This is a genomic window from Streptomyces sp. NBC_01334 (assembly GCF_035983595.1).
Classification (GTDB): Bacteria; Actinomycetota; Actinomycetes; order Streptomycetales; family Streptomycetaceae; genus Streptomyces; species Streptomyces coriariae.
The window spans coordinates 5,772,883-5,829,127 of sequence record NZ_CP130718.1; the positions used below are offsets into that span (position 1 = coordinate 5,772,883).

The following is a 56,245-nucleotide window of genomic DNA, read 5'->3' on the forward strand; positions in this document are numbered from 1 at the left end:
AGACGGTGAAGTAGGCGATGCCCTCGATGGCCTGCGCCGGTCGGGACGTCAGGTCGGCGGTCACCTTCACCGGCACCGTGCAGCGCGAGGCCACGGAGGACAGCGCCGCGTCCAGCCCCCGGTCGGTCAGGACGGCCGGATGGATCCCGCGTGCCAGGTCCCGCAGCTCCTGGAGCGCGAGCTTCACCTCGCCGTGCGCCTCCTCCACCATCGCCGCCACGACGTCGTCGGCCTGCCCCTCCAGCAGCTTCTCCTTCGCCAGGCCCAGCCCCATCGCCAGGTTGACCAGCCGGGCCTGCGCCCCGTCGTGCAGATCGCGCTCGATGCGCCGAAGATCGGCGGCCGCCGTGTCGACCACGATCCCGCGGTCAGACTCCAGCTCAGCGATCCGCCGCTCCAGCTCGTCGGAGGGGGACAGCAGGGCCCGCACCATCGCCCGGTCCGCGTTGGTCAGCCCCCGTGCCAGGAACGGCAGCACCGGCCACAGCACGAACAGCGAGGGAAGGACCACGCTGAACGTCAGGACTCCCCAGGGCAGCCGGATGAGGTCGTACAGCACCGTGCGCCAGGCCACCGGGTCCTTCAACACCAGCCACAACCGCTGGAAGAGCCCGCCCGCCCTGCGCAGCGGCAGCGGGCTCGGCTCGTCGATGCGCACCCCGAGCAGCAGACGCGCCCGCCCCCGCTCGAACCGGCCCAGCAGCCGCGCCCCGGCCAGTCCGAGCGCGAGCAGCGGGAACCCGACGACGGTGACCGTCATCGCGGCGCCGGTGACGATCACCGTCATCACATAGGTGAACCCGATCAACGACATCGGCAGGTTCGTCAGAAGGTGCGTGATCTCCTTCCACGTCTGCGGGTCGTAGGCGAGACGGGCCGGAGGCAGACGCTCGGCGTCCTGCCCGGTCGTACCCGGCGCGGCGGTCGTGAGGGGGGCGGCTCTCGGGGGGGAGCCGCCCGGCTGAAAGCCGTCCGGGTGGGAACCCTCCTTGCCGGAGCTGTTCGGGGCGGAGGCGGATCGGCTGGCGGAAGCGGTCATATGGGCTAGCCTGCCGCGCCGCGGGGCGCCGCGCCATGAGGTCTGCCGCCTTCCTCGGCCGGGGGAAAACCCCCGCCCCGCAAGACGAGGTGTGACGGGCTGCTTACCGTCCCTTTATCAGGGCCTAGACTCCCGTGCGTACAGATCGTCGAACGGGCCTGTCGTCGAAGAGACTGAGGTCAGGGAGCGAGGGACGGGCGTGCGGGAACGGACCGTCGATGTCGCGGCGGAATTCGCGGCGGACTACTTCCAGTCCTACTCCGTCGTCGGGCTGCTCGCCGTCGTCGGCGTGCTGTTCGTCGCCGTGGCCTTCGGCGCCGGGCGCCTGTTGCGCCCGGTGGTCCCCACCCCGGAGAAGCTCCTGACCTACGAGTGCGGCGTCGACCCCGTGGGCGAGGGCTGGGCCCACACCCAGGTCCGCTACTACGTCTACGCCTTCCTCTACGTGATCTTCGCCGTCGACTCGATCTTCCTCTTCCCCTGGGCGACGGTCTTCGCGGCCCCCGGCTACGGCGCGGCCACGCTCGTGGAGATGTTCATCTTCCTCGGCTTCCTGGCCGTGGGCCTGCTGTACGCCTACAAGAAGGGCGTCCTGACATGGACGTGACGCCGAACGTGAATGCGCCGGAGCACCCGGAACACCCGGAACAGTCGGAACAGGTGCTCTCGGAACCCGTACCGCTGCCGGAGCCGAAGCGCCTGGGCACCCTGGCCCGCCTGGCCCCGGAGCCGATGAAGGTGATCCTGAACTGGGGCCGCCGCTACTCGCTCTGGGTCTTCAACTTCGGCCTGGCCTGCTGCGCGATCGAGTTCATCGCCGCGTCGATGGCCCGCCACGACTTCATCCGCCTCGGCGTCATCCCCTTCGCGCCGGGCCCCCGCCAGGCCGACCTGATGGTCGTCTCCGGCACGGTCACGGACAAGATGGCCCCGGCCGTGAAGCGTCTCTACGAGCAGATGCCCGAGCCGAAGTACGTCATCTCCTTCGGCGCGTGCAGCAACTGCGGCGGCCCCTACTGGGACTCGTACTCGGTGACGAAGGGCGTCGACCAGATCATCCCGGTGGACGTGTACGTGCCGGGCTGCCCGCCGCGCCCGGAGGCGCTTCTCCAGGGCATCCTCAAGCTCCAGGAGAAGATCGCCCGGGAGTCCCTGCACGAGCGCTACGGCCCGACCCCGTCCCGCCCGGCCGTCTCCCGTCCCTCGCCGGCCGCCCTGCAGAGCGGCTTGGTGCGGCCCCCGGCCGCCGAGTCCCCCGCCGCGTCGTCGGAGGAGGGCCGATGACCACGATCGGCTGGCTCCCCGCCCCCGCCGACGAGCTCTTCGGCCCGCAGGCCACGGCCGAGGAGTCGTACGACGTCCTGACGGTCGACGTCCCGCCGACGTCCTGGATCGACGCCCTGCGCGTCGCCCGCGACCGCCTGACCTGCACCTACTTCGACTGGCTGAGCGCGGTCGACGAACCGGGCACGGGCTTCCGCGTCTCGGCGCACGTGGTGGCTCTCTCTCCGGTGCGCCGCCTGCTGCTGCGTACGACGATCCCGCACGAGGCACCGACCCTCGCCTCCGCCGTCGACGTCTACGCCGGCGCGGCCTGGCACGAACGCGAGACGCACGAGATGTTCGGCGTCACCTTCGCGGGCCACCCCGCCCTGAACCACCTCCTCCTCCCGGAGACCTTCGAAGGCCACCCCCTGCGCAAGGACTTCGTCCTCGCCGCCCGCGTCGCCAAGGCCTGGCCCGGCGCGAAGGAGCCCGGAGAGTCCGAGCACGGCGGCCCCAAGCGGCGCCAGATGCTCCCCCCAGGCGTCCCCGACCCCAACGAATGGGGTCCCCTGAAGGGTCAACTCCCGCCCGCCCCGGCCCGCCCGGCCCGAGCGGCGGCGGGACGCACGGCAGCGGGACGAGCGGCAGGCGACCGCCCGGTCCGCCGCGCCCGCACGGCATCGGACGGCTCAGCAACCCAGCCGACCCCCCCGACCACAGAAACCCCACCAACCTCACCAACTGCTCCGGCTTCTCCGGTTTCTTCGGATCCCTCGGTTTCTACGGCTCCCTCGGCTCCGGCGGCTTCCTCAGGGCCGGCGGCTTCCTCGGCTCCGACGACGCCGGCCGGACCCCGCCGAGCCCGAAGCGCGAGCGCGGGCTCGGCGTCACAACGGGCAGGCGCCACGGAGCCCCCGGGCGCCGCAGGAACCGAGCCCGCCGCGCCGACGGAGCCGACGGCCCCCGAGTCGACCCCGCAACCCCCGGCAGGACCGCGCCGCACGCGCAGCGCCTCCCAAGGCTCGGCCTCCCAGCACACGCAGCCCCCGACGGCACCCCCCGACACCCCCACCCGCCCCTCCACGGCCCCCCGCAGCTCCGACGCCCCGTGGCACCACGCCCGCCCGGCGTTCGACGAGCCACACCAGACCCCAGAGCCCGGCGAGCAACAGGAACCTGGGCAGGAGCAGAGCCCCGAACCGGACCGGGACCGGGAGCCGGAGTCGGGCCGCGAGCCGAAGGCAGGCCAGGCGCCGAAGGCAGGCCGCGAGCCGGAGTCGGGCCAGGAGTCGGACCCGGACCGGACGCCGGACCCGGAGCCCGATCAGAAGCCGGAGTCGGCTCAGGAGCCTGGGTCCGCTGAGGACTCGGACCCGGAGTCGGCTCAGGCCCCGGAGCCGGCCGGCCCTGAACAGGTAGCGCCGGGGACGGCCACGTCCACGCCCAAGCAGCCGGACCCCGTCGAGAAGCCCTCGCCCGCCCGCGGCACGCCCGCCCGTACCGACGGCACGGAACCCCCCGCTTCCGAGGACCCCACAGGAGGCCAGCAGTGAACGACGCTCTCGACGTCGCCCTGCGACTCCTGGTCGTCTTCGTCGTCTTCCTCACCTTCCCCCTGATCGTCGGTCAGACCGAACACAAGGTGATGGCCCATATGCAGGGCCGCCTGGGGCCGATGTACGCGGGCGGCTTCCACGGCTGGGCCCAGCTCGTCGCGGACGGCGTCAAGTTCGTACAGAAGGAGGACATCGTCCCCGCGGGTGCGGACCGCCGTATCTTCCAGCTCGCACCGGCCGTAGCCCTCCTCCCGTATCTCCTGGTGCTCCTCGCCATCCCCATCGGCCCGGGCGAAGGCGCCGTCGGCCAGGTCGTGGACGCGGGCATCTTCTTCGTGCTCGCGGTGATGGGCGTCGGCGTGCTCGGCTCCCTCATGGCCGGCTGGGCCAGTGCCAACAAGTTCTCCCTTCTCGGAGGCCTGCGCACCGCCGCCCAGCTCCTCGCCTACGAACTCCCGATGCTGCTCACCGCCGCCTCGGTGGCGATGGCGGCCGGCACGGTGTCCCTGCCCGGCATCGTCGACGCCTTCGAGTGGTGGTGGCTGCCCTGGCAGATCACCGGCGCGATCGTCTTCTTCGTCGCCGGTCTCGCCGAACTGCAGCGGCCCCCCTTCGACATGCCCGTCGCCGACTCGGAGATCATCTTCGGTGCGTACACCGAGTACACCGGCCTGCGCTTCGCCCTCTTCCTCCTCGCCGAGTACGCCGGAATCGTCGTCCTGTGCGGTCTGACCACCGTCCTCTTCCTGGGCGGCTGGCACGGCCCCTGGGGCGCCGACGGCCTCGGCTGGGTCTGGACCCTCCTCAAGGCCGCCGTCCTCGCCTTCGTCGTGATCTGGCTCCGCGTCACCTATCCCCGCCTGCGCGAGGACCAGCTTCAGAAGCTCTCCTGGACCCTCCTCGTCCCTCTCTCCCTCGCCCAGATCGCCCTCACCGGCATCGTCAAGGTGGTGATCCGGTAATGGCCCCCATCCCCGGCAGTGGCCTCGCCAAGGGCCTGGCCGTCACCCTCCGCACGATGACGCGGAAGACCGTCACCGAGCAGTACCCGGACGCCCAGCCCGAACTCCCGCCCCGCACCCGTGGCGTCATCGGCCTGTTCGAGGAGAACTGCACGGTCTGCATGCTCTGCGCCCGTGAGTGCCCCGACTGGTGCATCTACATCGACTCCCACAAGGAGACGGTCCCGCCCGCCGCCCCGGGCGGCCGCGAGCGCAGCCGCAACGTCCTCGACCGCTTCGCCATCGACTTCTCCCTCTGCATGTACTGCGGTATCTGCATCGAGGTCTGTCCTTTCGACGCCCTGTTCTGGTCACCGGAGTTCGAGTACGCCGAGACCGACATCCGCGAACTCACCCACGAACGCGACAAGCTCCGCGAGTGGATGTGGACCGTCCCGGCCCCACCCGCCCTCGACCCCGCCGCCGAGGAGCCGAAGGAGATCGCGGCCGCCCGCAAGGCGGCCGAGAAGCTGGCGGCGGCCCAGGCCGCGTCGAACGCCCCCCAGCCACCCGAGCCGAACGCACCCCAGGGAGGAGAATCGTGACCCTCGCTCAGGCACACCACGGCTTCCTCTCCCCGACCGGCGTCGAGATCGCCTTCCTGCTCGTCGGGCTGGTCACCTTCGGCGCCGCCCTCGTCACCGTGACCACCAAGCAACTGGTGCACGCCGCCCTGTGGCTCGTGGTCGCCCTCGGCGGCCTCGCCGTCGAGTACCTCCTGCTCACCGCCGAGTTCATCGCCTGGGTGCAGGTCCTCATCTACGTCGGTTCCGTCGTCGTGCTCCTCCTCTTCGGTCTGATGCTCACCAAGGCCCCCATCGGCCACTCCCCGGACGCGGACTCCGGCAACCGCTGGGCCGCTCTCACGGTGGCCGTCGCCGCGGCCGCCGCGCTCGTCTGGGTGGTCGTCGACGCCTTCCGTGCCACCTGGATCGATCTGGACGGTCCGGCCGCCGGCTCCACCGAGGTCACCGGCGCGAGCCTGTTCCAGAACTGGGTCCTGCCCTTCGAGGCCCTCTCCGTCCTTCTCCTCGCGGCACTGGTCGGCGCGATCGTCCTGTCCCGCAGGGCGAAGGCGGAGTCGAGCTCTCCCCCTGTGAACTCCCGGAACACCACCAAGAGTTCCCAGCCCGTCACAGAGAGTTCCCTTTCTGTTCCGGACGCCCGGGAGAACCCGGCCGAGCAGGACGGCACCCGCTGATGCACCTCACCTATCCCGCCGTCCTGTCCGCTCTTCTCTTCTGCACCGGCCTGTACGGCGTCCTCGCCCGCCGCAACGCGATCCTCGTCCTGATGTCCGTCGAGCTGATGCTCAACGCCGTCAACCTGAACCTGGTCGCCTTCGACGTCTGGCTCAGCAGGACCGCCGAGGAGACCCTGCACTCCGGTCAGGCCCTGACCCTGTTCACCATCGCCATCGCCGCCGCCGAGATCGGCATCGGCCTGGCGATCGTCCTCGCCGTCCACCGCAACCGAGGCACCGCGGACATCGACCGTCTCCGCGACACCGCCGAAGGCCACGAGAGCCCCGCGACCGACGGCCCCGACAGTGACACCCCCGCGACCGGAACGGCCGCCGAGAAGGCTGAGGCCACCGCGTGACCACGACCACCCTCGCCGTCCTCGTCCCCCTCCTCCCGTTCCTGGGCGCGGCCGCCGGACTGCTCCTGGGCCGCACCGCTCCCGGCTTCGTGCGCCCGCTCGCCGTCCTGCCGACCCTCGCCGCGTTCGTACTGGCCGCGATCGTCGCCGTACGCCAGGGCGGAGACGCCTCCGTCACCGCGGCGACCGAACTGACCCCCACCGGCTCGATCCCGATCGAACTCGCGCTGTACATCGACGGCTTCGCCGCCCTCGTCGCCGTCGTGGTCGGCCTCGTCGCCACCTGCGTGCAGATCTACTCCACCGGCTACCTGAGCGAGGACCCGCGCTACCCCTCGTACGCCGCGCTCGTCTCCCTCTTCACCTCCGCGATGTTCCTGGTCGTCTACTCCGGCGACCTGATCGTGCTGCTGGTCGGCTGGGAAGTCATGGGCATCTGCTCCTACTTCCTGGTCGGCCACTACTGGGAGACCCCGGAGGCCCGCGCCGCCTCCATCAAGGCCTTCCTCGTCACCAAACTCGGCGACGTCCCCTTCCTCATCGGCCTGTTCGCCCTCGCCACCGACGCCGGGTCCTTCCGGATCACGAAGGTCCTCGCCACCGTCGCCCACGGCGGACTCGACCACCCGACGCTCGTCGCCCTGCTGCTCCTCGCGGGCGTGGCCGGCAAGTCCGCGCAGTTCCCCCTGCACACCTGGCTCCCGGACGCGATGGCGGGCCCCACCCCCGTCTCCGCGCTGATCCACGCCGCGACGATGGTCGCCGCCGGCGTCTACTTCGTCGCCCGTCTCCTCCCGGTCTTCGAGGCGTCCTCGGCCGCGATGGTGACCCTCGCCGTGATGGCCGCCGTCACCATGGTCGGCTCGGGCCTGGCCGCCCTCGCCCAGGACGACATCAAGCGCGTCCTCGCCTATTCGACGATCGGCCAGCTCGGCTACATGACCGGCGCCCTCGCCGTCGGCGACCGCGGTGCCGCCGTCTTCCACCTCCTCTCGCACGGCGCGTTCAAGGCGCTGCTCTTCCTCGCGGCCGGCGTGATCATCCACGCCGCCGGCACCAACTCGCTGGCCGCCATGTCCCGCATGAGCCACCTGCGCGACCGCGTCCCCGACGCCTACTGGACGATGACCGTGGCGCTTCTCGCGCTCGCCGCGATCCCGCCGTTCAGCGGCTTCTTCTCCAAGGAGTCGGTGCTCGGCGCCGCCGAGCACATCACCGCGGGCCACACCGAGCACGCGCCCGGCACCGCGGGCTGGATCGTCCTCGTCGCCGGCCTGCTCACCGCCCTTCTCACGGCGGCCTACGCGACCCGCCTGTGGCTGCTGACCTTCCACGGCCGGGGCGCCGAGGCCCCCGACCACGGCCGCCAGCCACTGACCATGACCGTGGTGCTGTGGGTCCTGGCCGTCCCGTCCCTGGCCCTCGGCGGGCTCGCCTACCGCACCCTCCCCGACTGGTTCGACGGCAACGACCTCGCCCCGACCCTCACCACGTCCGTCCTGGGCACGGGTGTGGCCCTGACCGGCGGACTCGTCGCGTACGCCGCCTGGCGCCATCTCGCCGGGCTCGCCGCCCGCGTACCGCTGGGCGCGGTCGCCGCCCACCCCGAGGGCGACGCGGGACTCGTCGAGGCCGAGGCGATCGCGACGCACGCGCCGGCCTACGGAGACGTGGCCTCCGCCCCCGACCCGGCGGACCCCGGGCGGCTCCTGTTGGGCCCGCTGCACCGCCACGCCGCCGTCGGCTTTCACCTCGACGCCGTGTACCGGGCGCTGTTCGTCCGCCCGGTCCAGGCCGGCGCGAGTCTCGTCCGGTTCCTCGACCGCGAGGTCGTCGACACCTACGTACGCGGCGCGGGCGCCCTGCCCCGCTGGCTGGGGGCCGCCGTACGGCGCGGCCAGACCGGCAACGTCCAGACCTATGTGAGCGCGCTGCTCGCCGGCACCGTCGTCCTGGCGGTCGCCGCCCTTCTCGTCGCTTCGGGAGCGTGAGCGGGCGTGATCGATATCAACGAGTCCGTGATGCAGTTCCTTCTGGCATTCATCGTGGTCGGCCCGCTCCTCGGCGCCGCCGCCGCTCTTCTGCCGGCTCCGCCCGGGCTGAAGGGGAAGTCACCCGAGCAGGCCGTGCTGCGCCACGGCATGACCGTGACCGGCGCGATCCTCGTCGCCGCGATCGTCCTCGCGCTCGGCTTCGACCACGACCATCCGTCGAAGATGCAGGCCACCACGGACATCAGCTGGATCCCCGCACTCGACGTGCGCATCCACCTCGGCATCGACGGCATCTCCCTCCCCCTGCTGGTCCTGACCGCGCTGCTGACCTTCCTGTGCGCGGTGTACTCCTACTTCAGGCGGCAACAACAGCCGCCGACGCAGCAGACTCCGGACCCGTCCCCGAAGGCCTTCGTCGCGCTCGTGCTCCTCCTGGAGTCCGGCACCCTCGCGGCCTTCGCCGTCCTCGACCTGCTGCTGTTCTTCCTCGCCTTCGAGATGGTCCTCGTCCCGATGTACTTCCTCATCGCCCGCTGGGGCGGCGCGGGCCGGACCCAGGCCGCCTGGAAGTTCATCCTGTTCACGCTGCTCGGATCCGTGGTCATGCTGCTCGGCCTGCTCCTGATCGGAATCAAGGCGGGCACCTTCGACATGGTGGCACTCGCCACTGACAACGGCCGGTCGCTCACCACATCCGTGCAGGTCATCGCCGTTCTCGCGATCGGGATCGGGCTCGCCGTCAAGACCCCGATGTGGCCGCTGCACAGCTGGCTGCCCGACGCCCACACCGCCGCCCCGACCGTCGGTTCGGTCCTGCTGGCCGGAGTGCTGCTGAAAATGGGCACGTACGGGTTCGTCCGGATCCTGCTGCCCGTCGCGCCGGACGGCTTCCGCACCTTCGCGCCCTACCTCGCGGCCTTCGCCGTCGTCGGGATCATCTACGGATCCCTGGCCTGCCTGGCCCTCGCCAAACGGGGTGCGAAAGGCGACCTCAAACGCCTCATCGCCTACTCCTCGGTCGGGCACATGGGTTTCGTGCTGCTCGGCATCGCGACCATGACCCCGACCGGCGTGAACGGCGCCCTGTTCGCCAACATCGCCCACGGCCTCATCACCGGCCTCCTCTTCTTCCTGGTCGGAGCGCTGAAGGACCGCACCGGCACCACCGATCTGGACACCCTCGCCGAGCAGACCGGCGCCGCGCTGTACGGCAGGACGCCCCGCCTCGGCGGCCTCCTCGCCTTCGCCGCCGTCGCCTCCCTCGGCCTGCCGGGCCTCGCCGGCTTCTGGGGCGAGATGCTGGCCCTGTTCGGCGCCTTCAACCCTGCCGCCGACCTCAGCCGCCCCGCCTTCCTCACCTTCACGGCGATCGCCGCGTTCGGCACCCTGCTGACGGCCGCGTACCTGCTCGTCGTGGTCCGCCGCGTCTGCATGGGTGTCGTCCCGCAGGACGCTCCGCGCCTCGCCGACGTGCAGACCTACGAGTTCGCGGCCTGGGCCCCGCTCGTCGCCCTCACCGTCGTCGCCGGCCTGTGGCCGAAGGCCCTCCTCGGGCTGACCGACCCGGCCGTGCAACAGCTCCTCGCAGGAGGCACCCGATGAGCGCCCTGGCCCAGCCCGTGTTCCACCCCCTGGCGGCCGAGTCGGTGGTCCAGTCCGTCGACTGGCCGGCCATCGCGCCGCCCACCCTCGCGGCGGTCGTCGCCCTCGTCGTCCTCGTCGCCGACCTCTTCGTCGGCGACGCCCGCAAGCCGCTCCTCGGCTGGCTGTCGGTCGCGGGACTCGCCGCCGCCACGGCCCTCCTCCTGCCCCTCCTGGACGGCGACCGCTCCACCTTCTGCCTGACCGGCGACACACGCGTGTGCAGCTACACGGCAGACCGCTTCACCCTCGTCATCCAGTTCCTGGTGCTCGGGGGAGCGCTGCTGGCGGCCCTGCTGTCGGTCACCGCCCTGAAGGACGCGCGCGGGCGACTCCCCGAAGGCGAGTTCTGGTTCCTGCTGCTGTCCTCCGCCGCCGGTGCCGCCCTGCTGCCCGCCTCCCGCGACCTCGCCACCCTCGTCGTCGCCCTGGAGGTCGCCTCCCTGCCCGCCTTCGCCCTGGTCGGCATCCGGCACGGCGACCGCAGGTCCTCCGAGGCGGCCCTGAAGTTCTTCCTGTCGTCCGTCACCGCGACGACCGTCAGCCTCCTGGGCATCAGCTTCGTGTACGCGACGACCGGAACCCTCTACCTCACCCAGGTCGCCGAACGCATCCAGCACGTCGACGGCCGACTGGACACCCTGGCCCAGACCGGCGTGGTCCTCACCCTGATCGGCTTCGCCTTCAAGACGGCCGCCGTCCCGTTCCACTTCTGGGTCCCCGACACCTACGTCGGCGCCCCCCTGCCCATCGCCGCCTACCTGTCGGTCGTCGGCAAGGCCGTCGGCTTCTCCGGCCTCATCCTCGTCACCGTCATCGGCTTCCCCTCGTACGCCGATGTCTGGGGCCCCGCACTGGCCGTGCTGGCCGCCCTCACCATGACCGTCGGCAACGTCGGCGCCCTCCGTCAGCAAGCCACGCGCGCGTACAGCGCCGTACGCCTGCTCGCCTGGTCCTCCGTGGGCCAGGCCGGCTACCTCCTCGTACCGATCGCCGCCGCCGCGTACTCCGACGACGCCGAGCGCGCCATCGGCTCGACCGTCGCCTACGCCCTCATGTACGCCGCCGTGAACCTGGGCGCCTTCGCGGTGGCCGCCCTGGTGGGCCGTACCAGCGCGACGAACCGGATCACGGACTACCGGGGCCTCTACGCGAAGAACCCGGCGGCAGCCCTCCTCCTGGCCTTCTTCCTGCTCTGCCTCGCCGGACTGCCGCCGGGCATCATCGGTCTCTTCGCGAAGGTCACCGTCTTCTCGGCAGCCGTCGACGCGGGCCTCGGCTGGCTCGCGGTCGTCATGGCCGTCAACGTGGTGATCGCCCTGTACTACTACCTCCAGTGGACGGCGCTGCTCTTCCGCGCCCCCGAAGGCGAGCCCGAGAAGCACCGCGTCCCCGCCCCGCTCACCGCCGCCATCACCCTCACCGCGGCCCTCGGCATCGCCCTCTCCGGAGCACCCCAGCTGGTCCTGCGCTTCACCGACACCGGCCTCTTCTGAGCCCGCACGCGCGCGCATGCCCCCGTCCTCACCCGGACGGCCCACACCCATGCCCGCAGGCACAAGGGAACTAGTGCCTCCCGCCTGGCGTTGACCAGTACGGGAAGGTGCACTGGATGTGACATCACGGCACAGTGCCACCGGACAACAGCAAGGTTCGCAAGCAAAGGGTTCCCCTGCTGCACGACTTGGAGGGCGTACCGTGCACCGCCGGCACAACGGGCTCAGGACCGCAGTACTCCTCGGGGGACTGTCCGCACTCATCATCGTCATCGGCAGCTTCTTCGGCCGCATGGGGCTGGTCATCGCGGTCCTGATCGCGCTCGGCACCAACGCGTACGCGTACTGGAACAGCGACAAACTGGCGCTACGCGCGATGCGTGCCCGCCCGGTGAGCGAGTTCGAGGCTCCCGCCCTGTACCGGATGGTGCGCGAGCTCTCCACCCAGGCCCGACAGCCCATGCCCCGTCTGTACATCTCCCCGACCGAGGCACCCAACGCCTTCGCCACCGGCCGCAACCCGCGCAACGCCGCCGTGTGCTGCACGGACGGCATCCTGCGCCTCCTCGACGAGCGCGAACTGCGCGGCGTCATCGGCCACGAGCTCAGCCACGTCTACAACCGGGACATCCTCATCTCCTCGGTCGCCGGCGCGCTCGCCTCCGTGATCATGTTCCTGGTCAACTTCGCCTGGCTGATCCCGATCGGCCGCTCGGACGACGACGACGGTCCGGGCATCCTCGGCATGCTCCTGATCATGATTCTCGGCCCGCTCGCCGCCAGCGTCATCCAACTCGCCATCAGCCGCTCCCGTGAGTACGAGGCGGACGCTTCGGGCGCGCAGCTCACCGGCGACCCGCTGGCCCTCGCGAGCGCGCTGCGCAAACTGGAGACGGGCACCAAGCAGCTTCCACTGCCCCCGGAGCCCCGCATCGAGACCGCGAGCCACATGATGATCGCGAATCCCTTCCGTCCGGGCCAGGGACTCTCCAAGATGTTCTCGACGCACCCGCCGATGGCGGACCGTATCGCCCGGCTCGAGAAAATGGCAGGTCGCCACCAGTGAAGACCATCCTGAACGTCATCTGGCTGATCCTGAGCGGATTCTGGCTGTTCCTCGCCTACCTGGCCGCGGGAGCGCTGCTCTGCATCACGATCATCGGCATTCCCTTCGGCATCGCTGCTTTCCGCATCGGCGTCTACGCCCTCTGGCCCTTCGGCTACACGACGATCGAGCGCCGTGACGCGGGTGCGCCCTCCTGCGTCGGCAACGTGCTCTGGCTGGTCCTGGCCGGTTGGTGGCTGGCCATCGGGCACATCGTCACCGGCCTGCTCCTCTGCCTGACCATCATCGGCATCCCGTTCGGCATCGCGAACTTCAAACTGATTCCGGTCTCGCTGTTCCCGCTGGGCCGTGAAATCGTGCCCTCGGACCAGCCGTTCGCCTCGCGCTGAGGGGGCGGGCCCCGATCGGCTCGTTGTCCACGCCTCGTCAGTGGCCGGGCGGCCGAATGCTCGACGGCGGCCCGCAGCTCGCCGGTTGTCCACAGGCGGAGGGTTGTCCACAGGCCGGCTCGGTTGTCAGTGGCGGCCTGCATCATGAACGCATGACCGAGAACGAGCAGTTGTGGGCAAAGGTGGCGGCCAAGGCGGCCACCACCCGCCCCTGGGGTTGGCCTTCGCTCCCCGACCCCGTGGACGCGGCCACCGTGGCCCGTGCCGAGGCCGCACTCGGCTTCCGTCTGCCGCCGCTGCTCGCCGACCTCTACCTGCGTATAGGGGACGGCGGATTCGGCCCGGAGTACGGCCTGCTGCCCCTGCTCGACAGCTCTCCGTCCGGTGAACCCGCCGCCGTCGCGCAGTACCTCGCCAACCGCGCAAGCGGTCGCGAAGACCCCGACTGGCCCTGGCCCGAGGGCGTCCTGCCGATATCCCACTGGGGCTGCGCGATGTACGCGTGCGTGGACTGCCGGTCTCCGCAGGCGACGGTCCTGCTCTTCGAACCGAACCCCGGCGACCCCGACCACGCCTGGTTCGTCGACGCCCCCAGCCTCACTGCCTGGCTGCACTCCTGGCTCGACGGCACGGGCTGGTACGACTCCCTGAACGACGACCTGGAACCGACCCCCTGGACCGAGTTCCGCATACGCACGGCGGCGACCGGGGCGACGACGCCGTAACGGCCTGCCGCCGCGCACCCATCGCCCGGCACCCGCCCGCCGCGGTCCGCCGCCCGCAGCCCGTCGTCGCTGTCGTACGGCTACCGCGCGCCCGACCGGCGCCGCCGTACCCCGTAAGCGAGCACGCCCACGGCCAGCACCCCCGCTCCCACGAGCACCGAGGTCCTCGGCAGCGCGAACGCGAGCACCACACAGCCCAGGAGCCCCACCGCGGGCAGCATCCGCTTCGCCGGGGCCGGATCGAGCGTCCAGGCCGACGCGTTGGCCACCGCGTAGTACGTCAGCACACCGAAGGAGGAGAACCCGATCGCGCCCCGGACATCCACCGTGGCGGCCAGGACCGCGACCACCGCGCCCACCGCGAGCTCGGCCCGGTGCGGTACCCGGAAGCGCGGGTGGACGGCGGCCAGGGCGCCGGGCAGATGCCGGTCCCGGGCCATGGCCAGCGTCGTGCGCGAGACGCCCAGGATGAGGGCGAGGAGCGAGCCCAGCGCCGCCACCGCTGCCCCGATCCGTACCACCGGCACGAGCCCGGGCGCCCCCGCCGCCCGCACCGCGTCGGCCAACGGCGCCCCCGCCCGCCCGAGCTCGCCCGGCCCCAGCACGGAGAGGACAGCGACCGTCACGCACGCGTACACGACCAGAGCGATCCCCAGGGCCAGGGGGATCGCGCGGGGGATGGTGCGTGCCGGGTCACGCACCTCCTCGCCCAGGGTCGCGATGCGGGCATACCCGGCGAAGGCGAAGAACAGCAGACCGGCGGCGGTCAGCACCCCGCCGGCACCCCCGGAGATCCCGACGTCCAGCCGCCCGTCGTCGGACGCGCCGGACCTCAGGCACACGACCACCACGGAAGCGAGGACCGCCAGGACCACCGCCACGATCGCCCGCGTCAGCCAGGCCGACTTCTGGACGCCCCCGTAGTTCACCGCGGTCAGCGCCACCACGGCCGCGACCGCCACCGCGTGCGTCTGCGCGGGCCAGACGTACGCACCGACCGTCAGAGCCATCGCCGCACAGGAGGCCGTCTTACCGACCACGAACGACCAGCCCGCCAGATACCCCCAGAACGCGCCGAGCCGCTCGCGCCCGTACACGTACGTGCCGCCCGAGGCCGGATACAGGGCGGCAAGTCGCGCCGACGACATGGCGTTGCAGTAGGCGACCAGCGCGGCGAGTGCGAGTCCGAGCAGCAGCCCGGAGCCCGCGGCCTGCGCGGCGGGAGCGAGCGCCGCGAAGACGCCGGCACCGATCATCGAGCCGAGCCCGATGACCACGGCGTCGCCGAGGCCGAGCGTCCGCCGCAGCTCGGCGCGTGATCCGGACTGTGTCATGGGCCGCACCCTACTGATCGACGGAACCACCGTGTGTCCTGGTGACGTCGTCCTCATCGACACGACCCGAACCCGCGTGCGACGCAGGACGCGGGGCGCGACGGAAACGAGCACAGCCCGTCCGGAGCGAGCGACATCACAGTGTCCGGACAGCGCGGGCACAGCACGGAAGGGCAGGTTCAGGACATGAGCATCATCAGCTGGATCATCCTGGGGTTGTTGGCCGGAGTCATTGCCAAGGTGCTGCTGCCGGGCCGCGACCCGGGCGGCTTCATCGGCACGACCCTCATCGGTGTCGCGGGCGCGTTCATCGGCGGCTGGATATCGGCCCGCTGGCTGGACCACCCCATCACCAAGGACTTCTACGACGGCGCGACCTGGGCTGCGGCGATCGGCGGTTCGCTGGTGCTGCTGATCGTCTATCGCCTGCTGTTCGGCAACTCACGCGACTGAGCGCCTCCGCGGCGGACCGAACGAGAAGGGTGGGCACCCCGCGGGCGCCCACCCTTGCTCACAGCTGTCCGGCTCGCGTCTGTCCGGCCGACTACCGGTAGTTCACGAACTGCAGAGCGAAGTCGAAGTCCTGGCCCTTGAGCAGGGTGATGACGGTCTGGAGGTCGTCGCGGCTCTTGGAGCTGACACGCAGTTCCTCGCCCTGCACCTGGGCCTTCACGCCCTTGGGGCCCTCGTCGCGGATGAGCTTCGCGACCTTCTTCGCGTTGTCCTGGGAGATGCCCTCCTTGATCTCCGCGAAGAGCTTGTACTCCTTGCCGGAGAGCTGGGGCTCGCCCGCCTCCAGCGCCTTGAGGGAGATCCCGCGCTTGATCAGCTTGGACTGGAAGACGTCGAGGACGGCGTTGACCCGGTCCTCTGAGTTCGCCTCCATGAGGATCTTGTCGCCGGACCACGAGATCGAGGCGCCGACGCCTTTGAAGTCGTAGCGCTGCGAGATTTCCTTGCCGGCCTGGTTGAGGGCGTTGTCGACCTCCTGCCGCTCGACCTTCGAGACGATGTCGAAACTGGAGTCGGCCATGTCCTGTGGCTCCTTGTATCGGGGTGCGTGTCGGGTGCGTATCGGCGTGCGTGGGGGCGACCGCCGAGCCCGGCGTGGTCCCGGGCCGCATCCGCTCAAGCCTAGTCATCCCGCACGCTCCGGGCGGCGAGGAATCAGGTGGCGAAGCACCCCTGGGCATCGGGTATCGTTTACGTCGTTGCCAGGGAGCACCGCCGAAAAGCGGTTCGAACAGGCGGCAAACCCGGCGGTGTGCCCGAGCGGCCAAAGGGAGCAGACTGTAAATCTGCCGGCTCAGCCTTCCCAGGTTCGAATCCTGGCGCCGCCACGCTGAGAACGAAGGGCCCGTGACCTGCTTACGCAGCAGGTCACGGGCCCTTCGTCATGTTCCCTGGTGAGCGGTGCGCTGTCTCCCGCTGTCTCGCATTCGAACGTTCTGTCCCCACGTGTGTGGACGTGTGTGGACGGGATGTCCGCAACGAACTGTGGTTCCACTCCAGGACTGGGCCAGGTGGATCGCGCAGCGTGGTGAAGATCATACGGGCGGTCGGCCGACGTCGGTTCGAAGTGGCGGAGTGTGCGATCGCCGTTGCTCCGGAGCCCAACCGGTCACAGGTGAACTGGTCGTGACCTGTCCACCCACCCGGCACGTCAGCTGAGCCGCGGCACCGTCCGGCCGACGCCGCCGGCAGGGGGCCGTTCGGGCTCCTGGGCGGCGCCGACCCGCTTCACTTCCCTTCGGCAGGGTCCTCCGGGGGTTCGGAGACCTCCGGCGCGGGCGTCTTCGCCGCTCTTTTCACCTCTGCCTCGATGTCGTTGCGTGGTCTGTTCTCGTCCTTGGCGTGTTCGGTCACCGCGGCCTGTACGTCGCGGGCGAGGTCGCGCCAGGCGCGCCAGGCGGTTTCGTAGGTGTCGGTCTGGATCTCCGGCCATGGGGTGGCCGTGGGTGCGCCGTACGTGTCCCGCAGCGCTTCGACCCTCGCGTGTGCCTCGTCGGCCGCGCGTTGCTTCTCCACGAGTTCCTCGAAGGTATGTGCCACGTGTACGGATGCTAGGGAGGTGATCGCACTTCCGCGCGGCGAGCGGGGCGCGTCCCGCCGTGCGGTACCCGCGTGGCCCACTGGGGCAGACTGACGACATGTCCAGCGCGTCCAGTCGTCGTAGAACCTGCCCCGTATGCCGTCGCGAGATCGCCGTCGTCGCCGGACGGTTCGCCCGGCACGACCCGCCGGGGGCGCGCGGGACCGGGGACCTCGTCTCCTGCCCCGGCTCGCGCAGTACGGCACAACTGGGCGCGGCCCAGGCGTCGTTGGACGGGTATGTGGTCCCGGAGTTTCCGGGACAGCTGCCCCTCTTCTAGCGTTCTGGCGTTCTGGCGTTCCAGGGCGTCTACCGGAGCACGGCGTTCCTCAGTTGCCCGCCACTGCCCTGACCGCCACCGGTACCGGCGTCGAGCCGCTGATGAGTTCCAGGGTGAGGCCGGACGTCGCCGGGGTGTCCAGCAGTTCGGCCAGCACGGTGGCCACGTCGTCGCGGGGGACGGAGCCGCGGCCCGTGCGGGCCTCCAGGCGGACCAGGCCGGTGCCGGCGTCGTCCGTGAGCGCGCCGGGGCGCAGGATCGTCCAGTCGAGGGAGTCCAGGCCCTGCACGTGCGCGTCCGCTTCGCCCTTGGCGCGCAGGTAGACGTCGAAGACCTCGTCACCCTGGTGATCGGGGTCCGCGCCCATGGACGACACGACCACGAAGCGCCGTACGCCCGCCCGGACCGCCGCGTCCGCGAACAGGACGGCCGCGCCCTTGTCCACGGTGTTCTTGCGGCCCACTCCGCTGCCCGGGCCGGCACCCGCCGCGAACACCGCCGCGTCCGCGCCCCGCAGCCGCTCCGCGACCGCTTCGACGGACGCCGACTCCAGGTCCAGGACGACCGGTTCGGCGCCGGCCGCCCGGAGGTCGTCCCCCTGTTCCGCCTTGCGGATGATCCCCGCGACCTCGTCCCCGCGCGCGGCGAGCAGACGCTCCAGCCGCAGCGCGATCTGACCATGACCACCAGCGATGACAATGCGCATGCTTCCGACCGTACGCCCGGACAACCGCATCCGCCGCACGACCTCACCCGAGTCCCGGCCCAACTCCCCGGCCCGCCCCCGCCGTCCTACGACGGTTGTCCCCGCCCCTGCCTCGGCAGGCCCCACTCCGGGGCGGCTGTCGAGCTGCGGTACTCGCGGACGGCGCTCGTGCGGGCGACCACGCGGCCCTGGTGGATCACGATCCTGCTGTACGCCAGGGACAGGGCGCCCGCCAGCCGGTCGCCGCGGACGGCCAGGAGGTCGGCCGGGAAGCCCGCCTCCACGCGGACCTCGGGGAGGCCCAGCGCGGCTCGCGCGGACGTGCTCACGGCGTCGTACGCGTCCTCGGCGCGCAGGCCGTGACGGGAGGCGAGCAGGTAGGCGGCCTCCAGGGGGTCGCCGCGGCCGACCGGATTGGAGACGTCCCGCAACGCCCCGCTGCCCGCCGCGATCCGGACGCCGGCCGCGCGCAACAGCCGTACGGGCGCCGCGTCCCGGTGGTCGACGGTGCCGCAGCCGCCCTGGGGGAGGCAGACCACCGTCACGCCGGCGGCGGCGAGTTGGTCGGCGGTGCGGGTGGCGGTATCGGCGGGGAGGTCGTCGAGGCCGCCGCAGGGGCTCAGGGTGACGCCGGGGCGCAGACCGCCGGCCATCGCGGCGAGACGGGCGAGGCGGGCCGGGTCGGCGGCGTCGGTGTGCAGGTCGACGGGGCAGCCGTGCTCGGAGGCGACCTCCAGGACGGTCTCCACGTAGCCCGTCGGATCGGGGTCCAGGTCCGGGCAGCCGCCCACGACCGAGGCGCCCATCTTCACCGCGTCCCGCAGCATCGCGAGCCCGTCCGCCCCGGCCGCCCCGGTCAGTACCCGCGGCATCGCCACCGCCGTCAGTTCGGCGAGCCCGCGCAGCGAACGCCGGGCCTGCAGTACGGCGGCCAGCGCGCCGAGGCCCTGGACGTCGCCCACGTGCACATGAGCACGCAGCGCCGTCGCACCGTGGCCCAGTTGCAGCAACGCGGCCTCCGTGGCACGGCGCTGGACGTCCTCGGGGGCGTACGAGACCGGGCCGTCCGCATCGGCGGTGAGCGCGGTGTCGGCGTGCGCGTGCGGCTCGGCGGGGGCGGGGAGCAGGAGGTAGCCGCCGAGGTCCACGCGTGTGCCGCCGCGGGTGGGGCCGGCCGTCAGGCTGCCCGCCGTGCCGACCGCCTCGATACGCCCGCGGCCCAGCCGTACGTCCACGGTCCGGCCGTCCGTCAGGCGCGCCCCGCTCAGCAGGAGGGCGGCCGGGTCCGGCGGACCTCCCGCGGCGCCGGACGAGGACGACGGCCAAGGGGGCGGCTGCGGCTGGCTGTCGGGCATCGCGCTCCAGGGGCTCGGCTCGGCACTGCGCGGGGACGCGGGTGACGCGCGGTCGCGGGGACGCAAGATCACGCAGAGTGAGTCGAGCCTAGGACGGCGTTTCGGCGCGAGCGGGGAGGAGCGCAATAGTCGTACCGGTGTGGTCCGGCGTGCGGGAGGGGCCCGGGAGGCCGCTGGGACCTTGGGGAATCGGCCCTCCGGGCGGTCCCGGAGGGCCCCGCGAAACGGATTTGGGTGAACGGCTGCGGACCGTGTAATGTCTTCATCGCTCGCCCCAATAGCTCAGTCGGTAGAGCGTCTCCATGGTAAGGAGAAGGTCTACGGTTCGATTCCGTATTGGGGCTCTGGTGGGTGAGGTTCCCGTCGCAAGGCGGGACCTGATCCCATCAAAGCGGTGTAGCTCAGTCGGTAGAGCAAGCGGCTCATAATCGCTGTGTCACCGGTTCAAGTCCGGTCACCGCTACTGACAGTAGCCGATTGTGGGGTCGGTCCTTCGATCGGCTACTCTTTCATGCGTTATATGTCCCATCCGTTCGTCAAGGAGCACTCCTGTGGCTGCCACCGACGTCCGCCCGAAGATCACGCTGGCCTGCGTGGAGTGCAAGGAGCGGAACTACATCACCAAGAAGAACCGGCGTAACAACCCGGACCGACTGGAGATGAAGAAGCACTGCCCGCGTTGCAATGCGCACACCGCGCACCGCGAAACGCGATAAATCAGGCTCGTATGCGAGGCCGTCCCCGAGTGATCGGGGGCGGCCTCGTGTCGTTGAGCGACCCGTACCGGTCAGTAGAGCAACGCTGAGCGGTACAGCAACAGAGCAGCGGAGCAGCAGAGCAACCAGGAGGTGCCGAGGCCATGGCGCTCGACCAGTCCTTCGTCGGGCGGACCTACCCGCCCACCGATCCCTACGAGGTCGGTCGGGAGAAGATCCGCGAGTTCGCCGAGGCCGTGGGTGACGCCAACCCGGCGTACACCGACCCGGACGCCGCCAAGGCGCTCGGGTACGCCGATGTGATCGCGCCGCCGACCTTCGTGTTCTCGATCACCTTCAAGGCGGCGGGACAGGTCGTCCAGGACCCTCGGCTGGGCCTCGACTACAGCCGGGTGGTGCACGGCGACCAGAAGTTCGCCTACCGGCGCCCGGTGCGCGCCGGTGACCGGCTCACGGTCACCTCGACCATCGAGGCGGTCAAGTCCATGGCCGGCAACGACATCCTGGACATCCGTGGCGAGGTCCGCGACGAGAGCGGCGAGCACGTCGTGACCGCTTGGACCAAGCTCGTCGCCCGCGCGGCGGAGCCGGCGGAATCCGTGGAGTCCGTGGACGCCACGGACGGGAAGGCGTGAGGAACCGATGACGGCGAAGATCGCTTACGACGACGTCGAGGTCGGCACCGAACTGCCGGCCCGGTCCTTCCCTGTGAACCGCGCCACGCTGGTGCAGTACGCGGGTGCCTCCGGGGACTTCAACCCCATCCACTGGAACGAGAAGTTCGCCAAGGAGGTGGGCCTGCCGGACGTCATCGCGCACGGCATGTTCACCATGGCCGAGGCGGTCCGCGTCGTCACCGACTGGATCGGCGACCCGGGCGCGGTCGTCGACTACGGCGTTCGCTTCACGAAGCCGGTCGTCGTCCCGAACGACGACCAGGGTGCCGTGATCGAGGTCACCGGCAAGGTGGGCGCCAAGCTCGACGACAACACCGTGCGGGTCGACCTGACCGTGACCAGCGGCGGGCTGAAGGTCCTCGGGATGTCCCGGGCGGTCGTACGGCTGGCCTGATCCGAGGCGGCACACACGACGTAAGGGGCGCCCTCCAGGGAGAGGCGCCCCTTACGCGTTGACAGGCCTTGACGTAGTTAGTGATTGAGCACTAACTTTGTCGCATGGTCAGGATGAGCGCAGACGAGAGGCGCGAGAGCGTCATCCGCGCGGCGACGAGCGAGTTCGCCCGGGGTGGCTATCACGGCACCTCCACCGAGGCGATCGCCAGGCGGGTGGGTGTCTCGCAGCCGTATCTCTTCCGGCTCTTCGCGGGCAAGAGGGCGATCTTCCTCGCGGCATCCGAGCGCTGCATGGACGACACCGTCCGCACGTTCGAGGAGGCCGCCAGGGGGCTGGAGGGCGAAGAGGCCCTGCATGCCATGGCGAACGCGTACACCAGGGTCCTCGCGGAGCAGCCCGAACGGCTGATGATGCAGATGCAGACGTATGTCGCGGTGGCCGCCGCGGAGGCGGAGGGCGACCACGGCTTCGGGGAGGCCGTGCGCGCCGGGTGGATGCGGCTCTGGGACACCGTCCATGTGCCGCTCGGTGCCGACGTGAACGAGACGACGACCTTCATGGCGTACGGCATGCTCGTCAACTGCCTGGTGGCCATGGGGTTCGCGCCCGGAGACCGGGTCTGGGAAGGGATGTATCCCTCGGCTCGGATCAAGGGCCGGCTGGAGAAATAGCGAGGGCGGCGGGTTCGCCGTCGCCGTCGAAGGCGCCTTTTCATGGGCGCGAAAGTTAGTCATCAATTACTAACCGAAGATCACCCGCTGGGGGAGCGATGTCAGAGCAGACCGCACGTCGCGGGGGAGCCGTCTGGGCCCTCGTCATCACCAGCGTCGCCGGGTTCATGGCGGCCCTCGACAACCTCGTCGTCACCACCGCCCTGCCGTCCATCCGCGAGGATCTCGGCGGCGGGCTCGGCGACCTCGAATGGACCGTGAGCGCCTACACGCTCACCTTCGCCGTGCTGCTGATGTTCGGCGCGGCGCTCGGCGACCGGTTCGGCCGACGGCGGATGTTCCTCGTCGGACTCACCGTCTTCACCGTCGCCTCCGCCGCCGCGGCCATGGCCCCCGGCATCGGCTCCCTCATCGCCGCCCGCGCGGTCCAGGGTGTCGGCGCGGCCGTCATGATGCCGCTGACGCTCACCCTCCTCACGGCCGCCGTGCCCGCCGCCAAGCGCGGAATGGCCTACGGCATCTGGGGTGCGGTCAACGGACTCGCGGTCGCCTCCGGGCCGCTCATCGGGGGCAGCCTCACCGAACACGTGTCCTGGCACTGGATCTTCTGGCTGAACGTTCCGTTGGGCCTCGCGCTGCTTCCGCTCGCCCGGCTGCGTCTCGCCGAGTCCTACGGCACCGGCGCCCCGCTCGACTTCCCCGGCACCCTGCTCGCCAGCGGCGGCCTCTTCGGGCTCGTCTACGGCCTGGTGCGCGGGCCGGCCGACGGCTGGACCAGCCCGCTCGTGCTGACCGGCCTGTTCGCGGGCGCCGTCCTGCTCGTCGGGTTCGTCCTGCACGGGCTGCGGGCCAAGAACCCCATGCTGCCGATGCGCCTCTTCCGGTCCCGTGCCTTCGCCGGGATCAACGCCGCGAGCCTGCTGATGTTCCTCGGGATGTTCGGCTCGATCTTCCTGCTCAGCCAGTACATGCAGGGCGTCCTCGGCTACTCGCCCACCGAGGCGGGCCTCAGGATGCTGCCGTGGACCGGTATGCCGATGCTCGTCGCACCGATCGCCGGCATCCTCTCCGACCGCGTCGGAGGCCGGCCGGTCGTCGCCACCGGGCTCTTCCTCCAGGCCGCCGGTCTCGGCTGGATGGCCGCTGTGGCGACCGTCGACGCCTCCTACGCCGCCCAGCTGCCCGGTCTGATAGTCAGCGGCATCGGCATGGCGCTGTTCTTCGCCCCGGCCTCCAACCTGGTGATGTCCAGCGTCCGCTCGCAGGAGCAGGGGATCGCCTCCGGCGCCAACAACGCGCTGCGGGAGGTCGGCGGGGCCCTCGGTATCGCGATCATGTCGTCGATCTTCGCGGCGCAGGGCGGATACGAGTCCGGCCAGACCTTCGTCGACGGGCTGCGGCCCGCGCTGGTCACGGGCGCGGCGGTGGTGGCCCTCGCCGGGTTCGCCGCCCTGCTGATACCGGCCCGGCGGCGAGCGGACCTCGTGGCGACGGACTCCGGGGCGGGCCCTGAGGCCGGCTCCGAGCCGGCGCCCGTGCTGGAGCCCGCCGCCCGCTGAGACACACGGCACATGAAGTGCCCGGATGCGTCCGGCACGCGCGCGTGCGGTGACCGGCGAGGGGCGGCTGGATCGGGCTGTCGGGGGCCGGGGCGGGCGGGGCTGTCGGTCGTGTCTCGTAGGCTGGGGCGCGTGCTGGAACTCCACGATGCCCCGCTCGCCCCGCTGACCACCTTCCGGCTGGGCGGTCCCGCCACCAGGCTGGTGACCGCGACGACCGACGCCGAGGTGATCGCAGCCGTACGCGAGGCCGACGCCGACGGTACGCCGCTGCTCATCGTCGGCGGCGGCTCGAACCTCGTCATCGGCGACAAGGGCTTCGAGGGCACCGCCCTGCGCATCGCCACGCGCGGCTGCGAACTCGTCGGGACACGACTGGAGCTGGCCGCGGGCGAGATCTGGACCGACGCGGTCGCCCGCACCGTGGAAGCCGGGCTGGCCGGCGTCGAGTGCCTGGCCGGCATCCCCGGCTCGGCGGGCGCGACCCCGATCCAGAACGTCGGGGCGTACGGCCAGGAGGTCTCCACGACGATCACCGAGGTGATCGCGTACGACCGCCGGGCGGGCGGGACGGTCACGCTCACCAACGAGGAGTGCGCCTTCTCCTACCGGCACAGCCGCTTCAAGGCCGACCCCGAGCGGTATGTCGTCCTGCGCGTCCGGTTCGCCCTCGAGGACGCGGACGGGCTGTCGGCGCCCCTGAAGTACGCCGAGACGGCACGCGCGCTGGGCGTCGAGCCCGGGGACCGGGTGCCGCTCGCCGAGGCCCGCGAGACCGTGCTGAAACTGCGCGCCGGGAAGGGCATGGTCCTCGACCCGGAGGACCACGACACCTGGTCGGCCGGCTCCTTCTTCACCAACCCGATCCTCACCGACGCCGACTTCGCCGCGTTCCACGCGCGCGTGAAGGAGCGGCTGGGCGACGGCGCGGAGCCGCCCGCCTACCCGGCGGGGGCGGGACACACCAAGACCTCCGCGGCCTGGCTGATCGACAAGGCGGGCTTCACCAAGGGGTACGGCAGCGGGCCCGCCCGGATCTCCACCAAGCACACCCTCGCCCTCACCAACCGCGGCGCGGCCACCACGGAGGACCTGCTGGCGCTGGCCCGCGAGGTCGTGGCCGGGGTGCGCGAGGCCTTCGGGGTCACGCTGGTCAACGAGCCGGTGATGGTGGGCGCCGGGCTCTAGGACGCGTCTGGCAGTTCCCGCCGGGCGCGCGACGCCCGGCACGGCACCTCGCCGCGTCGTCGGATCACCCGGGTGCATCCGGTACGCGGATGAGTGCATCCGGTACGCGGGCGATCCTCCGCCTTGCGATGCACCGCACCGGACGCCGCGCGCCGATCCGACGCGCATGGTCAGACACGCCCCAGCCGACCCGCGCCCTCCGCCCGCCGCGCTACGCCAGCCAGTCGTCCACGCCCGCCAGCAGCTTCGCCCTGACGTCCTCCGGCGCCGCCGAGGCCCGTACCGACTGGCGGGCCAGTTCCGCCAACTCCTCGTCCGTGAAGGCGTGGTGGCGGCGGGCGATGTCGTACTGGGCCGCCAGGCGTGCGCCGAAAAGCAGCGGGTCGTCGGCGCCCAGGGCCATCGGCACCCCGGCCTCGAAGAGCGTCCGCAGCGGAACGTCCTCCGGCTTCTCGTACACGCCCAGCGCCACGTTCGACGCCGGGCACACCTCGCAGGTCACGCCCCGGTCGGCGAGCCTCTTCAGCAGCCGCGGATCCTCGGCCGCCCGTACCCCGTGCCCCAGCCGGTTCGCGTCCAGGTCGTCCAGGCAGTCGCGGACGGACGAGGGGCCGGTCAACTCGCCGCCGTGCGGGGCGGACAGCAGCCCGCCCTCCCGGGCGATCGCGAAGGCCCGGTCGAAGTCCCTCGCCATGCCCCGGCGTTCGTCGTTCGACAGCCCGAAACCGACCACCCCCCGGTCCGCGTACCGCACGGCCAGCCGGGCCAGGGTGCGGGCGTCCAGCGGGTGCTTCATCCGGTTCGCCGCGACCAGCACCCGCATGCCGAGCCCGGTGTCGCGCGACGCCGTCTCCACCGCGTCCAGGATGATCTCCAGCGCCGGGATCAGCCCGCCCAGCCGGGGCGCGTACGACGTCGGGTCCACCTGGATCTCCAGCCAGCCCGAGCCGTCCTTCAGATCCTCCTCCGCGGCCTCCCGCACCAGCCGCTGGATGTCCTCCGGCTCGCGTACGCACGAGCGCGCCGCGTCGTACAGGCGCTGGAAGCGGAACCAGCCCCGTTCGTCCGTGGCCCGCAGCTTGGGTGGCTCCCCGCTGGTCAGCGCCTCGTTCAGCGCGTCCGGCAGGTGCACGCCGTACTTGTCGGCCAGTTCCAGCACGGTGGTGGCCCGCATCGACCCGGTGAAGTGCAGGTGCAGATGGGCTTTCGGCAGCTCAGAGACATCACGTACACGCTCCATTCCAGGATCCTGCCGTACCTTCCGGTCGTCCCGGTAGCGCTTTCCCCGATCGTGGTCTTGCTCGCACAAAGCAACGGGCCGCCTCCCGAGGGGAGACGGCCCGCAGACTGTTCACGGGAGTGGTCCGAACTCAGTCCCTGGCCTCCGCCAGCAGCTTCTGGATGCGGCTCACGCCCTCGACGAGGTCCTCGTCGCCCAGCGCGTACGACAGCCGCAGGTAGCCCGGCGTACCGAACGCCTCACCCGGGACCACCGCGACCTCGGCCTCCTCCAGGATGAGCGCGGCCAGCTCGACCGAGTCCTGCGGACGCTTGCCGCGGATCTCCTTGCCGAGCAGCGCCTTCACCGAGGGGTACGCGTAGAACGCGCCCTCGGGCTCCGGGCAGAGGACGCCGTCGATCTCGTTCAGCATCCGCACGATCGTCTTGCGGCGCCGGTCGAAGGCCTCGCGCATCTTCTCGACGGCCGACAGGTCACCGGAGACGGCGGCCAGCGCGGCGATCTGCGCCACGTTGGAGACGTTCGAGGTGGCGTGCGACTGGAGGTTCGTGGCGGCCTTGACGACGTCCTTCGGGCCGATGATCCAGCCCACCCGCCAGCCGGTCATCGCGTACGTCTTCGCGACGCCGTTGACCACGATGCACTTGTCGCGCAGCTCGGGGAGGATCCCCGGCAGCGAGGTGAACTTCGCGTCGCCGTAGACGAGGTGCTCGTAGATCTCGTCCGTCATCACCCACAGGCCGTGCTCGACGGCCCAGCGGCCGATCGCCTCGGCGTCCTCGGCGTTGTAGACGGCGCCGGTCGGGTTGGACGGGGAGACGAAGAGCACGACCTTCGTGTTCTCCGTGCGGGCCGCCTCCAGCTGCTCGACCGAGACCCGGTAGCCGGTCGTCTCGTCGGCCACGACCTCCACCGGGACACCGCCCGCCAGCCGGATGGACTCGGGGTACGTGGTCCAGTACGGCGCCGGGACGATGACCTCGTCGCCCGGGTCGAGGATCGCGGCGAAGGCGTTGTAGATCGCCTGCTTGCCGCCGTTGGTGACCAGGATCTGCGAGGCGTCCACCTCGTAGCCCGAATCACGCAGCGTCTTCGCGGCGATCGCGGCCTTCAGCTCGGGGAGACCACCGGCCGGCGTGTAGCGGTGGTACTTGGGGTTCTTGCAGGCCTCGACGGCCGCCTCGACGACATAGTCCGGGGTCGGGAAGTCGGGCTCGCCCGCGCCGAAGCCGATCACCGGACGTCCGGCGGCCTTCAGGGCCTTGGCCTTGGCGTCCACGGCAAGGGTGGCGGACTCGGAGATCGCGCCGACGCGGGCGGAGACCCGGCGCTCGGTGGGAGGGATTGCAGCGCTCATGGCACCCATGGTTTCAGACCGGAAACCGCCCCGGCACACGGGTTTCACGGACTGGTCAGCCGACTGAACATCAGAGTGATTCCGATCAAGGCCGCTTTCCGTTCGACGAGGCGCTCAAGACCACGTACACTCACACGTCGTTGGCCTTCGACAGCCGCGCCCCAACAGGTGCACACCGAGCACCCGGTCGGATGCGGTACGTTGGGGAACACACAAAGGGTCGTAGCTCAATTGGTAGAGCACTGGTCTCCAAAACCAGCGGTTGGGGGTTCAAGTCCCTCCGGCCCTGCTACACACTCCGTCACCAGGATGTGTGCGCAGCGCATGTACGTCCAGCAATGCATCGCCGTGCGGCTCAGACCGGGCGCGGCACGGCCACGACCCGGGAACAGGTGAGGACGAATGGCGGATGCCGTGGGCTCCATCGACACGCCTGATGCCCAGGACGAGGTGCCTGAGGCGCAGAAGAAGACCCGCAAGGGCGGCAAGCGCGCCAAGAAGGGCCCGCTGAAGCGTCTCGCGCTCTTCTATCGCCAGATCGTCGCAGAGCTCCGCAAGGTCGTATGGCCCACGCGGAGTCAGCTGACGACTTACACGACCGTGGTGATCGTCTTTGTCGTCATCATGATCGGCCTGGTGACCGTGATTGACTATGGACTCAGCCACGCCGCCAAGTACGTTTTTGGCTGAGCCTAGAGCGAAGGGCGCCGAGGTATCCGGCGCCCCTTTCGCATGTTCCACCCCTATGTATCCAGGAAGAAGCAGCCACCGTGTCTGACCAGAACCTGAACGACGCCATCGAGCCGGAAGAGTCCGTGGACGACGAGCTCGACATCGTCGAGGGTGCGGACGAGGTGGACGAGTTCGAGGCTGCCGAGGCCGAAGCGGGCGAACCCGCGGAGGAAGCCGCACTCCACGTCGAGGACGAGGAAGCCGACGAGGACGTCGAGACCGAGGACGTCGTCGACGAGGCCGAGGAAGAAGAGCCGGCCGAGCCCGTCGACCCCGTTGTCGCCCTGCGCGAGGAGCTGCGCACCCTCCCCGGCGAGTGGTACGTCATCCACACGTACGCCGGCTACGAGAACCGCGTGAAGACCAACCTGGAGCAGCGCGCCGTCTCGCTCAACGTCGAGGACTACATCTTCGCGGCCGAGGTGCCGCAGGAAGAGGTCGTCCAGATCAAGAACGGCGACCGCAAGACCATCCGTCAGAACAAGCTCCCCGGCTACGTGCTGGTGCGCATGGACCTGACGAACGAGTCCTGGGGCGTCGTCCGCAACACTCCCGGCGTCACGGGCTTCGTGGGCAACGCGTACGACCCGTACCCGCTGACCCTGGACGAGATCGTCAAGATGCTCGCCCCGGAGGCCGAGGAGAAGGCCGCGCGTGAGGCCGCCGAGGCCGAGGGCAAGCCGGCTCCGTCCCGCAAGGTCGAGGTCCAGGTGCTGGACTTCGAGGTGGGCGACTCGGTCACCGTCACCGACGGCCCGTTCGCCACGCTCCAGGCCACGATCAACGAGATCAACGCCGACTCGAAGAAGGTCAAGGGCCTCGTCGAGATCTTCGGTCGCGAGACCCCGGTCGAGCTGAGCTTCGACCAGATCCAGAAGAACTGATCCTCCTCTGGAGCACAAGCCTCCGATCAGGTCAGACCACGCTCTCGCTGGGGGCACCTCCCGCTTGCGGGGGACGGTCTGACCTGCTCGGTTTTTGGCCGCGCATGGATACCCGTTATCGTTGTGCGGTATGCCTCCATCCGGATCATCCGGACCGGACGGCTGAAAACTCTCACTAGGACCCGGAGAGAGCAATGCCTCCCAAGAAGAAGAAGGTCACGGGGCTCATCAAGCTCCAGATCAACGCTGGTGCGGCCAACCCGGCCCCGCCGGTCGGCCCCGCGCTCGGCCAGCACGGCGTCAACATCATGGAGTTCTGCAAGGCCTACAACGCCGCGACCGAGTCGCAGCGTGGCTGGGTGATTCCGGTGGAGATCACGGTCTACGAGGACCGCTCCTTCACCTTCATCACCAAGACGCCGCCGGCCGCGAAGATGATCCTCAAGGCCGCTGGTGTCGAGAAGGGCTCTGGCGAGCCGCACAAGACCAAGGTCGCCAAGATCACCGAGGCGCAGGTCCGTGAGATCGCCACGACCAAGCTTCCCGACCTGAACGCCAACGACCTGGACGCCGCGTCGAAGATCATCGCCGGCACCGCCCGCTCCATGGGCATCACGGTCGAAGGCTGATCACCAGCCCCGTAGCACCTTCGTAGCACCGTGGCAGGGCCTGCTCGGCCCATACCACGACTCCTCAAGACACACAGGAGCAGTAGTGAGCAAGCGCAGCAAGTCCCTCCGCGCTGCGGACGCCAAGATCGACCGGGAGAAGCTCTACGCCCCGCTCGAGGCCGTCCGTCTCGCCAAGGAGACCTCCACGAGCAAGTTCGACGGCACCGTCGAGGTCGCCTTCCGCCTGGGTGTCGACCCGCGCAAGGCCGACCAGATGGTCCGTGGCACCGTGAACCTGCCGCACGGCACCGGCAAGACCGCCCGGGTCCTGGTCTTCGCGACCGGTGACCGTGCTGCGGCCGCGGAGGCCGCGGGCGCCGACATCGTCGGCTCCGACGAACTGATCGACGAGGTCGCGAAGGGTCGTCTGGACTTCGACGCCGTCGTCGCCACCCCGGACCTCATGGGCAAGGTCGGCCGCCTCGGCCGCGTGCTCGGTCCGCGTGGTCTGATGCCGAACCCGAAGACCGGCACCGTCACCCCCGACGTGGCCAAGGCCGTCACGGAGATCAAGGGCGGCAAGATCGAGTTCCGCGTCGACAAGCACTCGAACCTGCACTTCATCATCGGCAAGTCGTCCTTCGACGACACCCAGCTGGTGGAGAACTACGGCGCGGCCCTGGAGGAGATCCTCCGTCTGAAGCCGTCCGCCGCCAAGGGTCGTTACATCAAGAAGGCCGCGATCAGCACCACGATCGGCCCCGGCATCCTGGTGGACCCGAACCGCACCCGCAACCTTCTCGTCGAGGAGGACCCGGCCGCGGTCTGAGCCTGACAGCTCACCCTCAGTCGGTGACGAGCCCCGCAACCTTTCGAGGTGCGGGGCTCGTCCCTTTTGCCGTACGTATCTTTTTCGTACGACTGTCAGTGCTGTGCGTTAGCGTTCAGTGACAGGAATCCATGGGGGTGGGACGAATGAAGTGCAGGAACCTGCGCCGCGCGGGCCTCTCGATCGTCGCGGCGGCTCTGCTGACGGGGGTGACGGCCTGCGGCGGCTCCGGCGGCTCCGAGGGTTCGGGCGGCTCCGGCGGCTCCGGGAAGGGCGGGGACGGCAGCCCCCGGCTGAGCCCCATCGCGGCCCTGCGCACCGCCGAGAAGTCCACCGACGGCGCCGACTCCGCGAAGGTCGAGTCGACCACGACCATGGGCTCGGTGATGTCGATGACCGCCGACGGCGCTCTCGCCTGGGGGGACGGCCTCACCGGCACGCTCACCATCACGTACACCGGCGGAACCATGGCCGACACCATGCGCCAGATGGGCACCACGTCGATGGAGGCCCGCTATCTGCCCGACGCCTACTACGCGAGGATGGGCGACTCCTTCGCGGAGCAGGCCGGCGGCAGGCACTGGATCCGATACGCGTACGACGACCTGGAGAGCCTCGGCGGCAGCTCCGGCGCGTATCTGAAGGACCAGATGCAGAACACCACCCCGAACCAGTCGGTGAAGCTGTTGCTGGCCTCCGGGGACGTGCGGGAGGTCGGCGACGAGAAGGTGCGGGGGCAGCGGACCACGCACTACTCGGGGACGGTGGAGGTGGCGGACCTCGCCGAGAAGAACTCCAACCTCAGCCAGAGCCAGCTCGACGACCTGAGGAAGACGCTGGAGCAGGCCGGCGTCACCACCGAGACGGTCGACATCTGGGTCGACGACCGGGATCTGCTGGTCAAGAAGGTCGAGAAGGGCGAGACCACGGCGGGCGCCTATGCCCAGACCGCGTACTACACCGACTACGGCACCGAGGTCTCCGCCGAGGTGCCTCCGGCGAGCGACACCGCGGACTTCTCGGAGCTGGTGAAGCAGCAGGGGGCGGGTACCGGCTCGTAATTCACGGGCCCTCTCCCGATCCCCTGGGATACCTTCACGGTCTTGCTGTGAATCGACCGTGTGTTCGCTGTCTCGGTTTCTGGGGGAAGTTGGATGAGGTCTTCCGTGGGTGTCCTCGGGCTGTCCGCGCTGCTCGTCGCGGGGTGTGCGGCGGCGGGGGGCACGGAGAGCGGGGGTGACTCCGCCGCCGCGGCCGCCGTCACCCGGGCCGCGGAGAAGGCGGAGGAGACCGTGTCCCTGCGCTACCGCATGACCGGCCGGACGCCGGAGGAGGGCCGGATCGAGGCCGAGGCATCGATCGGCGTCGAGCCGCCGGCCATGAGCCTGAAGTCCACCGCGCTCAGCGGGCCCGACCAGGGCACGGGTGAGTTCCGGCTGGTCGGCGGGGTGCTGTACGTCGGCACCGACGAAGCCGACGAGAACGGCAAGCACTGGATCAAGTTCGGGGCGCCGGGCAGCTCCGACACCCCCAGCGGGATCAAGGTCGACACCGGCACGATGGTGGACCGGGTCCGGGACAACCCCTCCCACGAGGGCGGCTTCCTCGCCGCGGCCGACGACCTGGAGCAGGCCGGCACCGAGACCGTCGACGGCGTCCGCACCACCCACTACACGGGCACGGCCACCGTCGACGACATCCGGGCCTCCTACGAGGACGAGGACAAGAGCGTCCGGCAGCGGACCGAGAAGAGCCTCGCCCAGTACGAGAAGCAGGGCGTGGACGAACTCACCATGGACCTGTGGGTCGACGCCGAGGACCGTACGCGGCAGCTGCGGGTGCAGGGCTTCGGGCGGCGCGGCGAGCTCGACCTCACCCTCACGTTCTTCGACTTCGGCAAGCCCGTGACCGTGAAGGCGCCGGCCACCTCGGACACCGTGGACATGGCCGAGGAGCTGAAGAAGGCCCGCGACTGAGGCCCGTACCGGCCCCGTACGGGCGGATTTGCTTGACGGCGCCCCGTTCACGTACGCTCCTCGAGAAGCCAAAGACCGCTGGTCGTTGCCGTGCTCTCGCAAGAGGGGGCGGTGGCCGAAGGATCCGCTGCAATGCGGACGACCCGCGCAGGTGTCAGTGGATACGCTCCCGGACCGAAATCCTTCCATGGAATTCGTTCGGTCGAGCTACGCCCCGTGCGCCTGCGCCGGGGCGTTTCGTTTGTCCCAGCCCCTTCTGAGCGGTCCTCATCACCCGGAAGGAGGCCGACGCTCTATGGCAAGGCCCGACAAGGCTGCCGCGGTAGCCGAGCTCGCGGACCAGTTCCGCAGCTCGAACGCCGCTGTGCTGACCGAGTACCGGGGTCTCACCGTGGCGCAGCTCAAGACGCTGCGTCGTTCGCTCGGTGAAGACGCCCAGTACGCCGTGGTGAAGAACACGCTGACCAAGATCGCGGCCAACGAGGCCGGGATCTCGACGCTCGACGACCTGTTCAACGGTCCGACGGCGGTTGCCTTCATCACTGGTGACCCGGTGACGTCGGCGAAGGGTCTTCGTGACTTCGCCAAGGACAACCCGAACCTCGTCATCAAGGGCGGTGTCCTTGACGGTAAGGCGCTGTCCGCCGACGAGATCAAGAAGCTTGCGGACCTCGAGTCCCGCGAGGTTCTGCTCGCCAAGCTGGCGGGCGCCATGAAGGGCAAGCAGTCCCAGGCTGCCTCGCTCTTCCAGGCGCTTCCGTCGAAGTTCGTCCGCACCGCGGAGGCGCTTCGGGTCAAGCTGGCCGAGCAGGGCGGTGCCGAGTAACTCGGCTCGCACTTTGACCGCCGCATGACGTGGCGGTCGACGCGGGCCGAACGTACGCCCGCCGACATGTACATCCGGCACCTGCCGAATTGAATGGAAGGATCGCCCACCATGGCGACGAAGCTGTCCCAGGAAGAGCTGCTCGCGCAGTTCGAGAACCTCACCCTCATCGAGCTCTCCGAGTTCGTGAAGGCGTTCGAGGAGAAGTTCGACGTCACCGCCGCCGCCGCGGTCGCCGCTGCCCCGGCCGGCCCGGCCGCCGCCGCTGAGGTTGCCGAGGAGCAGGACGAGTTCGACGTCATCCTCACCGGTGCCGGCGAGAAGAAGATCCAGGTCATCAAGGTCGTGCGTGAGCTGACCTCCCTGGGTCTGAAGGAGGCCAAGGACCTCGTCGACGGCGCTCCGAAGCCCGTCCTCGAGAAGGTCGCCAAGGAGGCCGCTGAGAAGGCCGCCGAGTCCCTCAAGGCTGCCGGCGCCTCCGTCGAGGTCAAGTAACACCTCCCGGTCGGCGACGACCGGACGCGAAGGCTGAATCAGTCCCTCCGGGGCTGTAACGCTCACGCACCGAAGAGCGATCATCCATCTGGGTGGTCGCTCTTCGGCGTTCCTGGGAGCGTGACCACGGTTGCCTTGCACCTGCTTGACCGGGGGGTATGGTGATCTTCATCGTGTCTCCGGCGCCCGAGTTCGCGCAGGGGGGCCTTGACGAACCGCACGCAGCGCGCAATTCTCAGGACGCGTCGTCACAAGGATCCGAATCCGAGGCATGGATCGACGGCGAAGAGGGCAGTATCACCGTGCGTTGAGGGCTAGCAGACCGAGGGCGTTGAGAACTACGAGGGTCTCCAGAAACCCGCACTGGACATCAGTGTGCCAAGTGGCTACACTGACCCTTTGCGCTGCCTGTTAGCTGTTCCCTGCCCGTCACCAGGGGCATGCCCTCACTTGAGCCGGACGACCAGACAATCCCCCACCTGGGATTTCTGTCTCTGCGCGCAGGATGAGGAGCCGGTACGCGCGTAGTGAGTCCGAGCCCTCGGAAGGACCCCCTCTTGGCCGCCTCGCGCAACGCCTCGATCTCGAATACGAACAACGCCGCCAGCACCGCCCCGCTGCGCATCTCCTTTGCAAAGATCAGGGAGCCCCTCGAGGTTCCGAACCTTCTCGCGCTGCAAACCGAGAGCTTTGACTGGCTGCTCGGCAACGACGCCTGGAAGGGTCGCGTCGAGGCCGCCCTGGAGTCCGGTCAGGACGTCCCCACCAAGTCCGGTCTGGAGGAGATCTTCGAGGAGATCTCTCCGATCGAGGACTTCTCCGGGTCGATGTCGCTGACCTTCCGCGACCACCGTTTCGAGCCTCCGAAGAACAGCATCGACGAGTGCAAGGACCGCGACTTCACGTACGCGGCCCCGCTCTTCGTGACGGCCGAGTTCACCAACAACGAGACCGGCGAGATCAAGTCCCAGACGGTCTTCATGGGCGACTTCCCGCTCATGACCAACAAGGGCACCTTCGTCATCAACGGCACCGAGCGTGTCGTCGTGTCGCAGCTGGTCCGTTCGCCGGGTGTCTACTTCGACTCCTCCATCGACAAGACGTCCGACAAGGACATCTTCTCCGCCAAGGTCATCCCGTCCCGGGGCGCCTGGCTGGAGCTCGAGATCGACAAGCGCGACATGGTCGGTGTGCGTATCGACCGCAAGCGCAAGCAGTCCGTCACCGTCCTTCTGAAGGCTCTCGGCTGGACCACCGAGCAGATCCTCGAGGAGTTCGGCGAGTACGAGTCCATGCGCGCCACCCTGGAGAAGGACCACACCCAGGGCCAGGACGACGCGCTGCTGGACATCTACCGCAAGCTGCGTCCGGGCGAGCCGCCCACGCGTGAGGCCGCGCAGACGCTGCTCGAGAACCTCTACTTCAACCCCAAGCGCTACGACCTGGCCAAGGTCGGCCGCTACAAGGTCAACAAGAAGCTCGGTGGCGAGGCCCCGCTCAACGCGGGTGTCCTGACCGTCGAGGACGTCATCGCGACGATCAAGTACCTGGTGAAGCTGCACGCCGGGGAGACCGAGACGGTCGGCGAGTCCGGTCGCTCGATCATGGTCGAGACCGACGACATCGACCACTTCGGCAACCGTCGTATCCGCAGCGTCGGCGAGCTCATCCAGAACCAGGTCCGTACGGGTCTGGCTCGTATGGAGCGCGTCGTGCGTGAGCGCATGACGACCCAGGACGTCGAGGCGATCACGCCGCAGACCCTGATCAACATCCGGCCGGTCGTCGCCTCCATCAAGGAGTTCTTCGGCACCAGCCAGCTGTCGCAGTTCATGGACCAGAACAACCCGCTGTCGGGTCTGACGCACAAGCGTCGTCTCAACGCCCTCGGCCCGGGTGGTCTGTCCCGTGAGCGGGCCGGCTTCGAGGTCCGTGACGTGCACCCGTCCCACTACGGACGCATGTGCCCGATCGAGACCCCCGAAGGCCCGAACATCGGTCTGATCGGTTCGCTCGCCTCCTACGGCCGCGTCAACGCGTTCGGTTTCGTGGAGACGCCGTACCGCCGGGTCACCGACGGTGTCGTCACCGACGAGGTCGACTACCTGACGGCCGACGAAGAGGACCGGTTCGTCATCGCGCAGGCCAACGCCACGCTCGACGACGACCTGCGCTTCACCGAGAACCGCGTCCTGGTCCGCCGCCGTGGCGGTGAGGTCGACTACGTCCCCGGTGACGACGTGGACTACATGGACGTCTCGCCGCGCCAGATGGTGTCGGTCGCGACCGCCATGATCCCGTTCCTCGAGCACGACGACGCCAACCGTGCCCTCATGGGCGCGAACATGATGCGTCAGGCCGTGCCGCTCATCAAGAGCGAGGCCCCGCTGGTCGGCACCGGCATGGAGTACCGCTCCGCCGTCGACGCCGGCGACGTGGTCAAGGCCGAGAAGGACGGTGTGGTCCAGGAGGTCTCCGCGGACTACATCACCACGACCAACGACGACGGCACGTACATCACGTACCGCCTGGCCAAGTTCTCCCGGTCCAACCAGGGCACCTCGGTCAACCAGAAGGTCATCGTCAACGAGGGCGACCGGATCATCACCGGTCAGGTCCTCGCCGACGGCCCGGCCACCGAGAACGGCGAGATGGCCCTGGGCAAGAACCTGCTCGTGGCGTTCATGCCGTGGGAGGGTCACAACTACGAGGACGCGATCATCCTGTCGCAGCGCCTCGTGCAGGACGACGTCCTCTCCTCGATCCACATCGAGGAGCACGAGGTCGACGCCCGTGACACCAAGCTCGGCCCGGAGGAGATCACCCGGGACATCCCGAACGTCTCCGAGGAGGTCCTCGCCGACCTCGACGAGCGCGGCATCATCCGTATCGGTGCCGAGGTCGTCGCCGGTGACATCCTCGTCGGCAAGGTCACGCCCAAGGGTGAGACCGAGCTGACCCCGGAGGAGCGCCTGCTGCGCGCCATCTTCGGTGAGAAGGCCCGTGAGGTCCGTGACACCTCGCTGAAGGTGCCGCACGGCGAGATCGGCAAGGTCATCGGCGTCCGCGTCTTCGACCGTGAGGAAGGCGACGAGCTGCCGCCGGGCGTGAACCAGCTGGTTCGGGTCTACGTGGCGCAGAAGCGCAAGATCACGGACGGTGACAAGCTCGCCGGCCGTCACGGCAACAAGGGTGTCATCTCCAAGATCCTGCCCATCGAGGACATGCCGTTCCTCGAGGACGGGACCCCGGTCGACATCATCCTCAACCCGCTGGGTGTGCCGTCCCGAATGAACCCGGGACAGGTGCTGGAGATCCACCTCGGCTGGCTCGCCAGCCGCGGCTGGGACGTCTCCGGTCTCGGCGAGGACTGGGCGCAGCGGCTCCAGGGCATCGGCGCCGACCAGGTCGCCCCGGGTACCAACGTGGCCACCCCGGTCTTCGACGGTGCGCGTGAGGACGAGCTCGCGGGCCTGCTGAACCACACCATTCCGAACCGCGACGGCGAGCGCATGGTGCTCCCGACCGGTAAGGCGCGGATGTTCGACGGCCGTAGCGGTGAGCCGTTCCCGGACCCGATCTCGGTCGGCTACATGTACATCCTGAAGCTGCACCACCTGGTCGACGACAAGCTGCACGCCCGCTCGACCGGTCCGTACTCGATGATCACCCAGCAGCCGCTGGGTGGTAAGGCGCAGTTCGGCGGTCAGCGCTTCGGTGAGATGGAGGTGTGGGCGCTGGAGGCTTATGGCGCCGCGTACGCCCTCCAGGAGCTGCTGACGATCAAGTCCGACGACGTCACCGGCCGCGTGAAGGTCTACGAGGCCATCGTCAAGGGCGAGAACATCCCCGAGCCTGGCATCCCCGAGTCCTTCAAGGTGCTCATCAAGGAGATGCAGTCTCTCTGCCTGAACGTGGAGGTGCTGTCCAGTGACGGTATGTCCATCGAGATGCGCGACACCGACGAGGATGTCTTCCGCGCTGCGGAGGAGCTCGGCATCGACCTGTCCCGGCGTGAGCCGAGCAGCGTCGAAGAGGTCTGACGGGAGTTCGGCAGGGCTCACGACGTTGAGCCCTGCCGGCCCCGGGACCCCCGTATCAGACCCTAAGACTTACAACCCTGAGAGGGATTGACGCATAGTGCTCGACGTCAACTTCTTCGACGAGCTCCGGATCGGTCTGGCTACCGCTGACGACATCCGTCAGTGGAGCCACGGCGAGGTCAAGAAGCCCGAGACGATCAACTACCGCACGCTCAAGCCCGAAAAGGACGGACTCTTCTGCGAGAAGATCTTCGGTCCGACCCGGGACTGGGAGTGCTACTGCGGCAAGTACAAGCGTGTCCGCTTCAAGGGCATCATCTGTGAGCGCTGCGGCGTCGAGGTGACCCGCGCCAAGGTGCGTCGTGAGCGGATGGGCCACATCGAGCTCGCCGCTCCCGTGACGCACATCTGGTACTTCAAGGGTGTCCCGAGCCGTCTGGGCTACCTGCTCGACCTGGCTCCCAAGGACCTCGAGAAGGTCATCTACTTCGCGGCGTACATGATCACGTACGTCGACGACGAGCGCCGTACGCGTGACCTGCCCTCGCTGGAGGCGCACGTCTCCGTCGAGCGTCAGCAGATCGAGAACCGTCGCGACGCCGATCTCGAGGCCCGCGCCAAGAAGCTCGAGACCGACCTGGCCGAGCTCGAGGCCGAGGGTGCCAAGGCCGACGTGCGCCGCAAGGTGCGCGAAGGCGCCGAGCGGGAGATGAAGCAGCTGCGCGACCGTGCACAGCGCGAGATCGACCGTCTCGACGAGGTGTGGGCCCGCTTCAAGAACCTCAAGGTCCAGGACCTCGAGGGCGACGAGCTGCTCTACCGCGAGCTGCGTGACCGCTTCGGCACGTACTTCGACGGCTCGATGGGTGCCGCGGCGCTGCAGAAGCGCCTGGAGTCCTTCGACCTCGACGAGGAGGCCGAGCGCCTCCGCGAGATCATCCGTACCGGCAAGGGCCAGAAGAAGACCCGTGCGCTCAAGCGCCTGAAGGTCGTCTCCGCGTTCCTGCAGACCAGCAACAGCCCCAAGGGCATGGTGCTGGACTGCGTGCCGGTCATCCCGCCGGACCTTCGCCCGATGGTGCAGCTGGACGGTGGCCGCTTCGCGACCTCCGACCTGAACGACCTGTACCGCCGTGTGATCAACCGGAACAACCGCCTGAAGCGCCTTCTCGACCTCGGTGCGCCCGAGATCATCGTGAACAACGAGAAGCGCATGCTCCAGGAGGCCGTCGACGCCCTCTTCGACAACGGTCGTCGTGGTCGCCCGGTCACCGGTCCCGGTAACCGCCCGCTGAAGTCCCTCAGCGACATGCTGAAGGGCAAGCAGGGTCGATTCCGTCAGAACCTGCTCGGCAAGCGTGTGGACTACTCCGCGCGTTCCGTGATCGTCGTCGGTCCGCAGCTGAAGCTGCACCAGTGCGGTCTGCCGAAGGCGATGGCGCTGGAGCTCTTCAAGCCGTTCGTGATGAAGCGCCTGGTCGACCTGAACCACGCGCAGAACATCAAGAGCGCGAAGCGCATGGTGGAGCGCGGCCGCACGGTCGTGTACGACGTCCTCGAAGAGGTCATCGCCGAGCACCCGGTTCTGCTGAACCGTGCGCCCACCCTGCACCGCCTCGGCATCCAGGCCTTCGAGCCGCAGCTGGTCGAGGGCAAGGCCATCCAGATCCACCCGCTCGTCTGCACCGCGTTCAACGCGGACTTCGACGGTGACCAGATGGCCGTCCACCTGCCGCTCTCCGCGGAGGCGCAGGCCGAGGCCCGCATCCTGATGCTGTCCTCGAACAACATCCTGAAGCCCGCCGACGGCCGTCCGGTGACGATGCCGACCCAGGACATGGTCCTCGGTCTGTTCTTCCTCACCACCGACGGCGAGCTGCGTGACACCAAGGGCGAGGGCCGCGCGTTCGGCTCCACGGCCGAGGCGATCATGGCGTTCGACGCCGGTGAGCTCGCGCTGCAGTCGGCGATCGACATCCGCTTCCCGGTGGGCACCATCCCGCCGCGCGGCTGGACCCCGCCGGCCCGCGAAGAGGGCGAGCCGGAGTGGCAGCAGGGTGACACCTTCCGCCTGCGGACGACCCTGGGCCGTGCGCTCTTCAACGAGCTGCTGCCCGAGGACTACCCGTTCGTCGACTACTCGGTGGGCAAGAAGCAGCTCGGCGAGATCGTCAACGACCTCGCGGAGCGCTACCCCAAGGTCATCGTGGCGGCGACGCTCGACAACCTGAAGGCGGCCGGCTTCTACTGGGGCACCCGTTCCGGTGTCACCGTGGCCATCTCCGACGTCGTCGTCCCCGAGGCGAAGAAGGCCATCGTCGCGGGCTACGAGGCGCTGGACGAGAAGGTCCAGAAGCAGTACGAGCGCGGTCTGATCACCAAGGAAGAGCGCACGCAGGAGCTCATCGCGATCTGGACCAAGGCGACCAACGAGGTCGCCGAGGCGATGAACGCGAACTTCCCCAAGACGAACCCCATCTTCATGATGGTTGACTCGGGTGCCCGAGGAAACATGATGCAGATGCGGCAGATCGCCGGTATGCGTGGTCTGGTGTCGAACGCGAAGAACGAGACCATCCCGCGTCCGATCAAGGCCTCGTTCCGTGAGGGCCTGTCCGTCCTCGAGTACTTCATCTCGACGCACGGTGCCCGTAAGGGTCTGGCCGACACCGCCCTGCGTACCGCCGACTCGGGTTACCTGACCCGTCGTCTGGTGGACGTCTCGCAGGACGTCATCATCCGCGAGGAGGACTGTGGCACCGAGCGCGGTCTGAAGCTGCGGATCGCCTCGCACGACGAGGCCGGCGTGCTGCGCAAGGCCGAGGACGTCGAGACCAGCGTCTACGCCCGCATGCTCGCCGAGGACGTCGTCATCGACGGCAAGGTGATCGCGCCGGCCAACGTGGACCTGGGCGACGTGCTCATCGACCAGCTCGTGCGCCACGGTGTCGAGGAGGTCAAGACCCGCTCGATCCTGACCTGTGAGTCCCAGGTCGGCACCTGCGCCATGTGCTACGGCCGCTCGCTGGCCACCGGCAAGCTGGTCGACATCGGTGAGGCGGTCGGCATCATCGCCGCCCAGTCCATCGGTGAGCCCGGTACCCAGCTGACGATGCGTACCTTCCACACCGGTGGTGTGGCCGGTGACGACATCACCCAGGGTCTGCCGCGTGTCGTCGAGCTCTTCGAGGCCCGTACCCCGAAGGGTGTCGCCCCGATCTCCGAGGCCCAGGGCCGCGTGCGGATCGAGGAGACCGAGAAGACCAAGAAGATCGTCATCACGCCGGACGACGGCAGCGACGAGACGGCGTTCCCGATCTCGAAGCGTGCCCGTCTCCTGGTCAGCGAGGGCGAGCACGTCGAGGTGGGCCAGAAGCTCACCGTGGGTGCCACCAACCCGCACGACGTGCTGCGCATCCTGGGTCAGCGTGCCGTCCAGGTCCACCTGGTCGGCGAGGTCCAGAAGGTGTACAACTCGCAGGGTGTGTCGATCCACGACAAGCACATCGAGATCATCATCCGGCAGATGCTGCGCCGGGTGACGATCATCGAGTCCGGCGACGCCGAGCTGCTGCCCGGCGAGCTCGTCGAGCGCTCGAAGTTCGAGGTCGAGAACCGTCGTGTGGTGCAGGAGGGCGGTCACCCGGCCTCCGGTCGTCCGCAGCTCATGGGTATCACCAAGGCCTCGCTGGCCACGGAGTCCTGGCTGTCGGCGGCGTCCTTCCAGGAGACGACCAGGGTGCTGACGGACGCGGCGATCAACGCCAAGTCCGACTCCCTGATCGGCCTCAAGGAGAACGTCATCATCGGTAAGCTCATCCCGGCCGGTACGGGTCTGTCCCGCTACCGCAACATCCGGGTCGAGCCGACCGAGGAGGCCAAGGCCGCGATGTACTCGGCCGTCGGCTACGACGACATCGACTACTCGCCGTTCGGCACGGGCTCCGGCCAGGCCGTTCCGCTGGAGGACTACGACTACGGTCCGTACAACCAGTAAGGCGTACGTCTGAAGTACTGAAGGGCGGTCACCCCGTTGCGTACGGGGTGGCCGCCCTTCGGCATGTCCGGGGACCCGCGCTAACGGCCGGTCAGCTCCCAGGCGGTGACGCCGACCGTCGCGAGGGCGGCCAGGGCGCCGATGCTGGCGAGTGGCCAGCGGGAGCGTTCCAGGGCGTCGAGGCGCTGTTCGTGGTCGGCGATCTGTTTGTCGGTCTGGTCGCTGCGCTGGACCAGCAGGGCGAGCGAGCCGTCGACGCGGGCGAAGCCGGCCTCGACGGTGCCGCGCAGCCGCTCCAGTTCCAGGGCCACGGCGGCCGGGTCGGAGAAGGGTTCGTTCACGCGTCGCTCTTTTCGCTGGGCCTTCCGCCGGCCGGGGTGTCCGTACGCAGCCACGAGGGCAGCAGGGTCTGTACGGCGGGCAGGGCCATGACCCTGGTCACGCCGGCGGCGGCGGTGAGCGCCGCGGCGGCCCAGGGCAGGGTGCCGGGGATGCCGGCGGCGTCGACGACCGTCGGCAGCAGCACGCACAGGCCGACAGCGGTCTGGAGAACGGTACGGAGGGTGCGCTTGGCGGCCTCTGACATCGGGAGCCTCGATTCTCAGGAGCTGTGGGGGACCTTCAGCGCCGCCCAGGACTTGGCGCCCGGCCAGCCGTCGGCGGAGGAGCCGGTGTAGCCGAGCTTGCGCTGCCACTTGGCGTAGGAGAGACGGTCGGCCTCGGTCCACTGCGGGCCGGGGCCGGAGTTGTAGGCGGAGCAGCCGACGGCGACCAGGCGCTTGCCCAGCGCGGTGACGATCGGCGACTTCGGGTTCTTCCGGAACCATGCGGCGCCGGGGAAGGGCTGGTACTGCGGCGTGCCGGTGCCGGTGCCGGTGCCGGTGCCGGTGCCGGTGCCGGTGCCGGTGCTCGGGGTGGTCGGCTTGCCCAGCCGGGTCGCGACCCTGGCGCGGAAGTCGGCCATGGTGAAGCCGCGCGGGTCGATCTTCTTGCTGGTCCACTCCTTGTGGCCGATCACGGACGCGGCCGACCAGCCGTGCGCCCGGCACAGCGCGGCCGAGGCGCGGACCATGGCCTCCAACTGGACGGCCGGCCAAGGGTCCTTGCCGTCGCCGAGGTTGACGCACTCGAAGCCGTAGAAGTGGACGTTGCCGTCGGTGTCGTTCTCGTTCGGCGCGGGCAGCGCCTTCTCGGCGATGACGGCCCTCAGGACGTCGCCGTCGCCGCTGCCCGCGTGGTTGGCGCGGCCGTTGCCGACGAGGTGGACCGTGCCGTCCTTGGCGATCACGCCGTGGCAGAGGGGGCCGGGCAGGGCGGAGTGGCCGTCGAAGCACAGGCTCACGCTGTTGCCGGTGCCGGAGGTGACGGTGTGGTGCACGATCACTCCGTTGACCGGTCCCCAACTTCCCTTGTGGTTGCGATTGTTGGTGCGCCAGCCGGAGTGCTCGACGACGGTGACGCCCTCGGCCCGCAGTGCGGACACGAGGGCGTCGGCGGAGAGGGGGTTGGCCATGGTGGTGCCTCCCTGGGGAGTGTTCGGGCATGAGAAAACCCCGGCCGGCGGGGGAGCGGCTCGGGGTGGCGGGGTGGTTCTCCTGTCGGTGCGGTGGCCTCAGACCATGGCGGGGTCGCCGTCGGTGCTGGTGCTGGTGCTGGTGCTGGTGCCGGCGTCGGCCTCGGTGGCGGTGCCTGTCTCGGCGGCCGTGTCGGCGGCGGTCTCGGGATCGGCGCCGGTGTTCGGGTCCGGTGCGGTCCCGGGGCCCGGGGTGGTGCCGTCGCCGTCCTCTGCGTCGTCGTCCGGCTGCCACTGGGCGCACAGGGCGACGTAGGCCGCCGCGTCGGTCGCGAAGTCGGTCAGGGCCTCGGCGACCGCGCGCTGGACGGCCGTCGGGTCGGGGACGACCGGGTCCGTGCCGACGGGCATGATCGTGACGCGGCCGGTGCCGCGCAGGACCGCGCCGCCCTCGCCGGTCTCGGTGAACTGGGCGGTGACGTTGACCGGCGAGTAGGTTCCGCTGATTGAGTCGGGGCCGACGATCGAGCTGAGGCTGGTGTCGGAGACGTTGACGTGGATCGTGTGGCCGCTCTCGGTGAGGGTGGCCCGGCCCGCGTAGTCGATCGCGAGGCCCCAGGGCTGAGTGGGGTCGATGTCCATGGACGCGCTGCCTTCCTGTGGTGTCGGGGTCAGCTCTGGCGGCCGTGCATGAGGACCGGGGTGGCGTGGACGGTGCCGGAGGTGCTGGTGACGATGGCCTGGATCTCCACCTTGACCGTGGTGGTGTACACGGAGGAGAAGGTGGTGCTGATCAGGTCCGTGTAGTCGAACTCGGTGCCCGCGGAGACCGTGGGACCCCACTGGGCGCTGTTCACCAGCACCCGGACCTGGCCGGCCGCGCCGGAGCTCGCCGCGGTGCTCAGCCGCAGCCGCATCTTCGGCTGCCAGACCGGGTTGTACGACAGTGCGATCGTCGCCCAGGCCGTCGAGGCGGTCTGCGGCCAGCGTGACGCCGCCGTGTCCTGCGGGGGCAGCATGGCCAGCCAGGGCCGGGCCAGGCCGCCGCTGTTGACGTCGTCGGAGAAGATCTCGCGGTTGCCGTTGTCGTAGATCCGCAGCGGCTGGAGCGAGTTGGCGCTGCCGTCCCCGTTGAACAGGGTCATGGCGAGGCTGCCGGTCTGGCGGTGGATCTCCAGACCGTACTCGGCGTCCTTCCACGAGCCGACCCGGAACATCGTGTCGGTGCTGCCGGGCCGCTGGACGAGCAGGGTGCCGCCGTCGGTGACCTTCAGGGTGCCGTCCTTGATCTCCACCTCGCCGCCGGTGATCGTGTTGAGGGCGGGGCGGGTGTTGACGGCGGTGGACAGCTGCTGGATGCGGCGTTCCATCTGGGTGAGCCGGTCGATGATGTCTTCGGGGAGCTGAGGCATCAGGCGTCCTCCAGGTAGAGCTCGGCGGTGTCGGGGCGGCCGCGCTGGGCCGGGCTGACCTTGACGCCGATGATCCGGTAGCGGGCGTCCAGGCCCTCGGTCCACCACTCGTCGGTGATCCGGAGGCGGACGGTGCGGCCCAGCAGCGCGGACGGCACCAGGTCGTCGAGGCGGACGCTGATCTCGGGGATCACCACGGCGCCGGTGCCCTCGGCGAGTTCGGCGTTGGCCAGGGACCGCAGGATCGTCGTGCTCGCGATGTCGTTGTGGTCCGAGGCGAGGTCGATCCGCGGGTAGCCGACCTTGATCAGGGCTTCGCCGTCGGGGATGTCGGCGTCGGCGAACAGCGGACGGGACTCGACGGCCTGGTTGGTGTTGTCCGTGGCGCCGCGGGCCCGGGCGGTGGTCCCGCCGCGGGTGGCGTCGCGCGGGAAGGTGTACGACAGGATCGTGCCGGGCCGGTCCATCACCAGGTCGGTGCTGCCGGTGGTGATCTTCGGGCTGCCCAGCCGCAGCCGGCGGACCCGGGTGCCGGTGACCGGGTCGCGGTAGACGGCGATGTAGTGCTCGAAGCCGTTCTCCAGGGCGGCCAGGGCGTCGATCGCCTCCAGGTAGACGGTCTCGTCGCCGTCGCGGTACGACACCGAGCGCCGCACCCCGGAGAGCTCCTGCCCGAAGGTGACGCCGATGTCGCCGCCGGTCGGCAGCGGCGGCGTGCCGTCGTCGACGAGCTCGCCGGTCTGGAGGTGGCGCCACAGCCGCCGCGCCACCTCCAGCTGGTCGTCGCTCCCGGAGAACGTGAGGTCCTGGCGGATCCGGCGGCGGCCGGCGTACGACTCGAAGGTGGCCGCCTGGATGCCGAGGGTGAGCACGCCCCGGTCGTCGCTCTGCAGGGTGGACGTCCAGATGATGCCGCCCCACCACAGGTCGTTGCCGCGCTGGAGGTAGACCGCGGTGCGGCCCTCCTCGATGCGGCGGACGCGGGCGGCCACCTGCGCGTTGGGGACGGGGACGGTGCCGGAGAGGGACCCGGCCTTGCCGATGTAGTCGTCGACGGTGACGTCCCGCAGGGGCAGGATGTCGATGGTGTCGTCGGTGCGCAGATCGCAGAAGATCGCGCGGTAGGGGGTGGTGGTCGTGGACATACGGCGGTCAGCTCCCAGGGCCGTGTCGGTCGGCGCTCACAGCACGAAGCAGGCGGAGAAGCGCAGGACATTGCCGACCTGGATGACACCGCTGGTCGACCAGCTGATCAGCTGGACCGAGCCGTCGGCGGCGATCCGCACGGCGCCGTCGGCGAAGCCGTCGCTCGCGGAGGCGTAGGTCTCGACGACCGGCCGCCAGCCGGTCGGCAGGGCACAGATCAGCTCGTCGCCGACATTGCCCGGGTTGGTGGTGCCGGCGGCCGTCGCGGTGAGGGCACTGGTGATGCGGGTGAGTCCGACGGTGAACGAGCACACGCCGCGTGTGCGTCGGGCGCCGAACCACGACAGCGACCAGTTGCCCTGGGCGGTGACCCCGGTGTTGGTCGTCTCCACGACGAGCGGCGGCTGGTAGTCGGCCCAGGCGGTGCCGGACCAGCGCTGGATCACGCCGCTCAGGTCCCGGTACTGGCCGGGGTAGGCGCCGTTGGAGGTGTCCGTGGTCACCGGGAGGATGCCGCCGACGCCGACCGTGGCGGTGCGGCGGCCGAGCAGTGCCGAGGCCCAGGCGATGCCGCCGGTGCCCGCGCTCGCGTTGGCCGGCACGGTGACCTCGTACAGCGGAAGCGACAGGCCGGGCGCCGCCGGTACCGTCGGGGCCGCGGCCGGGGTGCCCGGGACGATCTCGACGACGGCCTCGGTGCGGCCCGAGCCGTCGTAGGCGTCGTCGTAGATCCGCAGGACGAGCAGGTCGATGCGGTTGTACTGGGCGTTGCCGTCCGGGAACGTCACGGGCAGGTACTCGGTGAGGGCGACCGGGTAGGCGCCCCTGGCGTCGGTGCTCTGGAGCACGGCACGGCCGGGGCTGACCGTGGCGGACATGCTGTTCGCCGTGCCGGTGAGCGTGAAGCCGGAGATGCGGGAGGCGCCGTCGGAGGAGCCCGGCAGGACACCGGAGCGGGTGGCGACGGGCGAGGTGGGGGTCAGGGCGCCGAGCGAGACCAGGCGGGTGTCCTCACGGGACTGGCCGTCGGGGGAGAGCCATCCGGAGCGCAGGGGCATGGTCGACTCCTTTCGGGAGAACGGGCGGGAGCGGGACGGTGGTTCAGGCGATCGGGTCGACGCGCAGGAAGATGGTGTCGAACGCGCAGGTGAAGCTCGCGTTGCTCGACCGGTGCATCGCGGTGACGGTGTAGGTCGAGCCGGCGGTGAGGGAGTTCAGGCGCAGCTGGGTCGACGTCGACTTGGACACGGCGCCCGAACCGGACGCGGCCCGCTCGTCGTCCGCCGCCCAGATCACCGTGGAGCCCAGCGTGACCTGCGGGGACATGTGCGCCTGCGCGGTCTCGCCGCCCGAGGACATCCGGGCGCCCAGGCCGATGATCACGGAGCCGGACGGCGGAGCGGTGAAGCCGAGCGTGAGCGCGGTGACGGTGGTGGAGGCCAGCGCGGCCGTGTACGTCGTCGAGGCGGTGGTCCCGGCGTCCAGCGACTGCACGAAGGCGGGCCCCGGAACGGCCGGCTGCCAGGCGCCGCCGTTCCAGCGCTGGAGCTGGCCGAGCGAGGAGTCGCGGTACTGGCCGACATAGCCGCCGGTGGTCAGCACCCCGGCCGGGACGACCCCGCCGACGCCCTTGGGGTAGGGCACCCAGGCCGTGGAACTCCAGCGCTGGAGCGTGTCGTTGACGTCCCGGTAGTGGCCGGGGTAGCCGCCGGGAGCGGTGTCGTCGGAGCGGGTCGGCAGGATGCCGCCGAGCGGGACGGTGGTGGGGCGCAGATCGACGCGGGCGTTGTCCCAGTCGATTCCGCCGCTGCCGGCCCCGGCGTTCTTGGCCACGGTGACGGTGAACAGGACGAGGGAGGCGTCCGGAGCGGCGGGGGCGACCGGGGTGGCGGCCGCGGTGCCCTTGACGATCTCGACGGCGGCCTCGGTGCGGTCGGAGCCGTCGTAGTCGTCGTCGTAGATCCGCAGGACGACGAGGTCGACGCGGCCGAACTGGGGGTCGCCGGCGTCGAAGGTGAGCGGGACCGGTTCGGTGACGGCGACCGGGTAGGCGCCGCGGGCGACGGACGTCTGGATGACGGCCCGGCCCACCCCGACGGTGGCGGTCATGCCGCCGGCGGTGCCGTTCAGCCAGAGACCGGTGACCCGGTACAGGCCGTTCTCGGAGCCGGGCAGGACCCCGGAGCGGCCCTTGATGTCGGTGACCGGGGTGACCGCCCCGATCTGGGTGACCCGGGTGTCCTCCCGGGTCTGGGCGTCGGCCGACAGCCAGGCGGAACGTACGGTCATGGGGGTGTCCTTTCCTCAGGAGGCCGACTCGTAGGTGCCGTGGATGGAGAGGATGTCGTTGACGGCCCAGGTGAACGGCGCGGACTTGTCCCACGGGCTGGTGCCGGTCTTGAGGGTGTCGCGCAGCGAGCGGACGACTCCGCCGTTGGCCACCGCGAGGAGCCCGCTGCCCTGGTACAGCAGGACGGCGGAGTCGTCGAAGGCCTCCGCGTTCAGCACCCGCCCGTCCAGCTTCCAGGCGGTGGAGACCGGTGCGACCGGCAGCGAGAAGGTCCAGTCGCCGTCGGCGGACTGGGTGGACAGGTTGGTCGTCGAACCGATCTTGAGGTAGATCCGGAAGGTGACGACGGTGCCCGTCTTCACGTACGCCCCGGCCAGCGTGCCGTTGCCGAGGGTGGGCGCCACGCCGGTCTCGCAGCGCCAGACCGGCGTGTAGTTCGTCCAGGTCGGGACCGGCTGGTACGTCACCCAGGCGGTGCCGTTCCATCGCTGGAGTCCGGCGGGGCTGTCGCGGTACTGGCCGGTGTAACTGGCCGTGGTGACGGCGCCGGAGGGGGCGATGCCGCCCAGGGCGCTGGGGTAGGACACCCAGGCGGAGCCGTCCCAGCGCTGGAGGGCGCCGCCGGAGTCGCGGTACTGGCCCGGGTAGGCGCCGTTGCCGGTTTCGCCGTAGACGGGCAGGATGCCGCCGACCGCGACGGTGGGCGTGCGCAGGTCGGTCACGTCGGTGCTCCAGTTGATCCCGCCCTTGCCGGCGCTGATGCCGGCCCGGACGGCCACCTGGTAGACCGGCAGCACGATCTCCGGGAGCGCGGGCACGACGGGGGTGGCCGCCGGCGTGCCCCGGACGATCTCCACGGCGGCCTTGGTGAAGCCCGAGTCGTCGTACAGGTCGTCGTAGACGCGCAGGACGACGACGTCGATCCGGCCGTAGGAGGCGTCGCCGTCGGCGAAGGTGAGGGTGATCGGCTCGGCCAGCGTGACCGGGTAGGCACCCTGGTTGCTGTCGGCCTGGACGACGGCCCGGCCCTCGTGGACGACGGCGGTCATGGTGCCCGCGCCGCCCTCCATCCAGAAGCCCGAGAGGCGGTACTGGCCGTCGTAGGAGCCGGGCAGGATGCCGGAGCGGACGTCCAGCGGGTTGGCGGGGGTGGTCGCGCCGAGCTGGGTCAGGCGGGTGTCCTCGCGGGTCTGGCCGGTCTCGGCCACCCATGAGCTGCGCAGGTTCATCTGCTGGTCTCCTGTGGTCTTCGGAGGCGAACTCCGGAGGTGCGTGGGTGAGGTGAGGGTCCGTCAGGACGCGTCAGGACCTGAGCCATTCGGCGGTGAAGTTGGTGTAGTAGCCGGAGCCGCCGAGGGTGTTGATGGTCACGCCGGAGCTCTGCAGCCCGTAGAGCGCGAGCTTGTCGCCGGCGGCGCACCTGATCAGGGCGCTGCCGCCGACCGAGGTCGCGCCGGGGCCCGCGCCGATCAGCCAGGTGGCGCGTGCGACTCCGCCGCCGTTGAGGTAGATCCGTGCGCCGCGCGAGCCCGTAGAGGGTTGCTGGAGCCAGGTGACGGACCCCGACACCCGCCACCAGCCGGCCCTCGGCACCGTGTAGGTGTTGGACCCCGACCAGCCGGCCGCGTCGTCCACGTCGGTGCTCTGCAGGGCCATCTGCGTCCACGTGTTGTGGACCACGGACTGCTCGCTGGTCTGCGAGACGCTGAGCAGCAGGGTCGTGCGGCCCTCCGCGTACGTCCAGGCACTGCCGTTCCAGCGCTGGAGCAGACCGGCGGAGTCCTCGCGGTACTGGCCGGGGTAGCCGCCCGTGGCGACGGTGCCGGAGGGGGCGATGCCGCCGACGGACTTCGGGTACGCGACCCAGGCACTGCCGTTCCAGCGCTGGAGCGGACCGGTGGGGTCCTCCTGGTACTGGCCGGCGTAACTGCCCGCGGTCAGGGTGCCGGCCGGTGGGATCCCGCCGACGCCCTTGGGGTACGCGACCCAGGCGGTGCCGTCCCAGCGCTCCAGGACGCCGGCGTTGTCGCGGTACTGGCCGGCGTACGCGCCGCTGAAGCCGGCGGCGGGGACGATCCCGCCGAGCGCCACCGTGGCGTAGCGCAGGTTGGTGACGGCGGAGTCCCAGGCCAGTCCGCCGGAGCCGGCCGACGCCCCGGCGGGCACCAGGATCCGGTAGAGCGGCAGGGTGCTGCCGTCGGGACCGACCGGCTGCTGGGGCGCGGCCGCGGGGGTGCCCTTGACCAGGCGGACGCGTGCCACGGTGTCCGCGGTGCCGTCGTAGGTGCTGTCCTGGACGACGAGTTCGACCAGGTCGATCCGCTGGTGCGTGGGGTCGCCGTCCTCGATCGTCAGGCTCTCGGGTTCGGTCACCGCCACGGCGTAGGTGCCCTGGTTGGTCCGGCCGCCCTGGACGAAGGCGCGGCCGGTGCCGATCGTGAGGGTCATGCCCCCGGTGGCGCCGCTGAGCGCGAAGCCGCCGGGGACGATACCGCCGCGGGCCTTGAGCGGGATGTTCTCCGCGACCAGGGCGTTCGGGGTGAGGAGGCCGGACAGGGTGACCCGGGTGTCCTCCCGGGTCTGGCCGGTCTCCGTGAGCCACGCGGCTCGCACGGTCATGGGGTCACCACTCCGCTTCTCGCCAGCGCACCGTCATCTGGGCGCCGGAGCCGTAGGTGTCGGGTCGGAAGGCCAGCTGCGCGCGGCCGGGGGCGAACGCGAAGAGTTCCTCGGGGCTGCTGTCCGCGGCCGCGGTGTGCCGGCGGGAAGCGGTGCTGTTGAGGGTGACCGTGCCGGCGGCGGTGTCGACGACGAGCTCGTCGCCCGAGGCCAGCGCGATCTCGTAGCGCAGCCGCTGCGCCGAAGTCCGGTCGGTCACCGTCGGGTTGGCGCACGGGCCGGTGAAGGTGATCACCGGATGGGTGGGTGCGGAGCCGCCGTTGTCGGCGTTGACGTCCCCGGTGGAGGCCGCCTGCCCCCAGTACAGCGGCCAGGTCAGCGGCCACGTCAGACCGCTCTCCGGCTGCGGGGCGCCGGTGACGGCGGTCTGCTCGGTCACCGAGTAGCGGCGCGGGTCGGTGGCGTACCACTGCACGGACGCCCGGGAGACGCCCTGAGTGGTGTACGTCCGGTCGGCCGCCAGCACCCGCTGGCTGACCCGGGCCCGTACGGCCAGCGTCTCGCCGTGCAGCCGCACCGCCAGCCAGCGCTCCGCGTCGCCGAGCAGCAGGGCCTGGCGCAGGACACGGGTGGCGGTGAGCGAGGAGGCGGTGTCGTCCTGGGCCGGGACGGTCCACACCGTGCCGCCGACCTTGCGGGGCTTGGCGTAGCGGGCGTCCCGGCCAGGCGCCGTGCGCGGTGGGGTGGTCGGCGTCGGAGGAGTCGTACTCCGGCAGGTCCTCCCAGCCGCTGAGGCCGCCGCGGTCGATCTCGTAGGAGGTGCCGGGGCCCATCAGCAGTCCGGCCCACTGCATCTGCCCGTCGCGGGTGATGAGTGAGCCGGGGGCCACATCGTCGGTGTATGCGGTTGTCGTGATCTCGGCCATGGCGGCCGTCACCTCACTCTCATGTGCAGGCGTGGGCGGAGGCGAGGAAGAGCAGGTCTTCCGCGGTGCCGCGGGCGCCCGTGCCCGCGCTCTCGTGGAACTCCTTGACCCGGTGAGCCGGTCGGGACGTCGGCGCCCCGTTGTGCCGGGCGAGCGCCCGCTGCCGCTCCAGGGTGGTCAGCGGCAGCACCCGGCCCGCACCCCGGGCGGCGCCTGGGACGGCGATGCCGCCCTCCGCGAGCATCGGGATCTTGTCCAGGTGGATGCCGAACTTCTTGCCGAGGATCGAGAAACTCAGGGAGTTGAGCCCGTCGATGACCCAGTTGGCGAAGGCGATGAGTCCCTGGATCGGCCCCTTGACCACACCGGCGACGGTCTGGGCGCCGGTCGTCACGAACCTGCCCATCGCGTCGAGGGTGCGGGAGGTGGCCTCCTTGATCCGGGTGAACATCCGGGGGACGTCCCTGGTGATCCACTCCAGCGCCGGCCGCACCGCGTCCTTGAACCCCCGCCAGACCGACGACACCTTGCCGCTGAGCGCTCGCGTGTCCCCGGTGGTCAGCGCCTTCAGGACGGCGAAGCCGGTACCGAGGAGCGTGCCGATGACGGTGAGCGCGGTGGTGATGACGGCAAGGTATCCGGTGACGTACGTGTTCACCGCGCTCGCGATGGCCTTGAGCAGCGGGGTCATGACGGTCAGGTAGCCCTCGACGTACTTCAGGACGAGGGTGGCGAGCTGTTCCATCAGCCGTTGCCCAGTCTCGGAGTTCAGCGCCAGGTCCAGCAGCCAGCCGGCGACGGGCAGGAGGAGACCGGTGACGAACCCGATGGGGTTGGCGCGGGTGAGGGCGTTGATGATCAGCATCACGCCGGCGCCGATGGTCATGGCGGTGCCGAAGGCGCCCATGAGGTCGCCGAGCACGCCGGAGGCCTCGATGAGCGCGCCGACGATGGCGAAGACACCGCCGAACGCGGAGTTCAGGGCGCCGAGCGACTTGCCGGCGCCCTTGGCCCGGGTGCCGGCCGACTTGATGCCGGAGGCGGCGGTGGTGGCGGTCTGCCCGGTCTTCGTGACGGAGCGGCTCGCGGCGTCGGCGCCGGTCTTGACCTGACGTACGGCGGTGGCGCCCTGGGAAGCGGCGGAACGGAGGGCGTCGACGCCGGTGGCGGCACTCTTGATCCGGCCGGCCAGAGAGCGCGCCGCGGCGGTGTTCTGTCCCAGCCGGGACCGGAAGGCCTGGAGAGCCGGGGCCACCCCGGCGAACAGGTCGGCCGCCCCGCCTCCCGCAGGCAGCGCGGCGGCGCTCATCCGCGTGCCTTCGCCAGGAACATCAGTGCGTCGGCGGTCCGCTGCGGGCTGCTGTTCTCGGCCGCGTAGTAGTGCTCGATGTGCAGCGCGCCGCCGGCCCCGGCGGCTCCGGCGTACGCCGGGCCCTGGGCTGCGGCCCGTCGCAGCAGCCGGTCCAGCTTGCTCAGCGGCAGGACGGCCTCCGCCTCACCGGCCTCGGCGAGGATCGCGGGGACACCGCCGGAGCGGGGCATGACGACACCGCCGGTGGCCAGCATGGGGATCCTGGGCAGGCTGACGCCGAAGGTCTTGCCGCCGACGCCCGGGACCCAGCCCGGGATCGACACCTTGATGCCGTTGAGGGCGCCGATCGCGCGGTTGATGATGCCGATGACCGCGTTGATCGGGCCCTTCACCGCGCTCTTGATGCCGTCGAAGGCGCGGCCCGCGATGCCCTTGAGGCCGCCCCAGATGCTGGACAGCTTGTCCTTGACGGCCCTGAAGGCGTTCGGGATCGCGGACTTGACCCAGTTGACGACCGGCGAGATGACGGCCTTGATGCCCTTCCAGACGCTGGAGACGACCGTCTTGATCGCGTTCAGCGCGGTGGTGATGACCTTCTTCCAGATGGCGACGTAGGTCTTGATCACCGTGGCGACGGCCTTGACGACGGCCGAGATCGCCGTCTTGATGCCGGTCCAGACCGACTTGATGAGCTTGGCCGCGTTCTTCATGATCGGCCCGATGGCCTTCATGACGGTGCCGATCACGGACTTGATGACGTCGAAGGCGGTCTTGAGGACCTTCTGCATGGTCTTCGACTTGGTCGCCATCTCGACGACCTTCTCGATGAGCGGTGCGAGCAGGTCCATGAGCATGCCGAAGAAGTTGCCCTTCATCGACTTGTTCATCTTGTCCTGGCCCTTGGCCGCCTTGCCTGCCCCGGACTCGTACTTGCCGAGGTTCGTACCGGCACTGGACCCGGTCTTCCCGGCCTTGCCGAGCGACTTCTCGGCCTGGTCGGAGGCGGTCTTGAGGTTCTTGAGCTCGCTACTGGAGCTCTGGGCGGACGACTTGAGATTTTTGAGGCCGGAGTCCGCGGTGCGAGCCTTGTCGCCGATTTCCTTGGCGGCCGCGCCGGCGGCCGTGGACTTTCCCTTGAAGTCCGCAAGAGCGCTGGAGGTTCTCTTCAGCGACTGTACGAGAGACATGTTCCCTCAATTCGTTGGTCAGGTGCCCAGGCCGTCGAGCGCGGAGGTAAGTGCGTCCACGGCGTCGCGCAATTTGCCGACGTCCTTCGTGACGGGGCCGATCCGAGGGTCCTTGGCTTCGATTCCCTTGTGGCTCTTGGGAAGCCCATCTCGGTTGTTCCGGGCGTCGCGTGCCGCGTCGCGTGCACTTTTCAGGACATCCTCGATCTTGTCGACCCGATCCGGTAGTTTTTTGAGGGTTTTCTCGAATTCTTCCTTGAGTGTTTTTTCGTCAGCCTTTCGCTGCTTATCCGCAGCCAGGTCCGCCTTGGCCTGTGCGCTGAACAGTGCTTTCGCGCGGGCCTTCGCGGTCTTGAAATCCTGGATGACGTCCTTCAGTTTCCATTCCTTGATGAAGGTGATGTCGACTTTAAGGAGCTGCATGTCAAATTTGACAAGCTGAAGCGCGGCGACGCCGCCGATGATCATCCAGCGGGTTTCTTTTATCTTTGCCTGCAACTTCTGAATTTCGGCGCTATGGGTTGCGACATCGTTCTTGAGTTTCACAGCGGCCGGATTGGTCAACTGCTCCAGGTCGGTGATCCGCTGCAGAACGGGTCTGGGGTTTCCCGAGGGCGTGGACCCCAGCTCCTTCTTGATGTCCTTGATGTCGTTCTCGGCTGTTTTCAGGTCCCCGTCGAGAGTTGCGAGATCTCGATTGGCCATGCGTCCTCCCTGGACAGCAGGAAGGGCCCGGCTGCCGGAGCCGGGCCCTCTTCGGATGGGGCGGGTGTGCGGGTGTGCTCTCTCAGAACGTATCCGCGAGGATCAGCCATGTGGTGACGGCCAGGCCGAGGCAGCCGGCGCACAGCGAGAGGATCTCGGTCGTTCTGAGCCGCCCCGGCAGGAGAGAGGGAAGAGTGAAGACGCTCGGTGCCGTCGGGTCGTAGAGGACCTCGGTGAGGTCGCCCTCCTGTATGCCGCGGGGCAGATGGCGGACGGCTTCGCTCGTCTCCGCCGTCACCTCGCTGCCGTCGGGCAGTGCGAAGGTCACCACGGCGTAGTAGAGCTCGTGACCGTCCTCCTCCATCGCCTCGCGGAAGCGGACCAGTTCCGCGGTCGTTCTGACTCCGCGCAACCGCAGGCGGCATCGGCTCATGACCTGGACCGCCATCAGTATGCAGAGGGTGCCGGTGGCGGCGGCGACAAAGCTGCCGCCCAGCTGCTCGATCGTCATGCCGGGACCGTACTCGCCGGGGGGGCCACAGTTCCGGCGGTCTTCAGGACCGGCCTCGACGGGGATGCCGGGAGCGCCCCGCCTCCGTCAGGGCGTCGGACCAGCCGGCCGCGTAGGCGCGGGACTCCCGGGCGAGCAGCTCTTCGTACACCCGGTCGAGCAGGGCCTCGCGGTCGCGGGATGTGGTGTGCAGGAGGTGGGCGAGGCGGGTGTAGGTGTCGATCGGCTGCTTCGGGGAGTTGCTCGTGCCAGTCACCATGTCGGCCTGCTTTCCGGTCTGTCCGCTGGGCTGTGGTACAGGTGGCGCCTCTGGGGCGTTCGAAACGCGTGTTCGAACTAGTGTACGAGTAATCCTGTGGTGTCGTTCCGTGTTTGGCGAGGAGCACCCGCCGTTCAGCGGTCGGGACCTGCGGTAATGCCGGGTCCGGCCGAAGTGCCGCCCAGGTTCGTGGAGTAGGATCCGGCCGTTCTCCCGTCGGATACGAAAAGGTGAACAGCGGCGCTCCACAAGGGAACTGAGTGACCGCCAGACGACGGTGGACGGCGACGGACAGCCGTCCTCGCGCGGGGGCGCGATGGGGCCAGGGGACGAGAGCAAGGCCTACGGGGTGGACGGGGACGCGAGCGACGTGCGGCGCGAGCATGTGGTCGATTGGCTCGAACAGGCCTCCGATCTGCCGCATCTCATCGCCCGTGTCTCGGAGCTGGTCCTCCTGCTCGGCCATGAACCGGACGACCTGGTGGTCCTTCCCCGCAGCGAACTCGACCGGCGGGAACTGGCCGCGTACAGCGCGGGCTGGGCCGACGTCGTCGACGAACAACTGCCCGCGATCCGCCGCGCGTACGAGGAGCGGATCACCGCCGCCTACCTCCAGGGCCAGGAG

General features: G+C 69.8%; 55 protein-coding genes, 4 tRNA genes and 1 pseudogene (2 of these 60 running past the window's edge). 36 read left to right on the forward strand and 24 right to left on the reverse strand.

The annotated features are described in order from the left end of the window. Nucleotides 1–1,039 carry the 5' portion of a sensor histidine kinase gene (locus tag OG736_RS25935; protein ID WP_327184567.1) on the reverse strand. The gene continues 260 nt to the left of window position 1, outside the view, so the window shows 1,039 of its 1,299 coding nt (coding positions 1–1,039); the start codon lies at nt 1,037–1,039; its stop codon lies off the left edge, out of view. Between the two features lie 199 nt (nt 1,040–1,238). On the opposite strand from OG736_RS25935, the gene OG736_RS25940 reads away from it, so the two are divergent. The 13 genes from OG736_RS25940 (at nt 1,239) to OG736_RS26000 (ending at nt 13,775) form a co-directional block, all read left to right on the forward strand. After that, nucleotides 1,239–1,646 carry an NADH-quinone oxidoreductase subunit A gene (locus OG736_RS25940; protein ID WP_020130187.1) on the forward strand — a complete coding sequence of 136 codons (408 nt, stop codon included), beginning with the start codon at nt 1,239–1,241 and terminating at the stop codon, nt 1,644–1,646. Continuing rightward, a complete protein-coding gene (locus OG736_RS25945; RefSeq protein WP_327184568.1) occupies nt 1,637–2,323 on the forward strand; it encodes an NADH-quinone oxidoreductase subunit B in 687 nt (228 codons plus the stop codon). The genes OG736_RS25940 and OG736_RS25945 overlap by 10 nt, the downstream gene beginning before the upstream one ends. Then, the gene (locus OG736_RS25950) at nt 2,320–3,858 is read left to right on the forward strand and encodes an NADH-quinone oxidoreductase subunit C (protein WP_327184569.1); all 1,539 of its coding nucleotides are present in this window, start codon (nt 2,320–2,322) and stop codon (nt 3,856–3,858) included. Before OG736_RS25945 ends, OG736_RS25950 begins: the two co-directional genes overlap by 4 nt. Beyond that, nucleotides 3,855–4,823, forward strand: coding sequence for a complex I subunit 1/NuoH family protein (locus OG736_RS25955; RefSeq protein ID WP_057602837.1), 969 nt, complete (start codon nt 3,855–3,857; stop codon nt 4,821–4,823). Before OG736_RS25950 ends, OG736_RS25955 begins: the two co-directional genes overlap by 4 nt. Then, complete coding sequence (locus OG736_RS25960) at nt 4,823–5,407, forward strand: NuoI/complex I 23 kDa subunit family protein (protein WP_327184570.1); 585 nt, start codon at nt 4,823–4,825, stop codon at nt 5,405–5,407. Before OG736_RS25955 ends, OG736_RS25960 begins: the two co-directional genes overlap by 1 nt. Further along, a complete protein-coding gene (locus OG736_RS25965) occupies nt 5,404–6,063 on the forward strand; it encodes an NADH-quinone oxidoreductase subunit J family protein (RefSeq protein WP_327184571.1) in 660 nt (219 codons plus the stop codon). Before OG736_RS25960 ends, OG736_RS25965 begins: the two co-directional genes overlap by 4 nt. Then, on the forward strand, nt 6,063–6,464 hold the full coding sequence (gene nuoK / locus OG736_RS25970) for an NADH-quinone oxidoreductase subunit NuoK (protein WP_327184572.1): 402 nt from the start codon (nt 6,063–6,065) through the stop codon (nt 6,462–6,464). Before OG736_RS25965 ends, nuoK begins: the two co-directional genes overlap by 1 nt. Continuing rightward, nucleotides 6,461–8,455 carry an NADH-quinone oxidoreductase subunit 5 family protein gene (locus OG736_RS25975; protein ID WP_327184573.1) on the forward strand — a complete coding sequence of 665 codons (1,995 nt, stop codon included), beginning with the start codon at nt 6,461–6,463 and terminating at the stop codon, nt 8,453–8,455. The genes nuoK and OG736_RS25975 overlap by 4 nt, the downstream gene beginning before the upstream one ends. A gap of 6 nt (nt 8,456–8,461) precedes the next feature. Further along, nucleotides 8,462–10,060, forward strand: a complete 1,599-nt coding sequence (locus OG736_RS25980) for a complex I subunit 4 family protein (RefSeq protein WP_327184574.1) — start codon at nt 8,462–8,464, stop codon at nt 10,058–10,060. Then, entirely contained in the window at nt 10,057–11,595 is a 1,539-nt protein-coding gene (locus OG736_RS25985; protein ID WP_327184575.1) for an NADH-quinone oxidoreductase subunit N, read from the forward strand. The genes OG736_RS25980 and OG736_RS25985 overlap by 4 nt, the downstream gene beginning before the upstream one ends. Before the next feature lie 202 nt (nt 11,596–11,797). Continuing rightward, entirely contained in the window at nt 11,798–12,661 is an 864-nt protein-coding gene (gene htpX / locus OG736_RS25990; RefSeq protein WP_020130197.1) for a zinc metalloprotease HtpX, read from the forward strand. Beyond that, the gene (locus OG736_RS25995; protein ID WP_057602843.1) at nt 12,658–13,050 is read left to right on the forward strand and encodes a YccF domain-containing protein; all 393 of its coding nucleotides are present in this window, start codon (nt 12,658–12,660) and stop codon (nt 13,048–13,050) included. Before htpX ends, OG736_RS25995 begins: the two co-directional genes overlap by 4 nt. Nucleotides 13,051–13,202: 152 nt before the next feature. Then, complete coding sequence (locus OG736_RS26000) at nt 13,203–13,775, forward strand: SMI1/KNR4 family protein (protein ID WP_327184577.1); 573 nt, start codon at nt 13,203–13,205, stop codon at nt 13,773–13,775. Nucleotides 13,776–13,855: 80 nt separating this feature from the next. Here the strand turns inward: OG736_RS26000 and OG736_RS26005 are convergent, their stop codons facing one another. Continuing rightward, a complete protein-coding gene (locus OG736_RS26005) occupies nt 13,856–15,109 on the reverse strand; it encodes an APC family permease (RefSeq protein WP_327184578.1) in 1,254 nt (417 codons plus the stop codon). Between the two features lie 186 nt (nt 15,110–15,295). Between OG736_RS26005 and OG736_RS26010 the strand changes: the two genes are divergently transcribed. Beyond that, on the forward strand, nt 15,296–15,562 hold the full coding sequence (locus OG736_RS26010; protein ID WP_020132690.1) for a GlsB/YeaQ/YmgE family stress response membrane protein: 267 nt from the start codon (nt 15,296–15,298) through the stop codon (nt 15,560–15,562). Nucleotides 15,563–15,653: 91 nt separating this feature from the next. Here the strand turns inward: OG736_RS26010 and OG736_RS26015 are convergent, their stop codons facing one another. Continuing rightward, the gene (locus tag OG736_RS26015) at nt 15,654–16,142 is read right to left on the reverse strand and encodes a YajQ family cyclic di-GMP-binding protein (RefSeq protein ID WP_020132689.1); all 489 of its coding nucleotides are present in this window, start codon (nt 16,140–16,142) and stop codon (nt 15,654–15,656) included. A gap of 225 nt (nt 16,143–16,367) precedes the next feature. Here OG736_RS26015 and OG736_RS26020 point away from each other — a divergent pair. Next, a tRNA-Tyr gene (locus tag OG736_RS26020) sits at nt 16,368–16,449 on the forward strand. A gap of 400 nt (nt 16,450–16,849) precedes the next feature. Here the strand turns inward: OG736_RS26020 and OG736_RS26025 are convergent. Beyond that, complete coding sequence (locus tag OG736_RS26025) at nt 16,850–17,161, reverse strand: hypothetical protein (RefSeq protein ID WP_327184579.1); 312 nt, start codon at nt 17,159–17,161, stop codon at nt 16,850–16,852. A 98-nt stretch (nt 17,162–17,259) separates the two neighbouring features. Between OG736_RS26025 and OG736_RS26030 the strand changes: the two genes are divergently transcribed. Further along, nucleotides 17,260–17,481, forward strand: coding sequence for a hypothetical protein (locus tag OG736_RS26030; protein WP_327184580.1), 222 nt, complete (start codon nt 17,260–17,262; stop codon nt 17,479–17,481). Between the two features lie 49 nt (nt 17,482–17,530). Here the strand turns inward: OG736_RS26030 and OG736_RS26035 are convergent, their stop codons facing one another. Beyond that, nucleotides 17,531–18,187: an SDR family oxidoreductase gene (locus tag OG736_RS26035; protein ID WP_327184581.1), complete on the reverse strand. Its 657-nt coding sequence runs from the start codon at nt 18,185–18,187 to the stop codon at nt 17,531–17,533. 86 nt (nt 18,188–18,273) lie between these two features. Continuing rightward, nucleotides 18,274–19,542: an amidohydrolase family protein gene (locus OG736_RS26040; protein ID WP_327184582.1), complete on the reverse strand. Its 1,269-nt coding sequence runs from the start codon at nt 19,540–19,542 to the stop codon at nt 18,274–18,276. A 271-nt stretch (nt 19,543–19,813) separates the two neighbouring features. Between OG736_RS26040 and OG736_RS26045 the strand changes: the two genes are divergently transcribed. The 8 genes from OG736_RS26045 (at nt 19,814) to OG736_RS26080 (ending at nt 24,750) form a co-directional block, all read left to right on the forward strand. After that, a tRNA-Thr gene (locus OG736_RS26045) sits at nt 19,814–19,886 on the forward strand. Between the two features lie 46 nt (nt 19,887–19,932). Beyond that, a tRNA-Met gene (locus OG736_RS26050) sits at nt 19,933–20,005 on the forward strand. Nucleotides 20,006–20,093: 88 nt separating this feature from the next. Beyond that, nucleotides 20,094–20,258, forward strand: a complete 165-nt coding sequence (gene rpmG, locus OG736_RS26055) for a 50S ribosomal protein L33 (RefSeq protein ID WP_003948671.1) — start codon at nt 20,094–20,096, stop codon at nt 20,256–20,258. 143 nt (nt 20,259–20,401) lie between these two features. After that, nucleotides 20,402–20,893 (forward strand): FAS1-like dehydratase domain-containing protein, encoded by a 492-nt coding sequence (locus tag OG736_RS26060; protein WP_327184583.1) that lies wholly within the window; start codon nt 20,402–20,404, stop codon nt 20,891–20,893. Between the two features lie 7 nt (nt 20,894–20,900). Beyond that, nucleotides 20,901–21,329: a MaoC family dehydratase gene (locus OG736_RS26065; RefSeq protein ID WP_142265710.1), complete on the forward strand. Its 429-nt coding sequence runs from the start codon at nt 20,901–20,903 to the stop codon at nt 21,327–21,329. A 104-nt stretch (nt 21,330–21,433) separates the two neighbouring features. Beyond that, nucleotides 21,434–22,003 (forward strand): TetR/AcrR family transcriptional regulator, encoded by a 570-nt coding sequence (locus OG736_RS26070; RefSeq protein ID WP_327184584.1) that lies wholly within the window; start codon nt 21,434–21,436, stop codon nt 22,001–22,003. 98 nt (nt 22,004–22,101) lie between these two features. Then, complete coding sequence (locus tag OG736_RS26075) at nt 22,102–23,562, forward strand: DHA2 family efflux MFS transporter permease subunit (protein WP_327184585.1); 1,461 nt, start codon at nt 22,102–22,104, stop codon at nt 23,560–23,562. 132 nt (nt 23,563–23,694) lie between these two features. Beyond that, nucleotides 23,695–24,750, forward strand: a complete 1,056-nt coding sequence (locus OG736_RS26080) for a UDP-N-acetylmuramate dehydrogenase (RefSeq protein WP_057602852.1) — start codon at nt 23,695–23,697, stop codon at nt 24,748–24,750. A 211-nt stretch (nt 24,751–24,961) separates the two neighbouring features. Here the strand turns inward: OG736_RS26080 and OG736_RS26085 are convergent, their stop codons facing one another. Together OG736_RS26085 and OG736_RS26090 are read right to left on the reverse strand one after the other, a co-directional pair. Next, entirely contained in the window at nt 24,962–25,990 is a 1,029-nt protein-coding gene (locus OG736_RS26085) for an adenosine deaminase (protein ID WP_327184586.1), read from the reverse strand. A gap of 130 nt (nt 25,991–26,120) precedes the next feature. After that, a complete protein-coding gene (locus OG736_RS26090; RefSeq protein WP_057603526.1) occupies nt 26,121–27,347 on the reverse strand; it encodes a pyridoxal phosphate-dependent aminotransferase in 1,227 nt (408 codons plus the stop codon). Between the two features lie 216 nt (nt 27,348–27,563). Here OG736_RS26090 and OG736_RS26095 point away from each other — a divergent pair. The 11 genes from OG736_RS26095 to OG736_RS26145 all read left to right on the forward strand — a co-directional run bounded on the left by OG736_RS26095 (nt 27,564) and on the right by OG736_RS26145 (nt 41,740). Next, nucleotides 27,564–27,636 (forward strand) — tRNA-Trp (locus tag OG736_RS26095). Between the two features lie 113 nt (nt 27,637–27,749). Next, nucleotides 27,750–28,037 carry a preprotein translocase subunit SecE gene (secE, locus tag OG736_RS26100; RefSeq protein ID WP_062640252.1) on the forward strand — a complete coding sequence of 96 codons (288 nt, stop codon included), beginning with the start codon at nt 27,750–27,752 and terminating at the stop codon, nt 28,035–28,037. Between the two features lie 80 nt (nt 28,038–28,117). Then, nucleotides 28,118–28,963: a transcription termination/antitermination protein NusG gene (nusG, locus tag OG736_RS26105; protein ID WP_020132676.1), complete on the forward strand. Its 846-nt coding sequence runs from the start codon at nt 28,118–28,120 to the stop codon at nt 28,961–28,963. A 194-nt stretch (nt 28,964–29,157) separates the two neighbouring features. Next, nucleotides 29,158–29,592: a 50S ribosomal protein L11 gene (gene rplK, locus OG736_RS26110; RefSeq protein WP_020132675.1), complete on the forward strand. Its 435-nt coding sequence runs from the start codon at nt 29,158–29,160 to the stop codon at nt 29,590–29,592. Nucleotides 29,593–29,677: 85 nt separating this feature from the next. Continuing rightward, entirely contained in the window at nt 29,678–30,403 is a 726-nt protein-coding gene (gene rplA / locus OG736_RS26115) for a 50S ribosomal protein L1 (protein ID WP_020132674.1), read from the forward strand. Nucleotides 30,404–30,549: 146 nt separating this feature from the next. Further along, nucleotides 30,550–31,464 carry an SCO4651 family lipoprotein gene (locus tag OG736_RS26120; RefSeq protein WP_327184587.1) on the forward strand — a complete coding sequence of 305 codons (915 nt, stop codon included), beginning with the start codon at nt 30,550–30,552 and terminating at the stop codon, nt 31,462–31,464. A 93-nt stretch (nt 31,465–31,557) separates the two neighbouring features. Further along, nucleotides 31,558–32,379, forward strand: coding sequence for an SCO4651 family lipoprotein (locus tag OG736_RS26125; protein WP_327184588.1), 822 nt, complete (start codon nt 31,558–31,560; stop codon nt 32,377–32,379). A gap of 295 nt (nt 32,380–32,674) precedes the next feature. Then, nucleotides 32,675–33,205 carry a 50S ribosomal protein L10 gene (rplJ, locus tag OG736_RS26130; RefSeq protein WP_020132671.1) on the forward strand — a complete coding sequence of 177 codons (531 nt, stop codon included), beginning with the start codon at nt 32,675–32,677 and terminating at the stop codon, nt 33,203–33,205. 111 nt (nt 33,206–33,316) lie between these two features. Continuing rightward, nucleotides 33,317–33,700: a 50S ribosomal protein L7/L12 gene (gene rplL, locus OG736_RS26135; RefSeq protein ID WP_062640264.1), complete on the forward strand. Its 384-nt coding sequence runs from the start codon at nt 33,317–33,319 to the stop codon at nt 33,698–33,700. Nucleotides 33,701–34,257: 557 nt separating this feature from the next. Beyond that, entirely contained in the window at nt 34,258–37,743 is a 3,486-nt protein-coding gene (rpoB, locus tag OG736_RS26140; protein WP_314223377.1) for a DNA-directed RNA polymerase subunit beta, read from the forward strand. Between the two features lie 97 nt (nt 37,744–37,840). Continuing rightward, nucleotides 37,841–41,740, forward strand: a complete 3,900-nt coding sequence (locus tag OG736_RS26145; RefSeq protein WP_020132668.1) for a DNA-directed RNA polymerase subunit beta' — start codon at nt 37,841–37,843, stop codon at nt 41,738–41,740. Between the two features lie 80 nt (nt 41,741–41,820). Here OG736_RS26145 and OG736_RS26150 read toward each other — a convergent pair whose 3' ends face one another. The 16 genes and pseudogenes from OG736_RS26150 to OG736_RS26225 form a co-directional block, all read right to left on the reverse strand. Continuing rightward, a complete protein-coding gene (locus OG736_RS26150) occupies nt 41,821–42,081 on the reverse strand; it encodes a hypothetical protein (RefSeq protein ID WP_020132667.1) in 261 nt (86 codons plus the stop codon). Then, nucleotides 42,078–42,326: a hypothetical protein gene (locus OG736_RS26155; RefSeq protein ID WP_267018877.1), complete on the reverse strand. Its 249-nt coding sequence runs from the start codon at nt 42,324–42,326 to the stop codon at nt 42,078–42,080. The genes OG736_RS26150 and OG736_RS26155 overlap by 4 nt, the downstream gene beginning before the upstream one ends. 15 nt (nt 42,327–42,341) lie before the next feature. Further along, nucleotides 42,342–43,253, reverse strand: a complete 912-nt coding sequence (locus tag OG736_RS26160; protein ID WP_327184589.1) for a peptidoglycan-binding protein — start codon at nt 43,251–43,253, stop codon at nt 42,342–42,344. 99 nt (nt 43,254–43,352) lie between these two features. Further along, a complete protein-coding gene (locus OG736_RS26165; protein WP_327184590.1) occupies nt 43,353–43,895 on the reverse strand; it encodes an ATP-binding protein in 543 nt (180 codons plus the stop codon). A 29-nt stretch (nt 43,896–43,924) separates the two neighbouring features. Beyond that, nucleotides 43,925–44,665 (reverse strand): hypothetical protein, encoded by a 741-nt coding sequence (locus tag OG736_RS26170; RefSeq protein ID WP_327184591.1) that lies wholly within the window; start codon nt 44,663–44,665, stop codon nt 43,925–43,927. Then, nucleotides 44,665–45,810, reverse strand: coding sequence for a hypothetical protein (locus OG736_RS26175; RefSeq protein WP_327184592.1), 1,146 nt, complete (start codon nt 45,808–45,810; stop codon nt 44,665–44,667). The genes OG736_RS26170 and OG736_RS26175 overlap by 1 nt, the downstream gene beginning before the upstream one ends. A 36-nt stretch (nt 45,811–45,846) precedes the next feature. Continuing rightward, nucleotides 45,847–46,869: a hypothetical protein gene (locus OG736_RS26180; RefSeq protein ID WP_327184593.1), complete on the reverse strand. Its 1,023-nt coding sequence runs from the start codon at nt 46,867–46,869 to the stop codon at nt 45,847–45,849. A gap of 43 nt (nt 46,870–46,912) precedes the next feature. Beyond that, nucleotides 46,913–48,100 carry a hypothetical protein gene (locus OG736_RS26185; protein WP_327184594.1) on the reverse strand — a complete coding sequence of 396 codons (1,188 nt, stop codon included), beginning with the start codon at nt 48,098–48,100 and terminating at the stop codon, nt 46,913–46,915. Between the two features lie 15 nt (nt 48,101–48,115). Further along, entirely contained in the window at nt 48,116–49,330 is a 1,215-nt protein-coding gene (locus OG736_RS26190) for a hypothetical protein (protein ID WP_327184595.1), read from the reverse strand. A 73-nt stretch (nt 49,331–49,403) separates the two neighbouring features. Continuing rightward, nucleotides 49,404–50,720, reverse strand: a complete 1,317-nt coding sequence (locus OG736_RS26195; protein WP_327184596.1) for a hypothetical protein — start codon at nt 50,718–50,720, stop codon at nt 49,404–49,406. A gap of 4 nt (nt 50,721–50,724) precedes the next feature. After that, nucleotides 50,725–51,646, reverse strand: a pseudogene (locus tag OG736_RS26200) (phage distal tail protein). A gap of 19 nt (nt 51,647–51,665) precedes the next feature. Next, nucleotides 51,666–52,955: a phage tail family protein gene (locus OG736_RS26205; RefSeq protein ID WP_327184598.1), complete on the reverse strand. Its 1,290-nt coding sequence runs from the start codon at nt 52,953–52,955 to the stop codon at nt 51,666–51,668. Next, entirely contained in the window at nt 52,952–54,145 is a 1,194-nt protein-coding gene (locus OG736_RS26210) for a phage tail protein (protein WP_327184599.1), read from the reverse strand. Before OG736_RS26210 ends, OG736_RS26205 begins: the two co-directional genes overlap by 4 nt. A gap of 18 nt (nt 54,146–54,163) precedes the next feature. Next, nucleotides 54,164–54,850, reverse strand: a complete 687-nt coding sequence (locus tag OG736_RS26215) for a hypothetical protein (protein ID WP_327184600.1) — start codon at nt 54,848–54,850, stop codon at nt 54,164–54,166. Between the two features lie 82 nt (nt 54,851–54,932). Continuing rightward, nucleotides 54,933–55,361 (reverse strand): DUF3592 domain-containing protein, encoded by a 429-nt coding sequence (locus OG736_RS26220; RefSeq protein WP_327184601.1) that lies wholly within the window; start codon nt 55,359–55,361, stop codon nt 54,933–54,935. A gap of 43 nt (nt 55,362–55,404) precedes the next feature. Then, nucleotides 55,405–55,620 carry a hypothetical protein gene (locus OG736_RS26225; protein WP_327184602.1) on the reverse strand — a complete coding sequence of 72 codons (216 nt, stop codon included), beginning with the start codon at nt 55,618–55,620 and terminating at the stop codon, nt 55,405–55,407. A gap of 316 nt (nt 55,621–55,936) precedes the next feature. On the opposite strand from OG736_RS26225, the gene OG736_RS26230 reads away from it, so the two are divergent. Next, nucleotides 55,937–56,245 carry the start of a hypothetical protein gene (locus OG736_RS26230; protein ID WP_327184603.1) on the forward strand. 864 nt of this gene lie beyond the right edge of the window, so only the first 309 of its 1,173 coding nucleotides appear in the window; it begins with the start codon at nt 55,937–55,939; the stop codon falls past the right edge of the window.

Bases quoted from the DNA above. Each gene is read 5' to 3' on its own strand.
- OG736_RS25945 (WP_327184568.1), top strand. From the start codon at position 1,637: ATGGACGTGACGCCGAACGTGAATGCGCCGGAGCACCCGGAACACCCG.
- OG736_RS25950 (WP_327184569.1), top strand. From the start codon at position 2,320: ATGACCACGATCGGCTGGCTCCCCGCCCCCGCCGACGAGCTCTTCGGC.
- OG736_RS25960 (WP_327184570.1), top strand. From the start codon at position 4,823: ATGGCCCCCATCCCCGGCAGTGGCCTCGCCAAGGGCCTGGCCGTCACC.
- nuoK (WP_327184572.1), top strand. From the start codon at position 6,063: ATGCACCTCACCTATCCCGCCGTCCTGTCCGCTCTTCTCTTCTGCACC.
- OG736_RS25985 (WP_327184575.1), top strand. From the start codon at position 10,057: ATGAGCGCCCTGGCCCAGCCCGTGTTCCACCCCCTGGCGGCCGAGTCG.
- OG736_RS26000 (WP_327184577.1), top strand. From the start codon at position 13,203: ATGACCGAGAACGAGCAGTTGTGGGCAAAGGTGGCGGCCAAGGCGGCC.
- OG736_RS26005 (WP_327184578.1), bottom strand. From the start codon at position 15,109: ATGACACAGTCCGGATCACGCGCCGAGCTGCGGCGGACGCTCGGCCTC.
- OG736_RS26010 (WP_020132690.1), top strand. From the start codon at position 15,296: ATGAGCATCATCAGCTGGATCATCCTGGGGTTGTTGGCCGGAGTCATT.
- OG736_RS26015 (WP_020132689.1), bottom strand. From the start codon at position 16,142: ATGGCCGACTCCAGTTTCGACATCGTCTCGAAGGTCGAGCGGCAGGAG.
- OG736_RS26030 (WP_327184580.1), top strand. From the start codon at position 17,260: ATGTCCAGCGCGTCCAGTCGTCGTAGAACCTGCCCCGTATGCCGTCGC.
- OG736_RS26035 (WP_327184581.1), bottom strand. From the start codon at position 18,187: ATGCGCATTGTCATCGCTGGTGGTCATGGTCAGATCGCGCTGCGGCTG.
- OG736_RS26040 (WP_327184582.1), bottom strand. From the start codon at position 19,542: ATGCCCGACAGCCAGCCGCAGCCGCCCCCTTGGCCGTCGTCCTCGTCC.
- OG736_RS26060 (WP_327184583.1), top strand. From the start codon at position 20,402: ATGGCGCTCGACCAGTCCTTCGTCGGGCGGACCTACCCGCCCACCGAT.
- OG736_RS26065 (WP_142265710.1), top strand. From the start codon at position 20,901: ATGACGGCGAAGATCGCTTACGACGACGTCGAGGTCGGCACCGAACTG.
- OG736_RS26070 (WP_327184584.1), top strand. From the start codon at position 21,434: ATGGTCAGGATGAGCGCAGACGAGAGGCGCGAGAGCGTCATCCGCGCG.
- OG736_RS26075 (WP_327184585.1), top strand. From the start codon at position 22,102: ATGTCAGAGCAGACCGCACGTCGCGGGGGAGCCGTCTGGGCCCTCGTC.
- OG736_RS26085 (WP_327184586.1), bottom strand. From the start codon at position 25,990: ATGGAGCGTGTACGTGATGTCTCTGAGCTGCCGAAAGCCCATCTGCAC.
- OG736_RS26090 (WP_057603526.1), bottom strand. From the start codon at position 27,347: ATGAGCGCTGCAATCCCTCCCACCGAGCGCCGGGTCTCCGCCCGCGTC.
- secE (WP_062640252.1), top strand. From the start codon at position 27,750: ATGGCGGATGCCGTGGGCTCCATCGACACGCCTGATGCCCAGGACGAG.
- rplK (WP_020132675.1), top strand. From the start codon at position 29,158: ATGCCTCCCAAGAAGAAGAAGGTCACGGGGCTCATCAAGCTCCAGATC.
- OG736_RS26120 (WP_327184587.1), top strand. From the start codon at position 30,550: ATGAAGTGCAGGAACCTGCGCCGCGCGGGCCTCTCGATCGTCGCGGCG.
- OG736_RS26125 (WP_327184588.1), top strand. From the start codon at position 31,558: ATGAGGTCTTCCGTGGGTGTCCTCGGGCTGTCCGCGCTGCTCGTCGCG.
- rplJ (WP_020132671.1), top strand. From the start codon at position 32,675: ATGGCAAGGCCCGACAAGGCTGCCGCGGTAGCCGAGCTCGCGGACCAG.
- rplL (WP_062640264.1), top strand. From the start codon at position 33,317: ATGGCGACGAAGCTGTCCCAGGAAGAGCTGCTCGCGCAGTTCGAGAAC.
- OG736_RS26155 (WP_267018877.1), bottom strand. From the start codon at position 42,326: ATGTCAGAGGCCGCCAAGCGCACCCTCCGTACCGTTCTCCAGACCGCT.
- OG736_RS26160 (WP_327184589.1), bottom strand. From the start codon at position 43,253: ATGGCCAACCCCCTCTCCGCCGACGCCCTCGTGTCCGCACTGCGGGCC.
- OG736_RS26165 (WP_327184590.1), bottom strand. From the start codon at position 43,895: ATGGACATCGACCCCACTCAGCCCTGGGGCCTCGCGATCGACTACGCG.
- OG736_RS26170 (WP_327184591.1), bottom strand. From the start codon at position 44,665: ATGCCTCAGCTCCCCGAAGACATCATCGACCGGCTCACCCAGATGGAA.
- OG736_RS26175 (WP_327184592.1), bottom strand. From the start codon at position 45,810: ATGTCCACGACCACCACCCCCTACCGCGCGATCTTCTGCGATCTGCGC.
- OG736_RS26180 (WP_327184593.1), bottom strand. From the start codon at position 46,869: ATGCCCCTGCGCTCCGGATGGCTCTCCCCCGACGGCCAGTCCCGTGAG.
- OG736_RS26185 (WP_327184594.1), bottom strand. From the start codon at position 48,100: ATGACCGTACGTTCCGCCTGGCTGTCGGCCGACGCCCAGACCCGGGAG.
- OG736_RS26190 (WP_327184595.1), bottom strand. From the start codon at position 49,330: ATGAACCTGCGCAGCTCATGGGTGGCCGAGACCGGCCAGACCCGCGAG.
- OG736_RS26195 (WP_327184596.1), bottom strand. From the start codon at position 50,720: ATGACCGTGCGAGCCGCGTGGCTCACGGAGACCGGCCAGACCCGGGAG.
- OG736_RS26205 (WP_327184598.1), bottom strand. From the start codon at position 52,955: ATGAGCGCCGCCGCGCTGCCTGCGGGAGGCGGGGCGGCCGACCTGTTC.
- OG736_RS26210 (WP_327184599.1), bottom strand. From the start codon at position 54,145: ATGTCTCTCGTACAGTCGCTGAAGAGAACCTCCAGCGCTCTTGCGGAC.
- OG736_RS26215 (WP_327184600.1), bottom strand. From the start codon at position 54,850: ATGGCCAATCGAGATCTCGCAACTCTCGACGGGGACCTGAAAACAGCC.
- OG736_RS26220 (WP_327184601.1), bottom strand. From the start codon at position 55,361: ATGACGATCGAGCAGCTGGGCGGCAGCTTTGTCGCCGCCGCCACCGGC.
- OG736_RS26225 (WP_327184602.1), bottom strand. From the start codon at position 55,620: ATGGTGACTGGCACGAGCAACTCCCCGAAGCAGCCGATCGACACCTAC.